Here is a 42,235-nt window from a genome sequence, read left to right on the forward strand (position 1 = left end):
CCGCATGGTCACGACACGGCTGGACGAGATCGACCGAAAGATCCTTGCAGAACTGCAGGCAGACGGACGAATGACCAATGTCGAGCTCGCAAAACGTGTCGGAATCTCGGCCCCACCCTGCCTGCGGCGCGTGCGCACGTTGGAGGAGGCTGGCTTTATCCGAGGATACCACGCCGAGGTCAACGCCCGGGAACTGGGGTTCGAAGTTCAGGTCTTTGCGATGGTAGGCCTTGAAAGCCAGGCCGAAGCGGAATTGCGGGCGTTCGAAGACCGCTGCCGAGACTGGCCCTTGGTCCGGGAATGCCACATGCTGAACGGCGAGGTCGACTTCATCCTGAAATGCGTCGCCCCCGACCTCAGCAGTTTTCAACAGTTCCTGACGGGTGAGTTGCTGACCACGCCGAACGTGGCCAGCGTCAAGACTTCGCTTGTCATCCGCGGTGCAAAAGACGAACCCGGCGTGCCGTTCGACGTATTGGAAGAACGGATGAACCGGACGGCGTAACGCCGGCGCGTCTGGTTTGCGATGCGCATGGCGGCAGCACCGCCACGATGGCCAGAGAAATGGCCCAACTCAGTAAAATCTGCATGTTGCCCCCCAAAATGCAGTGGTGATGGTCAAAGCTGTCACGCCGTGATGGCGTCGATCTCGCCCTCCCCGGCGCGTGCCATAAGCAGCGGACCGAAATCGTGCAAGGAATGGATATGCGCGAACAGGTTCAGGTAGATCGAGCGCAGCGAGTGGCTCATCATCCGGACCGCGTTCACGCCGGGATGATAGGTTTCGAACTGCAGCCCATCGACATTGATGACCGCGTGGCGCTCCAGGCAGATATGGAACAGCTCGACCGGAGTGGGCGGCTGCGTTTCGATCACGGACATGCCGTCCTGAAATTCGGCAACGGGTGTCAACATCGGCTGGCCACCTCCAAGATGCCGCAGATGCGCCGGTGTTGCCAGCAAGCGGGCTGCGGGGCCGGCAATGACACCGGACAATGGTTTTTGCATGCCGAACGTGTCTGCCATGATGCGGGTCAAAGGGCGTGTCCGCCCGCGCGAGTCTTCGCGGCCAGGTACCAAAGTGACCGAGCCTTTCCACAACACCTTTTCGGATGCGCCGGTCTGGGTCAGGACCGTGTCGCCCGGCATCAAGTCCTCGATGGCGACCGGGCCGTGTTCCGTCTCGACCAGAGACCCACGTGTAAAGGCGCAGAACGCGTCTTCGAAAACGGGCAGCGCCGGTGCGATGTGGCGTGTCTGCGAAACTTCCCCGTTTTTCAGCAGCGCACTCACCTCGTATCGACGCAGTTGCGCCTTCTGTTTGGTGCCTGGACGCGGTGCTTCGCGCAGCAATGCCGAAGTGTCGAGGGCATTCTGCGCGGCACGTGCCAGTGAATTTGGAATAGTCATATTATTCCGTTCCTTCCAATACGCCGAACAGGCGGGAAACATCCCCGTGCAGGCCCGCCTGACAGCTTGATTCTTTGTCTTGAAAAAAAGTGCGCCACCTCCATGCGGGTACCGACATGGCCGCGCATGGCGAATGGATTTCGCATTCGTTTGGTCAACACAATGACCCCCCAGACAAACTCGTACACTGCGAACGTAATTGTCCGCACACAAACGCCCTGAAAAACGTCGGCTGCGAATACCAGCCTCGGTTCACGCACCGGCCCAGAGCAGCTTCCGGTGCGCGTCTTGCCCTGTTGAGGCCGGCAGCTGGCCCCAGAGGGATTTCGTATCAGCGTCGCGCGGCCAACCGGCGCACGACCCTTGCAGAGTGACTGGAAACCCGCTTCCAGGGCATTTCCGGTTGTTGGTCCCTGGCGGTCGCGACAACGGCGCGAAGAAAGCGAGATTTCAACTTCATATTCATGTCCTGCTCGAAGTTCGGGCCTAAGCCCTTTTCCCTTTGTAAAGCCAATGTGACGCGTCTTTGCGGCAGCGATGTGGCTGTTCCGGGATTAATTGAGGACAAAGATGAAGTCTTGCGGCACCCCCTGAGTTCGGATGCCAGAAATCAGACGTTCGGAGAACGGATAACCATCTGAGCACTGGCAAAAATTAACAACGATTCTGATGACAGATAGACACAATAAATGTGGCGGAAAAGTGGCGCTTTCGCCATAATTCGGCCGATCTTTACAATCGTATGGCGGAAATCAGGCGGCCGTAATCCGCCTCGCCGGCGTGGGTCGCGCGCCGGTAGGAATAGAACTTGTCGGGATCCGAATAGGTACAATGCCGCGTCCATTCTGCCTGCCCGACGCCGGCCTGACGCAGCTTGTGAAGGCCAAAGGCCGGCAGGTCGAAATGCATCCGGTCGCCTTGCCCATTTGCAAAGAAACGCGCGTTGTCCTGGCTTTCTAAAAGGAAGTTTTCCAGAAACTCCGGGCCAACCTCGTAGGCGCGCTGCGAGATCGTCGGGCCGATGACGGCGATGATGCTTTTGCGGTGCGCACCCAGCGCCTCCATGGCGTCCAGCGTCGCCTCGAGGACACCGTCCAGAGCACCGCGCCATCCCGCATGTGCCCCCCCGATCACTTTCGCTTGAGGATCCGCAAACAGTACCGGCTGGCAGTCGGCCGTCAGGATCGTCAGCGCGAGGCCTGGCGTTGCGGTAACGATTGCATCGGCCCTTGGCTTCTCGCCTGCAATCGGCTTGTCGACGGTGATCACGTGCGGGGAATGTACCTGATGCACGCCGACCAATGCATCCAGTTTGACGTCCATGGCCTCGGCCACTCTGCTTCGGTTCAGCGCGACCGCCTCGCTCAGGTCGGACGAGCCCGTGCCGCAATTCAGCCCGCTGAAGATACCGGACGAGGCGCCGCCCTTGCGACTGAAGAACCCGTGTCGAATCGGTGACAACAAATCCGAGGTCAGAATTTCCAGAGTCATGTCCCAAGTCCCGATGGTGGCATCGCAGTTTTCGGGTAGAGGCCCAGCACCTTGAACAGGTTTCCCATTTCCTCCGGGTGCGTCAACCGCCGATGTGCCCGAACCAGCGTTTCCAGATTTGATCCGGTCAACGCGCTGGCCAGAGACTGTGCGCGTTGGGTGATGCCCAGACGCTCAAGAAACACACCCTGAGGCGTCAGCCGCGTATGGGCGCAGCCCGTCGCGCCCGCCGCCAATGCCAGCGTTTCGAAATCCACATGTGCAGTCAGGTCGGCCTGACCCGGTGTGGCGAGCGGGTCGACGTATTCGTGCCCCTTGACGGCCTGCAACGTGTCGCCCAGCGAACGCCAGTCGCCATAGTCGATGACGAGAGCCATACCACCGTGGCTACGGATGATGCGGGCCGTTTCGGTCACGATGGGAACCGCCGCCGCGCACAACTCGACCAGATCACCGTCCCGTGTATCCTCGAGGCGCGTCGCCAAGGCCGCTTGCGTCGCCCTCGGGCCAAGGCCGAATGCCAGCTGATCGCCCTGCAGGCCCACAAGACGTTCGCACCAGCCGTCGCCGTCGCGCAGAAACTGGCGGATGGGCAAAGCGTCGAAAAATTCATTGGCCACAAGAAATAGCGGAAGCTCTGGGAGATCGCCCACCGAAACGATCCAGTTCGGTGCGTGCGCATCCAGGGCCTCGGCCTGAAGTCCGCGCAGAACGGGCGAGGCTTCGAGCAATACCACCTGCGCGGCGTCGTGAAACCCGGGCACGCCCCGGGTGGCCCGCAGAATATCGGCCATGAGTGTTCCGCGCCCCGGGCCCAGCTCGGCGAGCGCAAACCGGTCGGGTCTGCCTTGATCAATCCAGCCCTGCGCGAGACAAAGACCAATCACTTCGCCGAACATCTGGCTGATTTCCGGAGCGGTGACAAAGTCTCCATGCGCGCCCAACGGGTCGCGGGTGGTGTAGTAGCCGTGCGTTGGATGCAGAAGGCATTCGGCCATGTAGTCCGCCACGCTCATCGGCCCGTCTTGCCGGATGCGGTCGGTCAGATGGCCAAGCAGGCTCATGCCGCCCGCCGTGCCCGTAGGGCGAACCACAAGCCGACTGCGATCATCGGTACAGATAGGATCTGGCCCATCGTCAGGCCGTAGCCGCCCACATGCCACGCAAGTCCCAGCGGGTTTCCGACCGAGACGAATTGCGCGTCGGGTTGACGAAAGAACTCGACGATGAAGCGCGAAGCGCCATAGCCCGCCAGAAATACGCCCATGATGCGGCCGGGCCAATGAAATGCGCCGCGCCGATAGACCAGCCACAACGAAAGCAGGCCCAACAGCACGCCTTCCAGTGCAGCCTCGTACAACTGCGACGGGTGGCGGGCGCAAAGCCCAGCAGCGACATTGGCGCAGTCCTGAGCTGCTGCGCCGGGAAAGATCACCGCCCAGGGCAGTTCGCTGGGTCGGCCCCACAGCTCGGCATTGACGAAATTGGCCAAACGGCCAAGCAACAGGCCGGGGGGAACGGTATGGGCGATCAAGTCGGCCAGCGAAAGCAAGGGGGCCGAATGGCGTCGCGCGAAGACCAGCGATGCGATCACCACACCCAGAAGGCCGCCGTGAAAGGACATGCCACCCTGCCAGACCTTAAGGATCTCAAGCGGGTGGGACAGGTAGTATTCGGGCTGATAGAACAGAACAAAGCCCAATCGCCCGCCGATGATGACCCCAAGGATGATCCAGGTGATCAGGTCCTCTAACTGGTCCGGTCTCAGGGGCGGGGATTGATCCGGCCACAAAGCGGGACGGCGCACCGCCATCACCGCCATGCGCCACGCGATCAGGATGCCCGCGATATAGGCCAGCGCATACCACCGCAGCGCGAACTCGATTCCGAGGGCGGAAATCGAGAACAGCTCGGGCGACAGATCGGGGAAATTCAAAACAGCTTGCATGTGCGTCTCATTGCCCGGGGTTGGCTGACCAAGTCAACCTTGAGACTGGGCTCACTATCCCCCATATAGAAGGCATTCGCGATTCCGGAGTAGACACATGCAAACCCGCAACAAGTTTCTGGACGATATGTCCCAGTTGATGACCAACGCAATGGGCGTGGCGCAGGGTGCGCGGGAAGAGGCTGAAACGGCGATGAAGTCCTTGGTTGACCGCTGGCTGGCGGATCGCGACTTTGTCACGCGTGAAGAGTTCGATGCCGTCCGCGCTATGGCCCAGAAAGCGCGCGAAGAAAACGCGGCGCTGGAAGCGCGGATCGCCGCGCTTGAAGCGAAGCTGGACAAATAAGCCCAGCCGCAGATCGGCATTTCAGAATTTTTGGCAAGACCTTACACCGCTCAACCCGCGCTGGGTTTCGCAGTGTGGGGAGTCTCGCCGCATTGTAAAAATAAATCAAGGCAAAGCTGCAGGGTGCGCCAATATTTTGGTGGCCGTTGCCAGCTGTCCACAACTTATTGCTGTTATCCCCAAGAATGGGGGTTGCCAGAGTCCCAGCCACAGCGCACCATATTTAGTACAGGCCTATGGGGGAAGCCCGGCTTGTAGAGCAGGCAACTAGCGCTGGGGCGCTGCCAGCCCCGAAATGCTAGGTATTAAGTGAGGTGGCACCATGGCACTTTCCGAGCAGTATTTCGAAGAAGACATTCATCCGATTGATATTGTCGAACATCTGGCTGAACACCACGATTGGGATTTCGACCGGATCGGAGACGACCAGATCGCCATGGCGGTCGAAGGACAGTGGCGCACCTACTCGATCACGCTGGCCTGGTCCAACTATGACGAGACTCTGCGGATGGTCTGCTCGTTCGAGATGGAGCCGCCCGAGGGCCGGGTTTCTGATCTCTATGAACTGCTGAACCGCATGAACGACCAATGCTGGGCCGGCGCCTTCACCTACTGGGGCAATCAGAAGCTGATGGTCTACCGCTACGGCCTGGTGCTCAGCGGCGGGCAATCGGCCAGCCCCGAACAGATCGACACGATGATCACCGCCGCGGTCCTGAGCGCCGAGCGTTACTATCCTGCGATCCAGTTGGTAACCTGGGGCAACCGTACGCCCGAGGATGCGATGCAAGTCGCCATTGCAGAGGCTTACGGCCGCGCGTAAAGCTTTGCCCCAAACCGCAAAAGCAGGGGAGGGGCAATCATGGACATGTCACGCGTTGCGGATCAGGGGCTGGTGCTTCTGGGATGCGGAAAGATGGGGTCGGCCATGTTGGCCGGCTGGTTGGAACATGGCCTGCCTGCCGCATCCGTATGGGTGATCGACCCTAACCCTTCCGAATGGCTCAGGGCGCAAGGGGTCAATATCAACACCCCACTTCCTGAAAGACCTGCCGTCGTGTTGGTTGCCGTCAAACCTCAGATGATGGGCGAGGCATTGCCGGCAATTCAGGCGTTGGGGGGCGGCGGCACCCTGTTCATCTCGGTCGCCGCCGGAACTTCCATCGCCACGTTCGAGCGTGTTCTGGGTGCTGGTACTCCGATCATTCGGGCCATGCCGAACACGCCCGCGGCGATCCGGCAAGGCATTACCGCGCTGATTGGAAATTCCAGCACCTCGGGTTCTGACATGACCCTGGCCGAAGATCTGCTTTCGGCCATCGGTGATACCGTGCGCCTGCAGGATGAGGCGCAGATGGACGCGGTCACCGGTCTCAGCGGCTCGGGCCCGGCTTATGTCTTTCATTTGATTGAGACGCTGGCTGCCGCAGGCGAGGCGCAAGGCCTTCCGCATGATCTGGCCATGCGCCTGGCCAAGGCGACCGTTGCCGGGGCAGGGGCTCTGGCCATGGCGTCCGAGGAAGATCCTTCGCAATTGCGCATCAATGTCACGTCACCCAACGGCACGACGCAGGCAGCACTGGAAGTCCTGATGCATGAACAGGATGGGTTTCCAAACCTGTTGCACCGTGCCGTAAAGGCGGCAACCGATCGATCCAAGGAGCTGTCCGGTGAGTGAAATTTCCTTCGACGACTTCCTCAAGGTCGACATTCGCGTAGGAGAGGTCATCCGGGCCGAACCCTATCCCGAGGCCCGCAAGCCCGCGATCAAAATGTGGATCGACTTCGGCGACGAGATCGGCGAGCGCAAGACCTCGGCGCAGGTTACCGCGCATTACACGCCCGAATCCCTTCTCGGCAAACATGTGCTGGCCGTGGTCAATTTCCCGCCGCGTCAGATCGGGCGGTTCATGTCCGAGGTTCTTGTTCTGGGTCTGCCGGACGAATCGGGCGAGATTGTTTTGATCGGTCCTGATGGCAAAGTTCCCGTGGGCGGGCGGATGCACTGATGAAGCTGTTGATCACCCGACCGATGACCCCCGCGGTCACGGCCCGCGCGCGGGATGGGTTCGACGTCGATATCCGAGATAGCAACGCACCGCTCAGCATTGATGAGATGGCGCGCGCATTGCGGGACTACGACGTGGTCGTTCCGACTTTGGGTGATGTCTTTTCGGCCGATGTCTTTGAAATGGTCACGGCTCCGCGGTGCAAACTGCTGGCCAATTTTGGGGTGGGTTTCAATCACATTGATGTGGCGGCAGCGCAGGCTGCTGGTGTTCGCGTGACCAACACACCGGGGGCGGTCACGGATGCAACGGCGGACATTGCCATGACTCTGCTGCTGGCAACGGCCCGCCGCGCGGGCGAGGGTGAACGGCTGGTCCGGTCCGGCAATTGGCAGGGCTGGCACCCGACCCAAATGCTGGGACAGCACGTCACCGGAAAATGGGTCGGAATCATCGGAATGGGACGGATCGGGCAAGCCATTGCCCGGCGCTGTCATTTCGGATTCGGGATGCAGGTCAGTTATCAATCCCGCACGCCCAAGGATCTGGATTTCCCTGCCGAGTTCGTTCCCGATTTGGCGGCCCTGGCTGCTGTGGCCGATTTTCTGGTCGTCGCCGTCCCCGGTGGTGTTGACACCTTCCACCTCATAGACGCTTCGGTTCTTTCAGCTATGCGGCCGTCGGCCATTCTGGTCAACATCGCTCGCGGAGAAGTCGTGGACGAAGCTGCACTGATCCATGCGCTGAATAACGGCCAGATCGCCGGGGCCGGGCTGGATGTCTACGAGTTTGAACCCGCCGTGCCGCAGGCGCTGCGCGAGATGGAGAATGTCACCCTGCTGCCGCATCTGGGCACTGCGACCGAGCAAGTGCGCACGGATATGGGGCACATGGCATTGGACAATGTGGCGGCTTTTGTCGCCGGGCGACCGCTGCCAAATCTGGTCTAACTGCCCACGGCCTCGCGCCAGTGTTTCCGGCAGAGTGAAACATAGGTCTCGTTTCCGCCGATCTGCACCTGCGCGCCTTGGGTGATGGTTTTTCCGTTTTCGTCCTGACGGATCACCATCGTGGCCTTTCGCCCGCATCTGCAGATGGTGCGGACCTCGCGCATTTCATCGGCCAGGGCCAGCAGAGCCGCTGATCCTGGGAACAGCTTGCCCTGAAAATCCACCCGCAACCCGTAGGCCAGAACCGGTACTTTCAGGTCATCCACCGCACGAGCCAATTGCCAGACCTGTTCTTCGGTCAGGAACTGCGCCTCGTCCACAAAAACACAGGCCACTTTCCCCTGATCAAGACGATCTTGGATCATCGCGAACACATTGTCGTGGGGATTGAACGTATCGGCCTGTTCCGAGATTCCGATCCGCGATGCGATGCGCCCCTGGCCCGCGCGCCCGTCAATGGCTGCGGTCATCAGATAGGTGTCCATGCCGCGCTCGCGATAGTTGTGCGACGCCTGAAGCAGCACCGTGGACTTGCCTGCGTTCATCGTTGAGTAGTTAAAGTACAGCTTGGCCATGGGCTGGGTCTAATCGGCTCACGCTGCGCGAGCAAGTCGTCAATGTCCTGAAAAAAATCGACGCCGCCATTGCAGTCGCAGAGGCCGAGCAGATGCTCTTGGGGATGGATAACCCCGCTTCCGCAACAGCGACACCGCCGGCCACGAAATGGCCGAAACAGCGCAGGGCCTGAAATACTGCCCCGCAAACACTCTTTACCGGCATTAACTGCCGCCACTCACTCACAAAACCCCCGCATATCTGAGGGATAGCCAAGATATGACATTTCAATTATGACTCGAGTATGGGAAATTTCCCCTCCCTTTCCCCGGTGCGGACAGCCGGGCAAGAGGGCGCAGCGAACAAAGGTACAAAAATGGCAGATATCGGGGCCTATCTGAAAAAGCACACCGAAGCTTTGGTCAAGGACGTGGGGATCGAGGCAGCATGCGAGATCACAGGGAAATCCAAGGCCACATTGGGCCGGTATTACTCCGACAATCCCGAGCACAGCGACCGGTTCATGCCGGTGGATGCGGTCGCACGTCTGGAAAACGCGGCCAGCTACCCGCATGTGACCTCGGCCCTGGCGGACCTGAAGAACATCACCTTGTCCTATGATGAGCGCAATTCGACCCGTACGCGCACCGGGGGCGTCAATTCGGACGTGATCGCACTGAGCCAGCGGTTTGCGATGCTGATGACCGAATACCAGGCCGCGATCGAGGATGGCATCATTACCGTCAACGAAGCCAAGCGTCTGCTGAAAGAAACTTCGTTGCTGCAACAGGTTCTGATCGAGATGAAATTGCACCTCGAAGAGGAAAGCGTCAGCTGACCTAGTTTCCGAAAAGCCGCCATAGGGCGGTGAAAAAGGCGATGTGCGCATCGCCTTCCTCAAGCTGAGCTGAAGTAGCTCTTAGCCTTAGTCAGTTTTCGTCGTTGTTGGCATTGTTCCCGCGTCCGGGGCTTGAGCCCTCGGGCCCATTTCCGCCCCCGTTGTTGCCTTTGCCGCCGCCATTGTTGCCCTTGCCGCCGCCTTTCCCGTCGCCGTTGTTTCCTTTACCGCCGCCGTGACTGCCACCCTTGCCGGGCTTGCCGTCACCATGGCCGGGCTTGCCGCCGCCCTTGCCGGGCTTGCCACCGCCATCGCCAGGCTTGCCGCCGCCGTTGCCGGGATCATCATTCCCGCCGCCGTTGCCCGGATCGTCGGATCCGCCATCACCGGGGTCATCGTTCCCCCCGCCATTGCCGGGGCCGCTGTTTCCGCCGCCCGACCCGGATCCGCCGCCGGCGGATGGGCCGGTGCTCGATGCGGGTTGAAATCCGCTGGGGTCGTTTTCGCGGCCGTCAAAGCTGTTGGCGTTGGAAATCGATCCGGTCGGCAAATCGCTCAGCAGATTGGCCAGCCCCGGACATTGCTGCGAGGTATTGGCAAGAACCGACCCGAAATCTGCCCGTTGTTGCAGATGCGAGAGGAAACTGGGCGTAACCTGCGAACAGCCGCAAAGGGCCGCATAGTCACCATTGTTGGCTGCGATCCGTGCTGTGTTGGCGTTGCAAACCTGGGGCTCGGCCATGGCCGCGCTGGCTGCAGCAACCCCCAAAAACGGGGCGACAACCCAGGCCGCCATTCCTGACTTAGAACTCTTGAACATGGCGCACCTTTCTTAACCTGGCGTCACCTGACATGCGGAATTGCATGGCCTTCCAGATGGAGGCCGCGGGTTAAGTTGCGCTGTATCAATTCTGAAGAAGTTTTCAGGAATACAAAAACAGTCCGCCTGCGCGGGCGAAATATTCGAGGTTATCGCTTGTTGCGCCGGACGTGGACCGGCGGCGCCGGCGTGTCAGGCGTGGCGTTTGACGATGACGGACCCCACCGAATATCCTGCACCGAACGAGCAGATCAGGCCGACATCGCCATCCTGAAGATCGTCTGAATATTTGGAAAAGGCGATGATCGACCCGGCGGACGATGTATTGGCATAGTCCTGCAGGATGTTGGGCTGTTCGCCCGGCTCCGGCTCTCGGCCCAAGACCTTTTTGCCGATGAAATCATTCATCGTCTTGTTGGCCTGGTGCAGCCACAGCCGCTTGAGATCGCCGCTTTCGATCCCTTCGGAATCCATGTGGTCGCTGATGTGTTTGCTGACCATCGGCAGCACTTCCTTGAACACCTTGCGGCCGTTCTGCATGAACTGCATGTCGCGGCGGTCCTTCAATCCGTCGGGCCGGGTGCGCCGCAGAAAACCGTTGTTGTTGCGGATGTTGTTCGAAAACTCGGTTGCGCAGCGGGTCGACAGGATTTCGAAATGCGGGCCCTTTGCATCCTCGATCCGCTCGATCAGCGTGGCGGTGGCCACGTCACCGAAGATAAAGTGGCAATCCCGGTCGCGCCATTCCAGGTGTCCCGAGCAGATCTCGGGGTTGACCACCAGCGCCGCCCGTACGGACCCCGACCGGATCATGTCGGCCGCGGCCTGAATGCCGAACGTCGCCGAAGAACAGGCCACGTTCATGTCGAACCCAAAACCAGTGATGCCCAACGCGTTCTGGATTTCGACCGCAATGGCGGGATAGGCGCGTTCATGGTTCGACGCGGCACAGATCACCAGATCGACATCCGCCGCGGTCCGTCCGGCCTGGGCCAGCGCCTTGTTGCAGGCGTCCAACGCCATTTCGGTCATGATGCCCGGCTCGTCATCGCTGCGCTGGCGCAGCAGGGGATGCATCACGTCCGGGTCCAGCACGCCGGTCTTGTCCATGACGTAGCGGTTCTCGATGCCCGAGGCCTTGACGATGAACTCTTCCGAGGAGTGCTGCATCGGCTCCATCTCGCCCGCGGCGATGGCATCGGCGTTGGCAGCATTCATCTTGTCGGCATAGGCGTTGAAGGCTTTGACCAGCTCGGCATTGGTGATGACGTTTTCGGGCGTGAAAACCCCGGTACCGGTGATTGCGGGCGTGTACATGTCGGGTCCTGAATGTTTCGGATTCGCCCAAAATGCAGTCACAGCGCCCCCAGATCAAGAGATGTTGACCCAAGGGAACGGCATAGGTTTGCGCAAATTCAACTTCACATCTTGAATAGTTCGAAATCCGAAGTATATCACCGCTCGACTCGCGCGAAGAGCATCCATGACCAAAGACATCAGTGAACGGCTGGCCCGACTGACCCCTGAGATCCAGGCGATGATGGGCGTCTATGCGCTGTACTGGAAACTGGAAGAGAGTTTCGGCTGCATCGATACCGATCTCAGCCATCAGGAATGCCATATGTTGATCAAGTTGGATCAGCCCAAGCGGATGGGAGTGTTGGCGGCCGACATGCTGACCGTGCCGTCGACCATTACGGCCACCGCCGATGCGCTTGAGGCGGCCGGTTATCTGACCCGTCAGCAGGATCCCGATGATCGCCGTGCGTGGTTGCTGGTGCTGACCGACAAAGGTGCCGAAGCCCGCAACATGCTGGTTACCACCGCCGGAGAGCTGTTTCACCGTGCCTCCGGGTTGGATGACGAGGAAACCGCTCAATTTGCCCGGCTTGCCCGCAAGATCCGGGACAACATTCTGAAAACGGGAATACCCGAGGGATTGACGAAATGAAGCTGCTGACTTCGCTGGGCCTTGCCTTTGCCGTACTGGCCGCACCGCTTGCGGCGCAAGACGACACCAAGCCTGTAAAACTTATGGTGGTGCATGAGACCGCTCCCGGATTCTCACGCCAGTTCTTCGGGCGCGTGGCCGCGCGGCAGACTGTCGATCTGGCGTTTCAGGTCGCCGGACAGATCGTGGAACTGCCCGTCAACGAAGGGTTTCAGGTGCCCAAGGGCAGCCTGATTGCAAAGCTGGACCAAGAGCCGTTCGAACTGGCACTGGAACGTGCGCGTCTTCAGAAGGATCAGGCTGACCGCACCGTGGCCCGCCTGTCGCGCCTGCGGGGGACGACTGCAAGCCAGGTCGCTGTCGATGACGCTGAAACCGCCGCCCAACTGGCTGCAATCGCGGTGCGTGACGCCGAGTACAACCTCGAGCACACGACTCTGACCGCGCCGTTCGATGCGCTGGTATCGCGGCGTGAGGTCGAAAACTTCACCACCGTGGCCGCCGGAACGCCGATCGTCCGGATCCACGATCTGTCCGAATTGAGGATCGAGGTCGATGTGCCCGAAATCCTGTTCCAGAGGACCAGCCAGGAAGATGGCATTTCGATCACGGCAAAATTCCCCGCAAGTGACGAGGTCTTCCCGTTGGAAATCCGCGAATTCGACGCTGAAACTTCGAGCGTCGGCCAGACGTTCCGGATTCAGTTCGGCCTCACGCCGCCGGAAGACTTGCGGGTGCTGCCCGGCTCGTCGGTAACCGTCAATGTTCAGGTCGATGACAAACGCATTGGCATCATCGTCCCCCCGACCGCGATTGTCGCCGACGCCGAGGGCAATCTGGGCGTTATGGTCTTTTCGCCGGTCGGTGCAGATGTTGGCGCCGTGCGGCGTGTTCCCGTGACCATCGAACCTACCCAGACAGGTGACGTCCGGGTTCTGACCGGATTGTCGGACGGCGACGAAATCGTGGTGGCCGGCGGGTCCGTTCTGACCGATGGGCAGACCGTGCGCCGCTTTGCCGGCTTTGCGAACTGAAGGGGGCGATGATGAATATCGCACGCGCTTCGATCGACAGGCCGATCTATACGTGGCTGGTGATCCTGATCGCCTTGCTGGGTGGGATCTGGGGATTTTCGTCGCTCGGGCGGCTCGAAGATCCGGCCTTTACCATCAAGAACGCCGTAGTGTTGACCACGTATCCCGGTGCGACGGCTGAACAGGTGGCCGAGGAGGTCTCGGAGCCTTTGGAATCTGCCATCCAGCAGATGGGCGAGGTCGATGTCATCACCTCGGTCAACCGTCCCGGTCAATCGCTGATCGAAGTCGAGATCAAGTCCACCTACGATGGCAGCGAATTGCCGGATATCTGGACCCGACTGCGCGCCAAGGTCCGGGATGCGGCCCGTGGATTGCCGTCCGGTGTCAGCCAACCTTATGTGAATGACGGGTTCGGTGACGTGTTCGGTCTTTTCTATGCGGTCACCGCGGAAGGGTTCAGCGACGCCGAAAAGCACGAATTGTCGACCTTCTTGCGGCGCGAGTTGCTGACCGTTGAGGGCGTTGCGGACGTTGAAGTGCAGGGCTTGCCAGACGAAGCCATTTTCATCGAGCCGGACCTGGCCATTTCGGTCAACCAGAACGTGCCGTTGCAGTCGATCAACGAAGCGATCGCCAACGCCAATTCGGTTCAGTCGTCAGGGACGCTTCGGTCAGACGACGATCGCACCACGATCCTGACGGCGGACGGATCGGACAGCGTGTCCGAGATCGCAGGGCTGTCGGTTGGCTCTCAGGGGCAAGTGATCAACCTCTTTGACATGGCCGATGTCTACCGGGCCCGCCAGACCGATCCTGACATCATGATCCGGTTCAACGGCGTCGAAGCCTTCACCCTGGGTATTGCCGGCCTATCGACGGAAAACATCGTGGAGGTCGGAAAGCGCGTCGACGCCAAGCTGGCCGAGCTGGACGTGGAAATTCCCGCGGGCGTCGATGTATTGCCGATCTACCAGCAGCACGTCGTGGTCGAGCAGGCTTCGAACGATTTTCTGGTGAACCTGGCCATGTCGGTTGCCATCGTGGTGGCGGTGCTTGGAATATTCATGGGTTGGCGCGCGGCGGTCGTTGTGGGCTCGACCCTTTTGTTGACCGTTGTCGGGACCCTGCTGTTCATGGCGCTGTTTTCCATCGAGATGGAGCGCATTTCGCTGGGCGCGCTGATCATTGCGATGGGGATGCTGGTCGACAATGCCATCGTGGTGGCCGAGGGGATGCAGATCTCCATGCTCAAGGGGAAAAACTCGCGCGACGCTGCCGACGAGGCCGCGTCCAAGACCCAGATCCCCCTTCTGGGGGCCACGGTCATCGGAATCATGGCCTTTGCCGGGATTGGGCTCAGCCCGGATGCGACGGGCGAATTCCTGTTCTCGTTGTTTGCGGTGATCGCGATCTCTTTGCTGCTGAGCTGGGTGCTGGCCATCACAGCAACACCGTTGTTGGGGCATTATTTCTTCAAACAGGGCAAGGACGTGGATGTCGACGCTTATAGCGGCATCCTGTTCCGAACCTACGGGGCGATCCTGCGCTGGGCATTGCGGTTCCGTTGGCTGGTGGTGGCCGGTTTGGTTGGGGTTACCGTGATCTGCTATGCCGGCTTCGCGATGGTGAAACAGCAGTTTTTTCCGGACTCCAACACGCCGCTGTTCTTCGTCCATTACAAGCTGCCGCAGGGGACTCCGATCGCGCGGACGAGTGCCGATATGCAAGTCTTCGAGGACTGGCTGGCCCAGCGGGATGATGTCGTCTCGGTCACCACCTTCGTGGGGCAGGGCGCGACGCGGTTCATGTTGACCTATTCGGCCGAGAAGCCCAACCCAAGCTATGGGCATATGATCATCCGGACCGAAACGCTCGAGGACATTCCCGTCCTGCGTGCTGATCTGGAGGCCTTTGGTGAAACCCAATTCCCCGAAGGCGAATTCCGGACCAAGCGTCTGGTGTTCGGCCCCGGCGGCGGTACCCCGATCGAGGCGCGGTTCTCGGGCAGCGATCCGGTCGTCCTGCGGCAACTGGCCGACGAGGCGGTGCGGCGCATGTCGGCTGCATCGCCAAATGCGCTAGACGTGCATCACGACTGGCGGGAAATGGAATTGGCGGTCCAGCCGATCTATGCGACCGAACGTGCGCAGACGGCCGGTGTTACCCGCGAAGACATCGCCGCCACCCTGCAATTCTCGACGGATGGCATCACCGGCGGCGTGTTCCGCGAGAGGGACCGCCTGATCCCGATTATCTTGCGTCGCCCGGCGGACGGAGAATACTCGATTGTGGATCAAGTGGTGTATTCGGACCAGTCACAGAAATTCGTGCCGATCGAGCAGATGGTGGACGGGTTCCAGTACAAAGCGCTCAATACACTGGTGCATCGGCGCGATCGCGTTCTGACCGTCACGGTGGGCGCAGACATCCCGGCCGGCCTGACCGCGGCACAGGTTCATTCCGAGATTCGCGATGCGATCGAGGACATGGAACTGCCGCTGGGCTACAAGCTGGAATGGGGCGGCGAGTTCGAGGATTCCGGCAAAGCGCAAGCCAGCCTTGGCAAACAGTTGCCGCTGAGCCTTTTGATCATGGTTCTGATCTCGGTACTGCTGTTCAACGCGATCCGGCAACCGGTCATCATCTGGCTGCTGGTGCCGATGTCGGTGAATGGCGTGGTGATCGGGCTGCTGGGCACGGGCCTGCCATTTACATTCACCGCGCTTCTCGGGCTTCTCAGCCTGTCGGGGATGCTGATCAAGAACGGTATTGTTCTGGTCGAAGAGATCGACCTTGTCCGCGCCACGGGCAAGCCTCTGCGCGACGCGATCATCGAAGCCTCGGTCTCGCGTCTACGCCCGGTCATGCTGGCAGCGATCACCACGATCCTGGGGATGGCGCCGCTGCTGACCGACGCGTTCTTCGTGTCGATGGCAGTGACGATCATGGGTGGTCTGGCTTTCGCGACGATCCTGACCATGGTCGCCGCGCCGGTGTTCTACCTGCTGTTCTTCACTCGGGAAGAACAGCGCAGGCTGGCGGCCCAGACTGCATGATCCCAAAAAAAAGCCCCGGCGAAAGGCCGGGGCTTTTTGCTTGTCCGCTGCGGGCTTCAACCCTGTAGCGATTTGACCTCCACATCCCCTTCAGCCTGCGCCTTGATGGCCAGCGCGGCGGCATGGCTGGCCGCGGCCGTGGTGTAGTAGGGGATCTTGTCATACAGCGCGATCGAGCGGATGGCCTTGCTGTCCTCAACTGCCTGCGCGCCTTCGGTGGTGTTCATGACCAACTGGACCTGACCGTCCTTCAGCATGTCCACCACATCGGGGCGGCCCTCGTAGACCTTGTTTACCACGTCACAGGGCACGCCCTTGGACTCCAGCCATGTCTGTGTTCCGCGGGTGGCCACCAGCGAGAATCCCTGCTCGACCAGAACCTTCGCAGCCTCGATCATCGCCGGACCCTTGTCGGCATCCTTGATCGAGATGAAAGCCCGTCCCTTGGACGGCAGCACCATGCCCGCGCCCATCTGCGCCTTGAGGAAGGCCCGCGGGAAGTCGCGGTCCCAGCCCATGACCTCACCGGTCGAGCGCATCTCGGGACCCAAGATGGTATCGACACCGGGGAAGCGGGCAAAGGGCAGCACCGCCTCTTTCACCGAGAACCAGGGCATGTCCGGGTCGGCCAGGGTCATCTGGTCGGCGATCTTGGTGTCCTGGCCTTCCTTGTAGGGTGGGCGTTGCGGGAAGTTCGACAGCGGCTCGCCCGCCATCACCCGCGCGGCGATCGAGGCAATGGCGCTGTCGGTCGCCTTGGCCACGAAGGGCACGGTGCGGCTGGCGCGCGGGTTGACCTCGATCAGGTAGATCTCGTCATCCTTGATCGCGAACTGCACATTCATTAGCCCGACCACGTTCAGCGCCTTGGCCAGCTTGTAGGTCTGGTCCTTGATTTCGGAGATGATCTCTTTCGACAGCGAATAGGGCGGCAGCGAACAGGCCGAGTCGCCCGAGTGCACGCCGGCCTCTTCGATATGCTGCATGATGCCGGCCACATGGACATCCTTGCCGTCGCACAGCGCGTCCACGTCCAGTTCGACCGCCCCGGCCAGGTAGCTGTCCAGCAGCACGGGGCTGTCGCCCGAGACCACCACGGCCTCGTTGATGTAGCGCTTCAGCTGATCCATGTCGCGCACGATCTCCATCGCGCGGCCGCCCAGAACGTAGGACGGACGGATCACCAGCGGGAACCCGATCTCTTCTGCAATCTCTAGCGCTTGCGCGTCGGTCGAAGCGATGCCGTTCTTGGGTTGTTTCAGGCCCAGATCGTTGACCAGTGCCTGGAACCGTTCGCGGTCTTCGGCCAGGTCGATCGCGTCGGGCGTGGTGCCCAGGATTGGGATGCCTTCGGCCTCGAGCGCATTGGCCAGCTTCAGCGGGGTCTGACCACCGAACTGAACGATCACGCCGTGCAGTGTGCCATTCTGCTGCTCGGTCCGCAGGATCTCCATCACATGCTCGAAGGTCAGCGGCTCGAAGTACAGCCGGTCCGAGGTATCGTAGTCGGTCGAAACCGTCTCGGGGTTGCAGTTGACCATGATGGTTTCATAGCCCGCGTCGGTCAGCGCGAAACAGGCGTGACAGCAGCAATAGTCGAACTCGATCCCCTGGCCGATCCGGTTGGGGCCGCCGCCCAGAATGACGACCTTCTTGCGGTCGCTGGGGCGCGCCTCGCATTCGACCTCGCCCATCGTTGGGGCCTCGTAGGTCGAATACATGTATGGCGTCTGCGCCTCGAACTCGGCGGCGCATGTGTCGATCCGCTTGAACACGGCGGTGACGCCCAGATTGTGGCGTGCGCGGCGCACGTTGCCCTCGTCGCGGCCGGCCAGATTGCCCAGACGCGCGTCGGTAAAGCCCAGCATTTTGAGCCGGCGTAGACCGTCCTCGGTCATCGGCAGGCCGTCCTTGCGGACGGTGCGTTCCGCTTCGATGATCTCGCGGATACGGGCCAGGAACCACGGGTCGAACTTGGTGACGGCAAAAATTTCGTCGTCGGTCAGACCGTGGCGCATCGCCTGCGCGATGGTGCGCAAACGGTCGGGTGTCTGCTTACTGATGGCCTTGATGACATGTGCCTTGTCGTCGCTGCTTTCGACCGCATCCCATGGGCCGATGCTCAGGCCCGGAATTTCAACTTCGTCAAACCCGGTCAGGCCCGATTCCATCGAAGCCAGCGCCTTTTGCATCGATTCGTGGATGGTACGACCGATGGACATGGCTTCACCCACCGATTTCATCGCGGTGGTCAGGTAAGGCTCGGATCCGGGGAATTTCTCGAAAGCGAATTTCGGGATCTTGGTGACGACATAGTCGATGGTCGGTTCGAAACTGGCAGGCGTGACTTTGGTGATGTCATTGTCCAGCTCGTCCAGCGTGTAGCCCACCGCCAGCTTGGCGGCGATCTTGGCGATCGGGAAGCCCGTCGCTTTGGACGCCAGCGCTGACGAGCGCGACACACGCGGGTTCATCTCGATCACGACCATGCGGCCGTCTGCCGGGTTGATCGCCCATTGCACGTTCGATCCGCCCGTTTCGACGCCGATCTCGCGCAGAACGGCGATCGAGCCGTTGCGCATGATCTGGTATTCCTTGTCGGTCAGCGTCAGCGCAGGGGCCACGGTGATCGAGTCACCGGTATGCACGCCCATCGGATCGACGTTCTCGATCGAGCAGACGATGATCGCGTTGTCGGCAGTGTCGCGCACCACCTCCATTTCATATTCTTTCCAGCCCAGAAGGCTTTCGTCGACGAGGATCTGGTTCACCGGCGAGGCATCCATGCCCGAGCGGCAAAAGTGGATGTAATCCTCACGGTTGTAAGCCACACCGCCGCCGGTGCCGCCCAGAGTGAAGGCCGGGCGGATGATCGCGGGCAAGCCGATGTTTTCCAACTCGTCCAGGGCCATCTGCACGCCGGCATCCAGATCGGCAGAGCCGTCGGCCTTTTTGGGAGCGGTGATGATGGTGGCCTTTGGGTTTTCAAGGCCCAGGCGGTCCATCGCTTCGCGGAACAGCTTGCGGTCCTCGGCCATCTCGATGGCCTCGCGCTTGGCCCCGATCATCTCGACGCCGAATTTTTCCAGCACGCCCATCTCCTCCAGCGCCAAGGAGGTGTTCAGGCCGGTCTGCCCGCCCATCGTAGGCAGCAGGGCGTCGGGGCGTTCCTTTTCGATGATCTTGGCGACGACCTCGGGCGTGATCGGTTCGATATAGGTGGCGTCGGCCAGTTCCGGGTCGGTCATGATCGTGGCAGGGTTCGAGTTCACCAGGATGACCCGATACCCTTCCTCGCGCAGCGCCTTGCAGGCCTGGGCGCCGGAATAGTCGAATTCGCAAGCTTGCCCAATGACAATGGGCCCCGCCCCGATGATCATGATCGACTGGATGTCGTTTCTCTTCGGCATGGCCTGGCCCCTTCGATTTTGCACGAGTCGCGGGCGCCGCCCATGCGCCCAAATTGTCGTGCGTTATAGGGACCCGGGCAAAAGGTGCAAGGGGGATCGGAAACGGAAGCGAAATTGCCGCTTTCCCCCCTTTCCCTTGGCACCGTATTCTCTATATGCCGCTGCACGACAGATGAGGAAGCAATTGCGCATTCGTTTCGATCATGGACCCGCCGGTCCGGGCACCGGTTTCGACCGGCCTGCCCAGGTGATCCGCGCCGACCGGGCGGAGCAGGTGCCCCAGGCATTGGCGGCGCTGGATGACGCGCGCGCGCAGGGCGGCTGGCTGGCCGGATATGCCAGCTACGAGCTTGGCTATGCGCTTGAGCCCAAGCTGGCCGCAAGGCTGCCCGCGACCCGTCGATTGCCGCTATTGTGCTTTGGGGTGTTCGACGGCCCGAGCGTGCAGGACCTGCCGTTCGGTGCGGCCGGGCTGACTGCGTTCCAGCCGCGTTGGAGCGAGGCGCGCTATGCCGAAGCCTTCCGCACCGTGCATGATGCGATCGGGGCCGGCGACATCTATCAGGCCAACCTGACCTTTCCCATCGACCTGGAAACCGAGGGCGACAGCGCCGCGCTCTATGCCGCGCTGACCGCCGGACAGCCGGTCGGCCATGGCGCATTGGTCCAGCAGGACGGGCTGCCCGATCTGCTCAGCCGCTCGCCCGAGCTGTTCTTCCGCACCGATGCCGCCGGGATGATCGAGACCCGGCCGATGAAGGGCACTCAGCCGCGCAGCGCCGATCTGGCCGAGGACGCCTGGCGGCGCGATTTCCTGTCCTCGGACGAAAAGAACCGGGCCGAGAACCTGATGATCGTGGACCTTCTGCGCAATGACATCAGCCGTGTGGCGCTGCCGGGAACCGTTCAGGTGCCCGAGCTGTTCAAGGTCGAGACCTACGCCACCGTGCATCAGATGGTGTCGCTGGTGCAGGCGCGGCTGCAGGTAGGGGCGGGGCTGTCCGACATCCTGAGGGCGCTGTTTCCCTGTGGCTCGATTACCGGGGCGCCCAAGATCCGTGCGATGGAGATCCTGTCGGATCTGGAGCCTTGGCCGCGCGACATCTACTGCGGCACCATCGGCTGGGCCGCCCCGGACGGGCGGTCGGAGTTCAACGTCGCGATCCGGACCTTGATGGTCGAGGGCAATCGGGCCACGTTGAACGTCGGCGGAGGCGTCGTCTGGGACAGCACCGCCGCGTCGGAATATGAGGAAGCGCTATGGAAAGCCCGGTTCGCGCACCAACTGAGCCTGATTTCCGCCTGATCGAAACCTTTGCGTTTCGGCCCGGGCAGGGGTTCGTGCGGCTCGATCGCCACCTACGGCGCATGGCGCGGACAGCGGACTGGCTGGGTATTCCCTTCGACGAGCGGCGCGTCAGCGAGGTTGTGGCCGGCGTGGCTGGCGCTGACCCGCTGCGGTGCCGGCTGACACTGGACATCACCGGCAAGCCCGAGGTCACCACGGGGTCTTTGGCAGACAACCCGCCGGGCTGGACGGTGGGTCTGGCGACACCAAGGCCGACGTCCTCGGACATCTGGCTGCGCCACAAGACCACCCGCCGCGCGATCTATGATCAAGCGCGGGCGGAATTGCCCGACGGCGTGGACGAGCTGTTGTTCCTGAACGAACGGGATGAACTGTGCGAGGGCACCATCACCAACCTGTTCGTCGAAACGGAAGACGGGCGCCTGCTGACACCTCCGGTTGCCGCGGGCCTGCTGCCGGGCATCCTGCGCGAGGAGTTGATCGAAACCGGACGCGCGGCCGAGACGGTCTTGACCCTGCATGACCTAGGCGCCGCGCACCGGGTCTGGATGGGCAATTCCTTGCGCGGTTTGATACCGGCCAAGGTGATGCTGCCATGAGCGACCGCAGCTCTGCGCGTGGATTGCAGGTATCGAACCTGCGCCTGAAGGCTGAATTCGTGGCGTTCTATGTCGCGGTCCCCTTGCTGATCGCGGTTCTGTTTCCACCCGACTGGATGTTTCCGGCCCTGTTATTCTTCACCGCTGTCGGGATCGCCCTGCTGCACCGCACCCCGGGCTTTTCCTGGCCCGAACTGCGCTATGGCTGGCGCAACTGGCGCTGGGCCGAGGTGATCGGGTTTTCATTGGCAATGGCGGCAATCTGTTCGGCCCTGGTGATGGCCACGAGCCCCGATGCGGCCTTTTATCTGCTGCTGAACCGGCCCGAATTTCTGGTGGTGATCTGGCTGGGCTATCCGTTGCTGTCGGCGCTGCCGCAAGAGCTGCTGTTCCGCACGCTGTTCTATCGCCGTTATCACGCGATCCTGCCCGACGGCGCGGCCTTGCCGTTGCTGAACGCCGGGCTGTTTGCCTTTGCGCATCTGATGTATTGGAGCTGGATCGTCACCGTGATGACATTCGCAGGCGGGCTGCTGTTTTCATGGGCCTACCGCAAGCGCGGGTCGTTCTTCTATGCGGTGCTGCTGCACGCGATCGCGGGCAACATCATCTTTGCGGCCGGGCTTGGCGTGTTCTTCTATTCCGGCAACGTGCAGCGCCCGTTCTAGGGGCATTACTCGGCGGCGTCGCGCATGTCCTGATCGGGCTGGTACAGATAGTCACGCGTAAAAGGCACCGCGTCGCGCCGGTGGCCCAGCTGCAATTGGAACACGGTTTGGTCGCGCTCTTCGAACACCAGTATGCAGGCGGTCAGGTAGAACCGCCACATGCGGATGAACCGGTCATCATACATCGCGCGCACCTGGTCCAGATTGCTTTCGAACCGGTCGCGCCAGGCGCGCAGGGTCAGGGCATAATGCAGCCGCAGGCTTTCGACATCCAGAAACCACAGACCGGTGCGTGCCATGGGTCTTACGATTTCCTCAAGCGACGGGACATAGCCGCCGGGGAAGATGTATTTGTTCAGCCAGGGCGACTGGCCGGTGGGCGGCCCGTTGCGGCCAATGGAATGGATCAAGGCCACACCGTCGGGCTTCAAAAGCGCTGCGACCCGCTCGAAATAGGTGCGCAGCTGTGGCGCGCCCACATGCTCCAGCATCCCGACCGAGACGATCCGGTCGAACTGATCCTGCATCTGCCGGTAGTCCATCAGCCGAATGTCGATGCGGTCGGTCAGGCCGGCCTGCTGCACCCGCGCGGTCGCGGTGCGGTGCTGGTTCTGCGACAGGGTCAGCCCGGTCACCTTCACGCCGTGGTCACGCGCCAGCGTCAGGGCCAGACCGCCCCAGCCGCAGCCGATGTCCAGCACGCGCATTCCGGGTTCCAGGCACAGCTTGCGCGCGATATGCGCCTTTTTGGCGGCTTGCGCCTGTTCCAAAGTCATCCAGGGCTGCTGGAAATAGGCGCAGCTGTACTGCATGTCAGGGTCCAGCATCAGCCGGTAGAAGTCGTCGGACAGGTCATAGTGATGCGCCACGTTACGCCGCGCCGAGCGGACCGAGTTGCGCTGCAGGATCGGTCTCAGCAGATACCCGGCCCAGTCCTGGATCTGCTGCAGCAGGGGCAATGACCCGCTGGCCGCGCATCGAATCGCGATCCGCATGGCACTTTCCAGGCCCCCCTCATCGACGGTCAGGGTGCCGTTCATGTAGCCCTCACCAAAAGCCATCTCGGGATTGCGCACCAAGCGCGCCATCAATGCGGGGTCATGCAGGGTGATATGCGCCTCGGGCTGCGTGGCGTCGCCATAGGTGCGCGCCGTCCCGTCAGGATAGGTGATCCGCAGAGTTCCGCGGGTGATGAAACCCCGCAATACGCGATCCAAAACAGCTTGCCACATCGGCCGAACACCTCCTTGCTCAAGGGGCCTGGCTCCCGCGTGCCGGGAAAACTATTCGAGTTCACATGTCCAAAAGATAGCGATTTTTTTGAATTTGTCTGCATTCCGGCCCGCATCGCGCCCCAACCCTTGACTTCCCGACGTGATCGCGGTGTATCGGCGCGACGAATTCAGCGCCCGAAGGGATACCATCCATGCACGCCTATCGCAGCCATACCTGCGCCGATCTGACCGCCGCCAATGTCGGTGAAACCGTCCGCCTGTCGGGTTGGGTTCATCGGGTGCGAGATCACGGCGGCGTGCTGTTCATCGACCTGCGCGACCACTATGGCGTGACCCAGGTTCTGTGTGACGGCGACAGTGCTGCGTTCAGCGCGTTGGAGAAAGTGCGCTCGGAATGGTGCATCCGCATCGACGGCACGGTCAAGGCGCGCGATCCCGAGTTGGTGAACCCCAAGCTTCCCACCGGCGAGATCGAGCTCTATGTCCGCGAACTGGAAGTGCTGGGCGCGGCCGAGGAGCTGCCGCTGATGGTGTTCGGCGATCAGGAATACCCTGAGGAAACCCGCCTGCGCTATCGCTACCTGGACCTGCGCCGCGAGGCGATGCAGCGCAATATGGCGCTGCGCTCGGACGTGGTGGCCAGCATGCGCCGCCGCATGTGGGATCAGGGCTTCCGCGAATATCAGACGCCGATCATCACCGCCTCCAGCCCTGAGGGCGCGCGCGACTTCCTGGTGCCCTCGCGCCTGCATCCGGGCAAGTTCTATGCGTTGCCGCAGGCGCCGCAGCAGTTCAAGCAGCTGATCATGGTGTCGGGCTTTGACAAGTATTTCCAGATCGCGCCCTGCTTCCGCGACGAAGACCCGCGCGCCGACCGGTCGCCCACGGATTTCTACCAGCTCGACCTCGAGATGTCCTTCGTAACCCAGCAGGACGTGTTCGATACGATCCAGCCAGTTCTGACGGGAATCTTCGAAGAATTCGGCGGTGGCCGGAAGGTTGATCAGGAATGGCCGCAGATTTCCTACAAAGACGCGGCGCTGTGGTATGGCACCGACAAGCCCGATCTGCGCAACCCGATCAAGATGCAGGTGGTGTCGGAACACTTCCGCGGGTCCGGTTTCGCGATTTTCGCCAAGCTGCTGGAACAGGAAGGCACCGAGATCCGTGCGATCCCCGCGCCGGGTGGCGGCAGCCGCAAGTTCTGCGACCGCATGAACGCTTTTGCACAGAAAGAAGGTCTGCCCGGCATGGGCTATATCTTCTGGCGTGATCAGGGTGAGGGGATGGAAGCGGCCGGCCCGCTGGCCAAGAACATCGGCCCCGAACGCACAGAGGCAATTCGCCAGCAGCTGGGCCTTGGGGTCGGTGACGCGGCGTTCTTCTTGGGTGGTAAGCCCAAAGCCTTTGAAAAAGTCGCCGGCAAGGCGCGCGATGTTATCGGCGAGGAACTGGGCCTGACCGACAAAGACCGGTTCGCCTTTGCCTGGATCGTGGATTTCCCGATCTACGAGAAGGACGAGGAAACCGGCGAGATCGATTTCGAACACAACCCGTTCTCGATGCCGCAAGGCGGCATGGAGGCGCTGCAGGGCGACCCGCTTGAGGTCAAGGGCTATCAGTATGACCTGGCCTGCAACGGTTACGAGCTGGTGTCGGGCGCGATCCGGAACCACAAGCCCGAGATTATGCTCAAGGCGTTCGAACTTGCCGGCTACGGCGAGGACGAGGTCAAAAGTCGCTTTGGCGCGCTGTTCAACGCGTTCCACTATGGAGCTCCGCCGCACGGGGGCTGCGCCGCCGGTATCGACCGGATCGTCATGCTGCTTGCGGATGAGGCCAACATCCGCGAGGTAATGATGTTCCCGATGAACCAGCGCGCAGAAGATCTGATGATGCAAGCGCCGTCGGACCCGACCTCGGATCAGCTGATGGAACTGGGCCTGCGGGTCATCCCTCAGGAATGAGCCAAGGACCGTACCCAAAGTGTGAAAAACCTTTGGGTGCGGTCAAAACTACTGCGGTGGCGCGAAGCGAACTTTCCGCCAAGCACTTCAGTGCTTATCGGTGCCCGCGTTTTCCAAGTGGCTAAAACCCCTTGAACTCGAATTCAGTCCACCCAGTTCGGCTGTTTCTCGCGGTTGGCGCGAATGGTCCGCGCGGATCTGCGGGTGTGCCAATACCACCAAGCGCAGAGCATGGCCGTTGTCACGAAGTAGGCCAAGGTCATTCAGATCGCCTTTCGTCTTTCAAGACGGCTTTGGACAAGGCCGGCAACCCGCGCGACCAAGGCTGTTACCGGAGCGCTCTTGGCGCGCGAGGATGCGAGGTCATGGGCTGCCTGTTCCAGAACCGTATCCTCGGCATCTCGGGCAACACCGCGCAGGAATTGAGCGGCATAGTCCAGAGTGCGTGAATCCGCCGGCCCGGTCAGAACATCTGCGATATGCGCCATGTCATCCTGATAAGCCAGCGGATCGGGGCAGATCTGTTCGTCTTTGACGGATTGGAGTGAACCCGGACGGCGGTCTTCGGGGAGATTTTCCAGGATGGCCCTTTGGAAGCTGATCAGCGAATTCAACGGTTTCGCTAGAAAGCCATCGGCTCCGGCTTGCAAGGCAAGCGTTTCGGCGCAGTCATCGCCGGACATACCAAGGATGACGCTGATACGTGGGGAAACCGCGTTCAGTTCCGCGATCAGGTCTGCGCCGGAGCCGTCCGGCAGGCCCATGTCAACCACGATCACCGACGGGCGATAGATCTGAAGGTGCCTGCGCGCAGACCTCAGGCAATCGGCCCGGCGGATGCGGGCGCCGCTGTGCAGGCACATCAGTCGCATCGCATCACAGGCATAGCGACTGTCCTCGACAACCAGAATGGTCTGACCCAGCAAAGGCCGGGTGGCGCTGGGGGCGACGGCGGATGGGGCGAACGGCACCGAATCGTCCATGGCAGAACTCCTTTCAGCAGATGCCCCACGCTAGGAACTCCTGGCTAACACAGGGTTAACGCGCGATTTGGCGCACTTGCCCTTTGACAGGGCAGCCCCCATAAACGCTGCAACGCAGAACAGAGGAGACCGCCATGATTGGCCGCCTGAACCATGTCGCCATCGCCGTGCCCGACCTCGAGGCCGCATCCGCCCAATACCGCAACGCGCTGGGCGCCAAGGTTGGTGAACCTCAGGATGAACCGGATCATGGCGTGACGGTTGTCTTCATCGAACTGCCCAATACCAAGATCGAGCTGCTGTACCCGCTGGGCGACGACAGCCCGATCAACGGCTTCCTGGAAAAGAACCCGGCGGGTGGCATCCACCATGTCTGTTATGAGGTCGAAGACATCATCGCCGCACGGGATCACCTGAAGGCGACCGGTGCCCGCGTTCTGGGAACCGGAGAGCCCAAAATCGGCGCCCACGGCAAGCCTGTGCTGTTTTTGCACCCCAAGGATTTCAACGGGTGCCTTGTGGAGCTGGAGCAAGTCTGAGCTGGGCTGAGGAGGCGTCGAAATGACAATCACTGCTGCGTTGGTTTTGTTCGCCGTGATCTGGTTCATGACCTTGTTGGTCGTGCTGCCGGTCCGCATCAAGACGCAAGGCGACCTGGGCGACATCGTGCCGGGGACCCATGCGGGCGCTCCGGAAGTTCACCACATGAAGAAAAAGATCTGGATCACCACCGGTATTTCTATCGTGTTGTGGGCGGTGATCGCAGGGATCATTGTTTCTGGCGTAATCTCAGTTCGTGATTTCGACTGGTTGAACCAGATGGAACCGCGCGAGTAATCAGCGCTCGGCCTGTCGCGACAGCCCATGAAAGATATGCGTGAACGTTGCGGCTCCGATGATCGGAATGAAAAGGTTCACCAGCGGGACCGACAGGGGGATGGCCATCAAGGTTCCGGCGACCCAGATCGTCCCGGCATGGCGTGCCCGCAACGCCCGCGCACCGTCGCGCCCGATCCGGCGCATTGCCGCCAGCGTGAAATACTCCCGACCCAGCAAAAACCCGTTCATCCCCCAAAAAATGAACGGAGCGAGGGGTGTGAACAGCGCGTAAAGGACCAACGCCAATACGTTGGCCACAATCAATACGCCCAAGAATCCCAGCGAGTCCAGCACCGCGTCCCAGATCGGGACGGACGGAACGGGGGGCAGGTTCGGGTAATGCCGGTCTTCAACGGCCTGTGCGACCTCATCCAGAAACATCGATGTGATGGCTGAGGCCACCGGCACCATCAGAAAGACCGGCAGGATCAGAACCAGAAAGATCCCTGAATAGTTCAGAACGTCGTTCAACCACGGGACGTCTCCGACAAATGGCAGCGAGATCTCCTGGCCAGAAAGGGCGTTGATGCCCCAAATCGCAACCGCACAGGCAACAACAAGCAGCACAATCGTCAGGCCGACACCGCGCAGTAGCACCGATCGGAATCGAGCATCGCCGAGCTGCCCCAAGGCCGCGAAGAACGCGTTGAGGATGATCATTCCGTCACCCACTCGGTGACTGCGGCCACGTCCGGGCGGGGCCTTTCGGGCGGAATGGCCCCTTCGGTTGCGATGTGAATCAGTCCGGCAATGCGTTCATTGTCGGCCAAGCCCAAACCGCGTTCGCAGAATTCGCGGTCGTGCGACTGCCAACCTGAAAGCCAGTTGGCACCCCAACCCGCAGCAAGGGCTGCGTTGAGCAGTGCAAGGCAGACCGCCCCGGCCGAGTAGGTTTGTTCGATTTCCGGGATTTTCGGCGATGGTTTTTGCACTTCGATGACGGCAACAGCGAGATGCCCCATATCGAACTGACTACGGGCCTTGGCAATGTCTTCGGGGCTTTTCCCCAGCGCAACGCCTCGTTCCTCGGTCAGATCGGCCAATCGCGGCATTGCGCCTTTTTCGATGACGATGAACCGCCAAGGTTCCAACTTGCCATGATCGGGGCTGCGAGCGGCTGCGGTCAGCAACGGGATCAATTCGTCGCGGGTCGGCGCCGGGGCCATCAACGTCTTGGCGGGCCGCGACCTGCGCGACTGCAGGAACTCGAACGCAGCCGGGTTTTTCAGCGTCATATGTTAAATTCCTTTACATGGTTCTGTCGTATCTCGGGCAGACACGCGCCGGTTTCAAGGGCAAGATGTAAAACTGTTGCATATTGTGTCACCCGGCACGGTCCAAATGCGGAAGAGAATGTGATGGCAAAACCGAAACTGCGAAACCTGCCGGACCTTGCGCATCTGGCGCGACCCGGGCAATCGCTTCCCGTACGGGTGACTCCCAAAGCTGCGCAGGACCGGATTTCTTTCGACGGGACGACAGTACACATCGCTGTCACCGCCGTGCCCGAGGATGGAAAGGCGAACCAGGCCGTGGTCAAGCTGTTGGCCCGGGCCATGGGTGCTTCACCTTCAGCTTTGACGCTGAAAAAAGGCCATACAGGGCGCGACAAGGTCTTTGTCTAGGATCCCTAGGCTGGTGTCTCCCTGATTTGATACACCCCTTCGGGCAGATCCAGAGCGGCGGCAAGATCGCGCACCTGTTCGGGCGAAAGGGTGATTTTCTGCATCTGGTCCGTTCGGGGGTCCAACTGCTCGATCGTGACGCACTCGGCGAAACTGTTGATCACCACGTCTTCTTGCAAAGGCTCCGGGCCTTCGTCCACCAGGGTAATGACTGTCGAGTCGAATTCATGCTCAATCGAAAACATGTTCCCAGACTGCCCAGCCTGCGATCGCAATGCAACCCGCTGATTGGGTTTCGGGCTGTGGTCAGGGGGGCCACATCGCGCTAAGCTTTCCTGCCGGCACGAACAGAAAGGATCCGGAATGCACCGCCTCAGGTTTTTGCTGGTCTTGGTTGTGTCCGCATGCACTGCGGGCGGGTTCATTGCGGTTGATGATTGGTCACCGTCCTCGCCCGAACTGCGCGACTCGGCACTGACGTTTCAGCAGGTCAGCAGGTCGGTCGGGGCGGCGGCGCAAAAAGTCTGTCAGCGCGAGACACGGGGGCAAAACTGCGATTTCGGGATTCTGATCGACACGGATCCGTTTGCCGAGCCAAATGCGTTCCAGACGTTGGACAAGGATGGGCGCCCGTTCATCATTTTCACGCAGGAAATGGTCAAGTCGACGCAGAACGCTGACGAGATGGCGTTCGTGATGGGACACGAGGCGGCGCATCACATCCTGGGCCACATCGCCCGGCAGGTAAAAAACGCCAAGGAAGGGGCCCGCATTTTCGGAGAACTGGCTGAGGCGCAAGGCGAGGACGCGGCAGGAATTGAACGTGCTCAGAAGCTGGGTGCTGAAGTCGGAGTTCAGAGCTACACGAAAGAATTCGAGCTGGAAGCGGACCGGATGGGAACTTTGATCACCTATTCGGCTGGGTACAATCCGCTGGTCGGCATGGCCTATTTCGGCCGGATTCCAGATCCGGGTGACCGCTTTCTGGCGTCTCATCCGCCCAATGCCAAGCGCATCGAAGTTGTTCTGGAAACAGCCGCCCAGCTCGGCCTGACCCAATGACCCAGATCCAGCGGATGGGGGTTGTTCTGACGGATCGAGGCTCGAAATACGCGGTGAGCGGTGCTCCCGTCAGGTCGCGGGATGAGGTCGATGCGGTATTGCGCGACCTTAAATCGGACAAGGCATATGCCAAGGCGACCCATAACACGTGGGCCGCGATTTTGCCGACCGGCGCTCTCAAGGCAGATGATGGCGAAACCGGTGCGGGGATGGTCATATTGCGCATGTTGGAACGCGCCGGTGTGCAGGATCACGTGGTCATTGTGACCCGATGGTATGGCGGCAAAAAGCTGGGCGGAGATCGTTTCAGGCGGGTCCAGGACGCCACACGGGCCTACCTGGACGACCTGGGGGTCATCTCTTGACCTGAATCAAGGGCACCGGGAGGTTATGGCGCTAGGGTTCTTTTTAGCGAGACAGCGAAAGGAACTCGGATGTCCAGACGCGAAGAACTGCGCCGCCACGCCGCTTTGGTGGATCGAATGGCCCTGAAACTGGGCGTTGACCTGCAGGAGGCCGCAATCGGCGGTTCGGTTTCGATCGACGAAATCACCGACGCGGTGCTGCGCTGTACAGGCTGTACGAACCCCGATCACTGCGACCGCGCGTTGGCGCTTCAAAACAGCGACGAACGGCCACCGGAGTATTGCCGAAACCAGGAGTTGCTGGCCAGACTTGCACCCTAGCGCGGAAGGGCAGAACCATGAACGTCCTTGGCCAGACCATGAAGCATGTACGCCTTGTTCTCCGGATGGGGCAGGTGACCGGCGTCGACCTTGTAAATGCCCATCGCACGGGTCGGCTCAGTCCCGACGAATGGGCGCGCATGGTGGGACGGTGCCGGGGCTGCGAGTGGGCTTGCGACTGCAGCGACTGGCAGACGCACCGAGGTGACAGGGTTGAGGCCCCGGAGACATGTCCGAACAGGAACCGATTCGCCAAACTTAAGACGCTGCAGAATCAGGAAAAACAATGAAACATGTGCGACTCGGAGACATAGAAAAACACTTCTGGCTAACGCGGTCGGTTGCGCGCTGCATGGAAATCTCGCTGTCCGAAGCCATCGCCGAAGGGCGGCTGACCGCGCAGGGATACAGCGAAATGGTTACCCGTTGTCGAGCCGCTGACTGCAGCGAAAGATGTGCTGTCTGGCTTGCGTGCCAACAAAGCCGGGCGACCGCTGCCCCGGATTTTTGCGCCAATGCCAAAGCTTTGAATGCGCTGACCTGATTGGCCTAAAGCTTGGAATGGCTTCCGTCGCACAGCGGCGGATTAGCGGTATGCTTGCATCCGCAGAAGAAGACCTTCTTGCTTGATTCTGCTACATATTTTACCGGCTCGATCCCAGTTTCCTTGTGCGAACCGTCGCAGAATGGCTGACGTTTGGAGCGTCCGCAAGCGCACCAGAAGTAGCTTTTGCCTTCAGTCACTTCGATGGGGTAGGGCGACTTCTGGGCGATTTGAGATCCTTTTGGCATTCTGGCGCTCCGGCTGTTGAAAGGGACACCCGAGAGCTTAGCCCAACGCAGAGAAATGTGTAGTTCGCGCGTCCCGGTCCGGCGGTGGCACGTCGCGGTGCAAGCGTGGATTCGCCTCTGATCACACGGATGTGACCGTATCTGTTGCCAGAAAGCCGAACTGCCCGTATCCTTAACCTGGCCCCGAAAAGTTGGGCAATATCAGAAAAGTATTAAAGGATTGATGGACATGAAACTGAAATTCGCTGCCGCCGGCGCCTTTGTTTTGATCCTGACTGCTTGCTCGCAGCAGGAAGAGCCCACCCCGGTTTACGTTCAGCCAAGCTATGACAAATATGGCTCGCCCAGCTGTTCGGCAGGCTATGAACTGGCCACCACCGAGGCCGGCCAGACCGTGTGTAACCCGGTCACTCAGTAAGCTTTTTGCAGACGGTCCCGATTTGGGGGCCGTCTGCTTTCTTCCGCCGGATGGCGGTTCAGCGCACCAGCTTCCCCCACAGATCGTATTCACCAGCCTCGTCGACCTGAACAAGGACGATGTCGCCGGGTTTCAGGTTTTCATGACCGTCGTCGATGAACAGGTTGCCATCGATCTCAGGCGCGTCTGACTTGGTGCGGCAGGTGGCGGCTTCGGCATCCACCTCATCCACGATCACTTGGATCCTCTGGCCCACTTTCGACGCCAGTTTCGCTTCAGAAATCGCCTGGGCCTTTTGCATGAAACGCTCCCAGCGCTCTTGCTTGATCTCATCCGGGACGTGATCCGGCAAGTCGTTCGACCGGGCCCCTTCAACGTTTTCGTATTGGAAGCACCCGACGCGGTCCAACTGCGCCTCGTCCATCCAATCCAGCAGGGTCTGGAACTCGGCCTCGGTCTCGCCGGGGTAGCCGACAATGAAGGTCGATCGCAGCGTGATGTCGGGGCATATCGCGCGCCAGGCGGCGATCTCGTCCAGTGTCTTGGCGCCGGCAGCGGGGCGCGCCATTCGTTTCAGAACGTCCGGATGTGCGTGTTGGAACGGGATGTCCAGGTAGGGCAAAAGGTTGCTGCCTGCATCCGCCATCAGCGGGATCAACTCGCGCACATGTGGATAGGGGTAGACGTAGTGCAGTCGTATCCACGCATCCAGTTGGCCCAGTTCGCGGGCCAGATCGGTAATGTGGCTACGCACCTCCCGGTCTTTCCAGGGGTTTACGTCGTTTTTGCGATCCAGACCAAAGGCCGAGGTGTCCTGGCTGATCACCAGCAATTCGCGCACACCGCTGTCGACCAGTTTTTCAGCCTCGCGCAGAACGGCGTGGGCCGGTCGGCTGGCCAGTTTTCCGCGCATATCCGGGATGATGCAGAATTTGCACTTGTGATTACAGCCCTCGGATATCTTGAGATAGCTGTAGTGGCGCGGGGTCAGCTTCACGCCCGAAGCCGGCAACAGATCCACATACGGATTGGGATCAGGCGGAACGGCGGCGTGAACGGCATCCAGCACCTGTTCATACTGGTGCGGCCCGGTCACGGCCAGGATACGGGGATGATGTTCGCGGATGTAGTCAGGTTCCGCGCCCAGGCACCCGGTCACGATGACCTTGCCATTTTCCACCAGCGCCTCGCCGATTGCCTCGAGGCTTTCGGCCTTGGCGCTGTCGAGAAACCCGCAGGTGTTCACGATCACGGCATCCGCACCTGAATAGTCGGGCGAGATCCCGTATCCTTCGGCGCGTAGGCGCGTCAGGATGCGCTCGCTGTCGACCAGTGCCTTGGGACATCCCAAGGACACCATTCCGATGGTGGGTTGGCCGCTGCGCGGTGCGTCGATGATCCGGGCTGCGGGTGCCAGATCGGGGCGTAGGTTTGGCGGGTTGGTGCTCATTGCGCGGCATATAGTGGGGAAATCTTCCCCTTGCAAATCCTTCGCACGCGAGGAACATCGAAGCTGAGGCAAAAAGCCGGCAAGGCAGAGAGCAAATCATGAAGTGGCTGATACGCATTCTATTCATTCTGGTTGCGGTCGCGGGGCTGGTGATCGGGGCGTTGCTTTTGATGCCCGGCGACAAGCTGGGCAAAATCCTCGCCGAACAGGTCAAGGCGCAGACCGGGCGTGAGCTGACGTTGTCCGGCGATGTTCGCCTGTCCTTTTGGCCGGTTCTGGGAATGGAAACCGGGCCGGTTACGTTTGGGAACGCGCCTTGGGCCAGCTCCGAACCGATGCTGAGCGCGCAAAGCCTGGCAGTTGGCGTGGACGCATCAGCGCTGTTGGCGGGGGATGTGCGCATCCGGCGCGTCGTGGCCGAGGATCCCGTCTTGCGGCTGGAACTGTCGCAAGGGCGGGGCAACTGGGAAATGTCGGCGCCGCAATCCGGGGCGTCAAACACGGGTTCTGGCAATGCAGATGCGCCCGCACCCAACTCTGCGGCACCGGCCGAGACCGGAACCGTGACCCTTGACCAACTGGAGCTCAGCAACGCGCGTCTGGTTTATGTGGAAAACGGTGTCCCTCAGATGGATTTTTCCGGGGTCGATCTGAAGGCCAGCTGGCCTGATGTCACTGCGCCGATGAAGATGAGCGCCTCAATGCCGGTGCCCGGTGGCGCAGTTGAGGTTGATCTGGAAATTCCTGATTTACCTGCATTTTCCAGTGGCGCGGTGACGCCATTGGTTCTTGGCCTGACAGCGCCGGGCGGAGAGATCAACTTTGACGGACGCGTCAACCTGGCCGGTGAAATGGACGGCAAAACTCATGTCCGGACCACAAACACCGACGCGATGCTGGCCGCTTTTGGTCAGGGTGGGGTGTCAGTCCCCATGGGACTTGGACGGGTCGCGGATGTGTCCGGCCAGATGACCTACACCAAGGATGGGCGCATTTCCTTGCGGGATATGCGGGCAGTTCTGGATCAGAACAGTTTTGACGGTGCCGCAGATATCGTTATCGCGAGCCCACCGAAGATTACTGCGCGGCTGAGTACTGGTGACCTTGACCTGACGCAGGCAACAGCCGGCAGCGCGCCCAGCAGCGGCGGCGGCACGGGCGGAGGGAAACAGGCGCCCGAAGGCTGGTCCCAGGCGCCGATCGACGCGTCACCCCTTTCGTTGGCAAATGGAACGATCCGGTTGAAAGCCAATTCGATCGCTATTCCGGATATGACCTTTGGCCCCAGCGATCTGAGCCTTAGTCTGGATCGGTCGCGTGCGGTTCTGAAAATGGAACCGGCCACGCTGTTTTCCGGAAAGCTGACCGGAGAAGTCGTTGCCAACAACAGAAACGGACTGTCGGTCGGGGGCAACCTGACCGCCACCGGTATCGACCTCAAGCAGGCTTTGACCACATTGGGCGGAGTCGAACGGCTGTCCGGTACTGCGTCCGGAACGTTGCAATTTCTGGGGGTGGGGCAAACCGAAGCCCAAATCATGCGCTCACTCAGCGGCAAGGGCAGCCTGGACGTCGGCAAGGGGGTGATCGCCGGGTTTGATCTGGATCGTTTGATGGGGCGCGGCGAAGGCAGTGGAGGAACCACCGTCTTTAACAGCCTGACTGCCACCTACACGATTCAGGACGGCAACCTGACGAACAACGATCTTCTGATGCAGCTTGACAATTTCCGTGCCGACGGTGCGGGCCGCGTCGGGCTGGGCGCGCGCGATATCGACTATGTGTTCACGCCGGTTGCGCTGCGGGCGAACGGGGGCAATGGCATTGCCGTGCCCGTGCGGATCAAGGGGCCGTGGAGTGATCCGTCGATCAAGCCCGACCTGAGCAAGGTGATCGAAGCTGCGACGGAAGAGAAGCTCAAGGACTTGGAGCAGGACGCGAAGGACAAGGCGCTGAAGAAGGTGGGAGAGGAGTTGAATACAACCATTTCCGACAGCGAACAGGTCGAAGACGCGCTGAAGCAGAAGCTTGAGGACGAGGCCAAGAAGGGCTTGCTGAAACTGCTCGGACGGGATTGAGAAAGGGGCGCCGCAGCGCCCCTTTTTTGCTCAGATCGTCTGGTCGTAGTCGCCCACACCCGGCTCGGTGCGGATCACGGCATCGATATCAGCGAAAATTGCCCGCATCTCATCTTCGCTCTCGCTGCTTTCGCAGACCACCACAAGGTTGGGCGTGTTCGAAGACGCCCGGACCAGGCCCCAACTTCCATTGTCGAGGATGACGCGGGCACCATTGACGGTTACGACTTCCTTGATCGGCCGACCGGCCAATGTTTCACCCGCCTCTGCCTTGGCAACCAGCTTGTCCACCAACCTGGCGAGAATGTCATATTTTTCGGTATCGGCAGCATAGGGCGACATGGTCGGGGTCGACCATGTCTTGGGCAGGGCGCGACGCAGATCGGACATGCTCTGTCCCGGATTGCGGTCCATCAGTTTGCAGATTTCCACCGCGACCCGCATTCCGCAGTCGTATCCACGCCCGATTGGCTCGGCCAGAAAGTAATGGCCCGACTTTTCGAACCCGGCCAACGCGCCGATTTCCTTCACGCGCCGTTTCATGTGGCTGTGGCCGGTTTTCCAGTAATCCGCCTTGACGCCATGGGCCTGCAGTTCGGGATCGCTTGCAAACAGGCCGGTCGATTTAACGTCGGCCACGAAGGTCGCGCCGGGATGCAGCTTGGCCAAATCGCGGGCCATGATGACACCGACCTTGTCGGCAAAGATCTCCTCGCCCTCGTCATCGACCACACCGCAGCGATCGCCGTCTCCGTCAAACCCAAGCGCGAGGTCCGCCCCGCTGGCTTTGACGGCGTCTGCCATGTCGTGCAACATCTCCATCGCTTCGGGGTTCGGGTTGTAGTTGGGGAAGGTGTAATCCAACCGGTTGTGGCTGGGTACGACCTCGACGCCGATCCGCTCAAAGATCTCGGGGGCAAAGGCAGATGCGGTGCCGTTCCCTGTCGCGCACACCACTTTGAGGGGGCGCGACATTTTGAAATCACCGACCAGATCGTCGATATAGGCCTCTTTCACGCCGTCCACGAATTCATAGGACCCGCCGGGGCGTGCCACGCCTTCGCCGTTCAGCACGATGTCGCGCAGCTCGGCCATTTCGTCAGGGCCGTGGGTCAGAGGGCGGTCAAAGCCCATCTTCACCCCGGTCCAGCCGTTGGGGTTGTGGCTGGCCGTCACCATGGCGACTGCAGGAACATCCAGGTGGAATTGGGCGAAATACGCCATCGGGCTGAGCGCCGGGCCAATATCCTTGACCTGGATGCCGGCCTGCATGAGGCCCAGAATCAACGCATTCTTGATCGCCAGAGAATAGTCGCGGTAGTCGTTTCCGACCGCGATCAGCGGCTCGATCCCACGCTTGTGCATCTGAGTGCCCAAACCAAGACCAAGAGCCGTCATCCCCGGCAGGTTGATCTCGTCCGGGTATTTCCAGCGGGCATCGTATTCACGAAACCCGGTGGGTTTGATCATCGCATCGCGCAGAAAGCTCCAGGTGTTCGGGGTCACCTCGGGGATTGGTTTGGTCATGGAAAATCTCGATCGTTAAATCTGAACTGGGTTGGCCTTGGCCAGGGCATCGAAACGCATCAATGTGTCAATCAGTTGGCCCATTTGGTCCAACGGGATCATATTCGGCCCATCAGACGGCGCCGTGTCCGGATCCTGATGCGTTTCAATGAATACGGCACCGACGCCCAGGGCCACGGCCGCGCGGGCCATTACCGGTGCAAATTCCCGCTGCCCGCCGGACGAGCCGCCTCGGCCACCGGGCTGTTGAACGGAATGGGTTGCATCCATGACAACCGGATACCCGGTTTGCGCCATTTGCGGCAGGGATCGCATGTCGGCGACAAGCGTATTGTAGCCAAACGAGGTTCCGCGCTCGGTCAGCAGGATGTTGTGGTTGCCCGTGCTTTCGATCTTTTCGACGATGTTTGGCATTTCCCAGGGGGCCAGGAACTGACCCTTCTTGACGTTGACGGCCTTGCCTGTTTCTCCGGCTGCCAGCAGCATGTCTGTCTGGCGGCACAGGAAGGCCGGGATTTGCAGGATATCCACTGCTTCGGCCGCGATGGCACATTGCGCTTCAGTGTGGACATCCGTCAGGACCGGAATACCCATCGTTTTGCGAATGTCATCCAGCACCTTCAGCCCGGCCTCGATCCCCATGCCGCGTTTCCCGGACAGGGACGTACGGTTGGCTTTGTCATATGAGGCCTTGAACACATACTGTGCCCCCGCGGCTTCACAGGCTTCTTTCATCCTTCCCGCGATCATCTGTGCGTGATCCGCCGTTTCAAGCTGGCAAGGGCCCGCGATGATGGTCAGCGGAAGGTCGTTGCCAACGGTGACGTTGGCTATTTTTACATGTTTCATGAGCTCTACGAGGATACCTGTTCACGAAGGACTGACGTAGTCAGCGAAATCATCAGGTAGATACCAGCAAACAACAGGAAAGCCAAAATCGTATTTTCGAACTTTCGCGGATAGGTGGGCTCCTGACTGGCGACCGGGTTCACGGAAACGGTGAGGTATCGAACCTTGCGGTTGGCCTCGGTCCGGGCGGTTTCCATTTGCTGCATGGCCGATTGCAGCATCATGTCCCGTGCGGCCAGATCGGCCTGTGCCATCTGGATCCGAACGCTCAACCGCGCCAGCGAGTTTTCGCCGGCGGAGGCGTCCAGCATCTCGGCATTGAGCTCTTCGAGCACGGCCTCAAGCCGGTTGATGTCGGCTTGGACGCCGTCGACCTTGGCTTTGTTCGGCCGAAGGTTGTCCAGCAACGCTGCCAGTTCCAATTCCTTGTCTTGAAGCTGTATCTCGATCTCGTTGATGCGGGCGCGCAGCCCGGCAATCACGTTTTCGGGGTCCAGAACGGCACCCTGCAACTGCAGTTCGATCAGCGCTTCCTGGGCTTTGCGCCGTTCTTCCTGAGCGTCCTCGAAGGACTGCAGAGCGTCCCGCATCTGATCTTCGCGCTTCAGTTCGGTGAGGCCGTTGATCTTTTCTTCGGCGTAGGAGATCAGCAGATTTGACAGGTCGACGGCAGTGTCCGGGTCGGGTGCCGCAACCTCCATCCGGATGATACCGTCGCTGGGATCATAGCCGATTGTGACCATTCGCTTGTACAGTTTGAACGCCTCTTCCAGCGTGGCGTCCTGAGGCAGTCTTTGAATCGGATCTATCCAGTCCTGCTTGAAAATCTCGGCAAAACCAGTGTCCCGTTCCAGACGGTTGAGCGCATCCTTGGATTCAAGGAACTCCTGGGTCGCGACCGAGTCCTGCGTGGTGGCGTATTGCGTCCCGGCCAAAAGCCCGCCGATCTCACCAGCGCCACCATCTGCCTGTAGAATGGAAAACGCGGACTCGCTGGCGTACATCGGAGTGGCTATGCGATAGAAGTAATAGCCGACAATAATCGTGGGCAGCAGAACAAAGGCGAATAGACGGGCAAACAGACCAAACAGCTTTCGTCTGCGCCGACGGGCGATATCCTTCTGAATCTGGCCGATTTCGAATTCGCGCCGCTGTGCCGGGCTCCATTCGGGGCCGGGAAGGGTCTGTTGCTTTTCTTTCACCGTTTGCGGCAGCTGGATCGTGACCTTGTCTTTTGGCTGGTCTTCCGCATCCGCGGTATCGGAAGAACCCGCCGCAAAATCCAGAAGGTTGGAGCGCGGAAACGGATCGATCCCCTTTTTTCGTAGCAGACGCACGGCATCGTAGTCCGACGTCGCAGCCAGACCGTGTTTCTGCGCCAGGCGTCGGGCTATGCGCAGCTGACGACCGGTCAACCCTTCTTTCTTGATGGCATCCAGTTCAGTTCCGGCCGGGGCTTCCTCGGCCGGTTGAGTTGCTTTTCTGATGCGCGAAATCGCCTCGGCACGCGCCTCAACCGTGCCTTCGGCCTGCGAGGCATGGTTCGGGTCGTATTTTTTAACCTTGGGTTTGGTAGTCATATAGCTGCGTCGCCTCTTCCAAGGAGTCAAACATATGAAGCTGCCCATCCACAAGCACGGCGGCCTGGCGGGCGAATTTTTCGAGGGTTTTGGGATTGTGTGACACAATCACCAAAGTCGTGGTTCGCAAGCGTTCCTGCAGGATTGAACCTGCTTTTTTGTTGAATTCGACATCGGTGGTGGCAGGCATGCCCTCGTCGATCAGGTACATGTCGAAATCCAGGGCCAGCATCAACGAAAAGGTGAAACGGGCGCGCATGCCGGCTGAGTATGTCGCCAAGGGTTGGTTGAAATACTCGCCCAAGTCGCACATCCAGCTGCAGTAAGCCTCGACATAGTCGGGGTCCATTCCATAAATCTTGGCGATGTAACGGGCATTCTCGAGTGCGGACATCTTCTTGGAAACGCCGCCGGCAAAGCCCATGGGGAAAGACACCCGGCACTCTCGGCGGATCACGCCTTCGTCGGGCTTTTCGAGGCCGGCCATCATGTTGATAAGCGTGGTTTTTCCGGTGCCGTTCGGGGCCAGAACGCCAAGTGATTTTCCCAGCTCGACCCGGAACGAGACCCTGTCCAGGATCACCTTGCGGCGAGTCCCGGTCCAAAAGGACTTGCTGACATTCTCGAACTCAAGCATTCACTGCCTGCTCATGTTTTTGCTTTGGGTGCGGCCACCGGTGGCTGGCTGACGGCCGGGTGTTCTACCGCTCCATGTTGGCCACATTATGTCGAAATATGAAACAAATGTTCAATGCGCGTTCGATACGCCTGACCACAATTGTGACGCATAGAGCCGACAACTGGATCGGTTTGCGGGAACGACTATGATCCATCCTAGGATTGCAACAAGCGCCAAAGGGCTGGAGATCAGGTGAAGCAACTTGCTGAGGAAATCAGATCGTGCCGGTTGTGCGCCGACCGCTTTGCTGCGACTGCGACCGCGCATCAGCCGCGCCCGGTGGTGTGGTTCCGCCCCGGTGCGCGCATCCTAATCGCGGGGCAAGCTCCCGGGGCACGAGTCCATGAGAGCGGCCGACCGTTCACCGACCCTTCAGGCGACCGGCTGCGGGATTGGCTGGGGTTGGAGGAAGAACAATTCTACGATCAGGCGCGGGTTTCGATCGTTCCGATGGCGTTTTGTTTTCCGGGGTACGATGCGCGAAAGGCGGACTTGCCGCCGCCGGCGATCTGCAAGAAGACCTGGCATCACAGGGTCATGAGTGAACTTGGCGATGTTCCGTTGACCATTCTTGTCGGTGGCCACGCGCAGAAATTCCATCTGGGCGCACAAGCTTCGGTGACCGATACGGTGCGCAATTGGCGACAGCATGCGCCGCGGGTATTTGCCTTGCCTCATCCGTCATGGCGCAATACGGCATGGCTGAAGAAGAATCCCTGGTTCGAAACGGACCTGTTGCCGGTGCTGCGTGCCCGGGTCAAAGAGGTGATGGATGACTGACACGACCGCGCTGGACATTGCGCATGCCCAGATGGAGGCCGACCCTCAGAGCGATGCCGCGCGGCTGAGGTTTTTCGAACGGCTCGCGGACAACGAACTGTTTCTGTTGCTGACCGAAGAGGCGCGAGACGAAAACATCTCGCCCGAGCTGTTTGACGTGGCAGATGGTCGGTTTGTGCTGGCCTTTGACCGCGAAGACAGACTGGCGCAGTTTGCGGGCCGTCCTGCCCCTTATGCCGCTCTGTCCGGACGTGTTCTGGCGGGGATGCTTGCAGGGCAGGGCATCGGGTTGGGGCTGAACCTCGAGGTGGCGCCGTCGTCGATGCTCATCCCTGCCGAAGCGTTGGCCTGGCTTGCGGAAACCCTCAGCCATGCCCCGCAAGAAGTGCAATCCCGTCTGACGGAGTTCCTTCCGCCCGCGGGGTTGCCCGACATTTTGCTGACGGCGCTGGACACCAAACTGGCCACAGCTTCAGGTCTGGCCTCCGCCGCATATCTCGCCGGAACCCGCGCCGAGGGCGGCGGGCAGGGTCATCTTCTTGGTTTCGTCGACGCGGTACCCGGTGCCCAGACGGCCTTGGCCAAGGCGGTGTCCGAAGCTCTGACATTTTCGGGGATTGAGGCTGGTGCCTTGGATGTCGGTTTTTTCGCGGCCAGCGATCCTGCCGCCGCAGCATTGGCGAAAGTGGGCCTGCGATTTGATATCCCCAAGCCAGTGCGCGCCTCTGGGTTCCGACCAGCGCCCGGAAGCGACCCGGACAGTCCCCCGATCTTGAAGTGAAATCGAGGCTTCGGCGCAGGGATGATTTGCTCCCTGCGCCAAATGAACAGAGTTATTCGGCCGCTGTTTCCAGCTTGTCCTGCGTACGGGATTCGAAGTCGCTTGCGTCATGCCGTTCGCGCAGTTGGGTGTGCAACTCTCCGAATGCGCGGTTGACCATGCGGCCCCGCTTCACGGCTGGCCGCGCGTCAATCTCTTGAGCCCATCGCATGACGTTCTTGTAGGACGTCACATCAAGGAACTCGGCCGCGTCGTACAAACGACCCAGAGCAAGTTGCCCATACCACGGCCAGATTGCCATATCAGCGATCGAGTAGTCTTCGCCGGCGATAAAGGTTTTGTCGGCAAGCTCGCGGTCCAGAACATCCAGCTGGCGTTTGGTTTCCATCGCAAAGCGGTTGATCGGGTATTCCCATTTCTCTGGCGCATAAGCGTAGAAATGCCCGAACCCACCACCCAGATAAGGC

General features: G+C 60.6%; 46 protein-coding genes. 26 read left to right on the top strand and 20 right to left on the bottom strand.

All coding sequences use genetic code 11. The features are described 5' to 3' along the window. Positions 1-4 precede the first annotated feature (4 nt). Positions 5-505 (top strand): Lrp/AsnC family transcriptional regulator, encoded by a 501-nt coding sequence (locus AC2FM5_RS09845; protein WP_093964666.1) that lies wholly within the window; start codon positions 5-7, stop codon positions 503-505. A gap of 122 nt (positions 506-627) precedes the next feature. On the opposite strand, the gene AC2FM5_RS09850 is transcribed toward AC2FM5_RS09845, so the two are convergent. The 4 genes from AC2FM5_RS09850 to lgt form a co-directional block, all read right to left on the bottom strand. Continuing rightward, a complete protein-coding gene (locus AC2FM5_RS09850) occupies positions 628-1,410 on the bottom strand; it encodes a Hint domain-containing protein (protein WP_170357143.1) in 783 nt (260 codons plus the stop codon). A gap of 732 nt (positions 1,411-2,142) precedes the next feature. Next, positions 2,143-2,901, bottom strand: a complete 759-nt coding sequence (gene pgeF / locus AC2FM5_RS09855; protein WP_496735298.1) for a peptidoglycan editing factor PgeF — start codon at positions 2,899-2,901, stop codon at positions 2,143-2,145. Then, a complete protein-coding gene (locus tag AC2FM5_RS09860) occupies positions 2,898-3,965 on the bottom strand; it encodes a class I SAM-dependent methyltransferase (protein ID WP_496735300.1) in 1,068 nt (355 codons plus the stop codon). The genes pgeF and AC2FM5_RS09860 overlap by 4 nt, the downstream gene beginning before the upstream one ends. After that, entirely contained in the window at positions 3,962-4,849 is an 888-nt protein-coding gene (lgt, locus tag AC2FM5_RS09865; RefSeq protein WP_496735302.1) for a prolipoprotein diacylglyceryl transferase, read from the bottom strand. The genes AC2FM5_RS09860 and lgt overlap by 4 nt, the downstream gene beginning before the upstream one ends. A gap of 97 nt (positions 4,850-4,946) precedes the next feature. Here lgt and AC2FM5_RS09870 point away from each other — a divergent pair, with 97 nt between their 5' ends. The 5 genes from AC2FM5_RS09870 to AC2FM5_RS09890 all read left to right on the top strand — a co-directional run bounded on the left by AC2FM5_RS09870 (position 4,947) and on the right by AC2FM5_RS09890 (position 8,154). After that, positions 4,947-5,195: an accessory factor UbiK family protein gene (locus AC2FM5_RS09870; RefSeq protein ID WP_093964673.1), complete on the top strand. Its 249-nt coding sequence runs from the start codon at positions 4,947-4,949 to the stop codon at positions 5,193-5,195. 322 nt (positions 5,196-5,517) lie between these two features. Continuing rightward, positions 5,518-6,018, top strand: coding sequence for a type III secretion system chaperone family protein (locus AC2FM5_RS09875; RefSeq protein WP_170369634.1), 501 nt, complete (start codon positions 5,518-5,520; stop codon positions 6,016-6,018). Positions 6,019-6,057: 39 nt separating this feature from the next. Then, positions 6,058-6,873: a pyrroline-5-carboxylate reductase gene (proC, locus tag AC2FM5_RS09880; protein ID WP_496735305.1), complete on the top strand. Its 816-nt coding sequence runs from the start codon at positions 6,058-6,060 to the stop codon at positions 6,871-6,873. Next, positions 6,866-7,204 carry a tRNA-binding protein gene (locus AC2FM5_RS09885; RefSeq protein WP_496735307.1) on the top strand — a complete coding sequence of 113 codons (339 nt, stop codon included), beginning with the start codon at positions 6,866-6,868 and terminating at the stop codon, positions 7,202-7,204. Before proC ends, AC2FM5_RS09885 begins: the two co-directional genes overlap by 8 nt. Continuing rightward, complete coding sequence (locus AC2FM5_RS09890; RefSeq protein ID WP_496735309.1) at positions 7,204-8,154, top strand: 2-hydroxyacid dehydrogenase; 951 nt, start codon at positions 7,204-7,206, stop codon at positions 8,152-8,154. Before AC2FM5_RS09885 ends, AC2FM5_RS09890 begins: the two co-directional genes overlap by 1 nt. Here AC2FM5_RS09890 and AC2FM5_RS09895 read toward each other — a convergent pair. Beyond that, positions 8,151-8,729, bottom strand: coding sequence for a thymidine kinase (locus AC2FM5_RS09895; RefSeq protein WP_170357151.1), 579 nt, complete (start codon positions 8,727-8,729; stop codon positions 8,151-8,153). The two genes, AC2FM5_RS09890 and AC2FM5_RS09895, sit on opposite strands and share 4 nt — an antisense overlap. A gap of 356 nt (positions 8,730-9,085) precedes the next feature. Between AC2FM5_RS09895 and AC2FM5_RS09900 the strand changes: the two genes are divergently transcribed. Next, a complete protein-coding gene (locus AC2FM5_RS09900) occupies positions 9,086-9,547 on the top strand; it encodes a hypothetical protein (protein ID WP_170340605.1) in 462 nt (153 codons plus the stop codon). Positions 9,548-9,638: 91 nt separating this feature from the next. Here AC2FM5_RS09900 and AC2FM5_RS09905 read toward each other — a convergent pair whose 3' ends face one another. Together AC2FM5_RS09905 and AC2FM5_RS09910 are read right to left on the bottom strand one after the other, a co-directional pair. Continuing rightward, a complete protein-coding gene (locus AC2FM5_RS09905; RefSeq protein ID WP_170441670.1) occupies positions 9,639-10,367 on the bottom strand; it encodes a hypothetical protein in 729 nt (242 codons plus the stop codon). Positions 10,368-10,559: 192 nt separating this feature from the next. Beyond that, positions 10,560-11,684 (bottom strand): beta-ketoacyl-ACP synthase III, encoded by a 1,125-nt coding sequence (locus tag AC2FM5_RS09910; RefSeq protein ID WP_170454412.1) that lies wholly within the window; start codon positions 11,682-11,684, stop codon positions 10,560-10,562. A gap of 166 nt (positions 11,685-11,850) precedes the next feature. On the opposite strand from AC2FM5_RS09910, the gene AC2FM5_RS09915 reads away from it, so the two are divergent. Genes AC2FM5_RS09915 through AC2FM5_RS09925 form a run of 3 tightly spaced genes read left to right on the top strand, consistent with a single transcriptional unit; the run spans position 11,851 to position 16,411 of the window. Further along, entirely contained in the window at positions 11,851-12,318 is a 468-nt protein-coding gene (locus AC2FM5_RS09915) for a MarR family winged helix-turn-helix transcriptional regulator (RefSeq protein ID WP_093964681.1), read from the top strand. Further along, positions 12,315-13,352 carry an efflux RND transporter periplasmic adaptor subunit gene (locus AC2FM5_RS09920; protein ID WP_496735312.1) on the top strand — a complete coding sequence of 346 codons (1,038 nt, stop codon included), beginning with the start codon at positions 12,315-12,317 and terminating at the stop codon, positions 13,350-13,352. Before AC2FM5_RS09915 ends, AC2FM5_RS09920 begins: the two co-directional genes overlap by 4 nt. 11 nt (positions 13,353-13,363) lie before the next feature. Beyond that, positions 13,364-16,411 carry an efflux RND transporter permease subunit gene (locus AC2FM5_RS09925; protein ID WP_496735314.1) on the top strand — a complete coding sequence of 1,016 codons (3,048 nt, stop codon included), beginning with the start codon at positions 13,364-13,366 and terminating at the stop codon, positions 16,409-16,411. 56 nt (positions 16,412-16,467) lie between these two features. On the opposite strand, the gene carB is transcribed toward AC2FM5_RS09925, so the two are convergent. Continuing rightward, positions 16,468-19,821 (bottom strand): carbamoyl-phosphate synthase large subunit, encoded by a 3,354-nt coding sequence (carB, locus tag AC2FM5_RS09930; protein WP_496735316.1) that lies wholly within the window; start codon positions 19,819-19,821, stop codon positions 16,468-16,470. 172 nt (positions 19,822-19,993) lie between these two features. Here carB and AC2FM5_RS09935 point away from each other — a divergent pair, with 172 nt between their 5' ends. From AC2FM5_RS09935 to AC2FM5_RS09945, 3 genes are read left to right on the top strand one after another with little or no spacing between them, the layout of a single operon-like run. Continuing rightward, on the top strand, positions 19,994-21,127 hold the full coding sequence (locus AC2FM5_RS09935) for an aminodeoxychorismate synthase component I (RefSeq protein ID WP_170364782.1): 1,134 nt from the start codon (positions 19,994-19,996) through the stop codon (positions 21,125-21,127). Next, positions 21,082-21,729 carry an aminotransferase class IV family protein gene (locus AC2FM5_RS09940; RefSeq protein ID WP_496735319.1) on the top strand — a complete coding sequence of 216 codons (648 nt, stop codon included), beginning with the start codon at positions 21,082-21,084 and terminating at the stop codon, positions 21,727-21,729. Before AC2FM5_RS09935 ends, AC2FM5_RS09940 begins: the two co-directional genes overlap by 46 nt. Further along, complete coding sequence (locus AC2FM5_RS09945; RefSeq protein ID WP_496735321.1) at positions 21,726-22,397, top strand: CPBP family intramembrane glutamic endopeptidase; 672 nt, start codon at positions 21,726-21,728, stop codon at positions 22,395-22,397. Before AC2FM5_RS09940 ends, AC2FM5_RS09945 begins: the two co-directional genes overlap by 4 nt. A 5-nt stretch (positions 22,398-22,402) precedes the next feature. On the opposite strand, the gene AC2FM5_RS09950 is transcribed toward AC2FM5_RS09945, so the two are convergent. Then, positions 22,403-23,629 carry a class I SAM-dependent methyltransferase gene (locus AC2FM5_RS09950; protein ID WP_496735323.1) on the bottom strand — a complete coding sequence of 409 codons (1,227 nt, stop codon included), beginning with the start codon at positions 23,627-23,629 and terminating at the stop codon, positions 22,403-22,405. Between the two features lie 194 nt (positions 23,630-23,823). On the opposite strand from AC2FM5_RS09950, the gene aspS reads away from it, so the two are divergent. After that, positions 23,824-25,599: an aspartate--tRNA ligase gene (aspS, locus tag AC2FM5_RS09955; protein WP_496735325.1), complete on the top strand. Its 1,776-nt coding sequence runs from the start codon at positions 23,824-23,826 to the stop codon at positions 25,597-25,599. Between the two features lie 263 nt (positions 25,600-25,862). Here aspS and AC2FM5_RS09960 read toward each other — a convergent pair whose 3' ends face one another. Continuing rightward, positions 25,863-26,582, bottom strand: a complete 720-nt coding sequence (locus AC2FM5_RS09960) for a response regulator (RefSeq protein ID WP_496735327.1) — start codon at positions 26,580-26,582, stop codon at positions 25,863-25,865. Positions 26,583-26,716: 134 nt separating this feature from the next. Here AC2FM5_RS09960 and mce point away from each other — a divergent pair, with 134 nt between their 5' ends. Both mce and AC2FM5_RS09970 read left to right on the top strand, forming a co-directional pair. Next, positions 26,717-27,121, top strand: coding sequence for a methylmalonyl-CoA epimerase (gene mce / locus AC2FM5_RS09965; protein ID WP_093964690.1), 405 nt, complete (start codon positions 26,717-26,719; stop codon positions 27,119-27,121). A 22-nt stretch (positions 27,122-27,143) separates the two neighbouring features. After that, entirely contained in the window at positions 27,144-27,419 is a 276-nt protein-coding gene (locus AC2FM5_RS09970) for a DUF1467 family protein (RefSeq protein WP_093964691.1), read from the top strand. On the opposite strand, the gene AC2FM5_RS09975 is transcribed toward AC2FM5_RS09970, so the two are convergent. Both AC2FM5_RS09975 and AC2FM5_RS09980 read right to left on the bottom strand, forming a co-directional pair. Further along, entirely contained in the window at positions 27,420-28,121 is a 702-nt protein-coding gene (locus tag AC2FM5_RS09975) for an EI24 domain-containing protein (protein WP_496735330.1), read from the bottom strand. Beyond that, entirely contained in the window at positions 28,118-28,696 is a 579-nt protein-coding gene (locus AC2FM5_RS09980; protein WP_496735334.1) for a nitroreductase family protein, read from the bottom strand. The genes AC2FM5_RS09975 and AC2FM5_RS09980 overlap by 4 nt, the downstream gene beginning before the upstream one ends. A gap of 123 nt (positions 28,697-28,819) precedes the next feature. Here AC2FM5_RS09980 and AC2FM5_RS09985 point away from each other — a divergent pair, with 123 nt between their 5' ends. Beyond that, entirely contained in the window at positions 28,820-29,086 is a 267-nt protein-coding gene (locus AC2FM5_RS09985; protein ID WP_496735338.1) for a DUF167 domain-containing protein, read from the top strand. 5 nt (positions 29,087-29,091) lie between these two features. On the opposite strand, the gene AC2FM5_RS09990 is transcribed toward AC2FM5_RS09985, so the two are convergent. Continuing rightward, the gene (locus AC2FM5_RS09990) at positions 29,092-29,331 is read right to left on the bottom strand and encodes a DUF8831 family protein (protein WP_093964694.1); all 240 of its coding nucleotides are present in this window, start codon (positions 29,329-29,331) and stop codon (positions 29,092-29,094) included. A 118-nt stretch (positions 29,332-29,449) separates the two neighbouring features. On the opposite strand from AC2FM5_RS09990, the gene AC2FM5_RS09995 reads away from it, so the two are divergent. From AC2FM5_RS09995 to AC2FM5_RS10015, 5 genes are all read left to right on the top strand, one after another. Beyond that, positions 29,450-30,148 carry a M48 family metalloprotease gene (locus tag AC2FM5_RS09995; RefSeq protein WP_170340641.1) on the top strand — a complete coding sequence of 233 codons (699 nt, stop codon included), beginning with the start codon at positions 29,450-29,452 and terminating at the stop codon, positions 30,146-30,148. Beyond that, positions 30,145-30,513 (top strand): YigZ family protein, encoded by a 369-nt coding sequence (locus AC2FM5_RS10000; protein WP_170390918.1) that lies wholly within the window; start codon positions 30,145-30,147, stop codon positions 30,511-30,513. Before AC2FM5_RS09995 ends, AC2FM5_RS10000 begins: the two co-directional genes overlap by 4 nt. A 69-nt stretch (positions 30,514-30,582) precedes the next feature. Next, a complete protein-coding gene (locus tag AC2FM5_RS10005) occupies positions 30,583-30,834 on the top strand; it encodes a DUF6455 family protein (RefSeq protein WP_170390919.1) in 252 nt (83 codons plus the stop codon). A gap of 17 nt (positions 30,835-30,851) precedes the next feature. Further along, a complete protein-coding gene (locus AC2FM5_RS10010; protein ID WP_367647063.1) occupies positions 30,852-31,124 on the top strand; it encodes a DUF6455 family protein in 273 nt (90 codons plus the stop codon). Beyond that, the gene (locus AC2FM5_RS10015) at positions 31,121-31,378 is read left to right on the top strand and encodes a DUF6455 family protein (RefSeq protein ID WP_170364760.1); all 258 of its coding nucleotides are present in this window, start codon (positions 31,121-31,123) and stop codon (positions 31,376-31,378) included. The genes AC2FM5_RS10010 and AC2FM5_RS10015 overlap by 4 nt, the downstream gene beginning before the upstream one ends. Positions 31,379-31,383: 5 nt before the next feature. Here AC2FM5_RS10015 and AC2FM5_RS10020 read toward each other — a convergent pair whose 3' ends face one another. Continuing rightward, positions 31,384-31,626 carry a CDGSH iron-sulfur domain-containing protein gene (locus AC2FM5_RS10020; RefSeq protein WP_260065055.1) on the bottom strand — a complete coding sequence of 81 codons (243 nt, stop codon included), beginning with the start codon at positions 31,624-31,626 and terminating at the stop codon, positions 31,384-31,386. A gap of 229 nt (positions 31,627-31,855) precedes the next feature. On the opposite strand from AC2FM5_RS10020, the gene AC2FM5_RS10025 reads away from it, so the two are divergent. Then, positions 31,856-32,044, top strand: a complete 189-nt coding sequence (locus AC2FM5_RS10025; RefSeq protein ID WP_244952318.1) for a hypothetical protein — start codon at positions 31,856-31,858, stop codon at positions 32,042-32,044. A gap of 58 nt (positions 32,045-32,102) precedes the next feature. Here AC2FM5_RS10025 and rimO read toward each other — a convergent pair whose 3' ends face one another. Further along, on the bottom strand, positions 32,103-33,494 hold the full coding sequence (gene rimO, locus AC2FM5_RS10030) for a 30S ribosomal protein S12 methylthiotransferase RimO (protein WP_496735345.1): 1,392 nt from the start codon (positions 33,492-33,494) through the stop codon (positions 32,103-32,105). 98 nt (positions 33,495-33,592) lie between these two features. Here rimO and AC2FM5_RS10035 point away from each other — a divergent pair, with 98 nt between their 5' ends. Beyond that, positions 33,593-35,572, top strand: a complete 1,980-nt coding sequence (locus tag AC2FM5_RS10035) for an AsmA family protein (protein WP_496735347.1) — start codon at positions 33,593-33,595, stop codon at positions 35,570-35,572. A gap of 30 nt (positions 35,573-35,602) precedes the next feature. Here AC2FM5_RS10035 and AC2FM5_RS10040 read toward each other — a convergent pair whose 3' ends face one another. From AC2FM5_RS10040 to AC2FM5_RS10055, 4 genes are read right to left on the bottom strand one after another with little or no spacing between them, the layout of a single operon-like run. Beyond that, on the bottom strand, positions 35,603-37,099 hold the full coding sequence (locus AC2FM5_RS10040; protein ID WP_170368015.1) for a phosphomannomutase/phosphoglucomutase: 1,497 nt from the start codon (positions 37,097-37,099) through the stop codon (positions 35,603-35,605). A gap of 15 nt (positions 37,100-37,114) precedes the next feature. Then, on the bottom strand, positions 37,115-37,948 hold the full coding sequence (kdsA, locus tag AC2FM5_RS10045) for a 3-deoxy-8-phosphooctulonate synthase (RefSeq protein ID WP_170340066.1): 834 nt from the start codon (positions 37,946-37,948) through the stop codon (positions 37,115-37,117). Positions 37,949-37,953: 5 nt separating this feature from the next. Beyond that, positions 37,954-39,528 (bottom strand): KpsE/RkpR family capsule polysaccharide export protein, encoded by a 1,575-nt coding sequence (locus AC2FM5_RS10050; protein ID WP_170340660.1) that lies wholly within the window; start codon positions 39,526-39,528, stop codon positions 37,954-37,956. Further along, entirely contained in the window at positions 39,506-40,165 is a 660-nt protein-coding gene (locus tag AC2FM5_RS10055; RefSeq protein ID WP_093964707.1) for an ABC transporter ATP-binding protein, read from the bottom strand. Before AC2FM5_RS10055 ends, AC2FM5_RS10050 begins: the two co-directional genes overlap by 23 nt. Positions 40,166-40,399: 234 nt before the next feature. On the opposite strand from AC2FM5_RS10055, the gene AC2FM5_RS10060 reads away from it, so the two are divergent. Next, positions 40,400-40,987: a uracil-DNA glycosylase family protein gene (locus AC2FM5_RS10060; RefSeq protein ID WP_496735351.1), complete on the top strand. Its 588-nt coding sequence runs from the start codon at positions 40,400-40,402 to the stop codon at positions 40,985-40,987. After that, complete coding sequence (locus tag AC2FM5_RS10065) at positions 40,980-41,768, top strand: SseB family protein (protein WP_496735353.1); 789 nt, start codon at positions 40,980-40,982, stop codon at positions 41,766-41,768. Before AC2FM5_RS10060 ends, AC2FM5_RS10065 begins: the two co-directional genes overlap by 8 nt. 52 nt (positions 41,769-41,820) lie before the next feature. On the opposite strand, the gene AC2FM5_RS10070 is transcribed toward AC2FM5_RS10065, so the two are convergent. Beyond that, on the bottom strand, positions 41,821-42,235 hold a 415-nt coding region (locus tag AC2FM5_RS10070; RefSeq protein ID WP_496735355.1), incomplete at its 5' end, for a glutathione S-transferase C-terminal domain-containing protein.

The sequence above is a fragment of the Ruegeria sp. BHSA162 genome (genome assembly GCF_059613385.1).

Coding starts and splice junctions, on each gene's coding strand:
- AC2FM5_RS09845 (WP_093964666.1), top strand. CDS start 5: ATGGTCACGACACGGCTGGACGAGATCGACCGAAAGATCCTTGCAGAA.
- AC2FM5_RS09850 (WP_170357143.1), bottom strand. CDS start 1,410: ATGACTATTCCAAATTCACTGGCACGTGCCGCGCAGAATGCCCTCGAC.
- pgeF (WP_496735298.1), bottom strand. CDS start 2,901: ATGACTCTGGAAATTCTGACCTCGGATTTGTTGTCACCGATTCGACAC.
- AC2FM5_RS09860 (WP_496735300.1), bottom strand. CDS start 3,965: ATGAGCCTGCTTGGCCATCTGACCGACCGCATCCGGCAAGACGGGCCG.
- lgt (WP_496735302.1), bottom strand. CDS start 4,849: ATGCAAGCTGTTTTGAATTTCCCCGATCTGTCGCCCGAGCTGTTCTCG.
- AC2FM5_RS09870 (WP_093964673.1), top strand. CDS start 4,947: ATGCAAACCCGCAACAAGTTTCTGGACGATATGTCCCAGTTGATGACC.
- AC2FM5_RS09875 (WP_170369634.1), top strand. CDS start 5,518: ATGGCACTTTCCGAGCAGTATTTCGAAGAAGACATTCATCCGATTGAT.
- proC (WP_496735305.1), top strand. CDS start 6,058: ATGGACATGTCACGCGTTGCGGATCAGGGGCTGGTGCTTCTGGGATGC.
- AC2FM5_RS09890 (WP_496735309.1), top strand. CDS start 7,204: ATGAAGCTGTTGATCACCCGACCGATGACCCCCGCGGTCACGGCCCGC.
- AC2FM5_RS09895 (WP_170357151.1), bottom strand. CDS start 8,729: ATGGCCAAGCTGTACTTTAACTACTCAACGATGAACGCAGGCAAGTCC.
- AC2FM5_RS09900 (WP_170340605.1), top strand. CDS start 9,086: ATGGCAGATATCGGGGCCTATCTGAAAAAGCACACCGAAGCTTTGGTC.
- AC2FM5_RS09905 (WP_170441670.1), bottom strand. CDS start 10,367: ATGTTCAAGAGTTCTAAGTCAGGAATGGCGGCCTGGGTTGTCGCCCCG.
- AC2FM5_RS09910 (WP_170454412.1), bottom strand. CDS start 11,684: ATGTACACGCCCGCAATCACCGGTACCGGGGTTTTCACGCCCGAAAAC.
- AC2FM5_RS09915 (WP_093964681.1), top strand. CDS start 11,851: ATGACCAAAGACATCAGTGAACGGCTGGCCCGACTGACCCCTGAGATC.
- AC2FM5_RS09920 (WP_496735312.1), top strand. CDS start 12,315: ATGAAGCTGCTGACTTCGCTGGGCCTTGCCTTTGCCGTACTGGCCGCA.
- AC2FM5_RS09925 (WP_496735314.1), top strand. CDS start 13,364: ATGAATATCGCACGCGCTTCGATCGACAGGCCGATCTATACGTGGCTG.
- carB (WP_496735316.1), bottom strand. CDS start 19,821: ATGCCGAAGAGAAACGACATCCAGTCGATCATGATCATCGGGGCGGGG.
- AC2FM5_RS09935 (WP_170364782.1), top strand. CDS start 19,994: ATGAGGAAGCAATTGCGCATTCGTTTCGATCATGGACCCGCCGGTCCG.
- AC2FM5_RS09940 (WP_496735319.1), top strand. CDS start 21,082: ATGGAAAGCCCGGTTCGCGCACCAACTGAGCCTGATTTCCGCCTGATC.
- AC2FM5_RS09945 (WP_496735321.1), top strand. CDS start 21,726: ATGAGCGACCGCAGCTCTGCGCGTGGATTGCAGGTATCGAACCTGCGC.
- AC2FM5_RS09950 (WP_496735323.1), bottom strand. CDS start 23,629: ATGTGGCAAGCTGTTTTGGATCGCGTATTGCGGGGTTTCATCACCCGC.
- aspS (WP_496735325.1), top strand. CDS start 23,824: ATGCACGCCTATCGCAGCCATACCTGCGCCGATCTGACCGCCGCCAAT.
- AC2FM5_RS09960 (WP_496735327.1), bottom strand. CDS start 26,582: ATGGACGATTCGGTGCCGTTCGCCCCATCCGCCGTCGCCCCCAGCGCC.
- mce (WP_093964690.1), top strand. CDS start 26,717: ATGATTGGCCGCCTGAACCATGTCGCCATCGCCGTGCCCGACCTCGAG.
- AC2FM5_RS09970 (WP_093964691.1), top strand. CDS start 27,144: ATGACAATCACTGCTGCGTTGGTTTTGTTCGCCGTGATCTGGTTCATG.
- AC2FM5_RS09975 (WP_496735330.1), bottom strand. CDS start 28,121: ATGATCATCCTCAACGCGTTCTTCGCGGCCTTGGGGCAGCTCGGCGAT.
- AC2FM5_RS09980 (WP_496735334.1), bottom strand. CDS start 28,696: ATGACGCTGAAAAACCCGGCTGCGTTCGAGTTCCTGCAGTCGCGCAGG.
- AC2FM5_RS09985 (WP_496735338.1), top strand. CDS start 28,820: ATGGCAAAACCGAAACTGCGAAACCTGCCGGACCTTGCGCATCTGGCG.
- AC2FM5_RS09990 (WP_093964694.1), bottom strand. CDS start 29,331: ATGTTTTCGATTGAGCATGAATTCGACTCGACAGTCATTACCCTGGTG.
- AC2FM5_RS09995 (WP_170340641.1), top strand. CDS start 29,450: ATGCACCGCCTCAGGTTTTTGCTGGTCTTGGTTGTGTCCGCATGCACT.
- AC2FM5_RS10000 (WP_170390918.1), top strand. CDS start 30,145: ATGACCCAGATCCAGCGGATGGGGGTTGTTCTGACGGATCGAGGCTCG.
- AC2FM5_RS10005 (WP_170390919.1), top strand. CDS start 30,583: ATGTCCAGACGCGAAGAACTGCGCCGCCACGCCGCTTTGGTGGATCGA.
- AC2FM5_RS10010 (WP_367647063.1), top strand. CDS start 30,852: ATGAACGTCCTTGGCCAGACCATGAAGCATGTACGCCTTGTTCTCCGG.
- AC2FM5_RS10015 (WP_170364760.1), top strand. CDS start 31,121: ATGAAACATGTGCGACTCGGAGACATAGAAAAACACTTCTGGCTAACG.
- AC2FM5_RS10020 (WP_260065055.1), bottom strand. CDS start 31,626: ATGCCAAAAGGATCTCAAATCGCCCAGAAGTCGCCCTACCCCATCGAA.
- AC2FM5_RS10025 (WP_244952318.1), top strand. CDS start 31,856: ATGAAACTGAAATTCGCTGCCGCCGGCGCCTTTGTTTTGATCCTGACT.
- rimO (WP_496735345.1), bottom strand. CDS start 33,494: ATGAGCACCAACCCGCCAAACCTACGCCCCGATCTGGCACCCGCAGCC.
- AC2FM5_RS10035 (WP_496735347.1), top strand. CDS start 33,593: ATGAAGTGGCTGATACGCATTCTATTCATTCTGGTTGCGGTCGCGGGG.
- AC2FM5_RS10040 (WP_170368015.1), bottom strand. CDS start 37,099: ATGACCAAACCAATCCCCGAGGTGACCCCGAACACCTGGAGCTTTCTG.
- kdsA (WP_170340066.1), bottom strand. CDS start 37,948: ATGAAACATGTAAAAATAGCCAACGTCACCGTTGGCAACGACCTTCCG.
- AC2FM5_RS10050 (WP_170340660.1), bottom strand. CDS start 39,528: ATGACTACCAAACCCAAGGTTAAAAAATACGACCCGAACCATGCCTCG.
- AC2FM5_RS10055 (WP_093964707.1), bottom strand. CDS start 40,165: ATGCTTGAGTTCGAGAATGTCAGCAAGTCCTTTTGGACCGGGACTCGC.
- AC2FM5_RS10065 (WP_496735353.1), top strand. CDS start 40,980: ATGACTGACACGACCGCGCTGGACATTGCGCATGCCCAGATGGAGGCC.